This is a genomic window from Ensifer sp. Root127 (assembly GCF_001425225.1).
GTDB classification, from domain to species: domain Bacteria; phylum Pseudomonadota; class Alphaproteobacteria; order Rhizobiales; family Rhizobiaceae; genus Ensifer; species Ensifer canadensis.
The window spans coordinates 112,669-170,339 of sequence record NZ_LMDX01000011.1; the positions used below are offsets into that span (position 1 = coordinate 112,669).

Below are 57,671 nucleotides of genomic sequence, written 5' to 3' on the forward strand. Positions count from 1 at the left end.
CAGACCACGCTTGAAGTGGTCAAGGACGACGGCGAGACTTTGCTCGTTTCGGCGACCAGCATCATGCTTGCCGTCGGCACGAAGCCATTCCGTCCGGACTACATGCCCTTCGACGGCAAGACCGTGCTCGACAGCGACGAGCTGCTCGATATCTCGCAGTTGCCGCGCTCGCTCGTGGTGATCGGCGCCGGCGTCGTCGGCATCGAATATGCGACGATATTCAGTGCGCTAGACACGCAAGTGACGGTGATCGACCCGAAGACGACGATGCTCGACTTCATCGACAAGGAGATTGTCGAGGACTTCACCTATCAATTGCGCGACCGCAACATGAAACTCCATCTCGGGCAGAAGGCGGAAAAGGTCGAACGGCTCGACGATGGTAAGGTTCTGCTGACGCTCGACAACGGCCGCAGGATCGTGACCGACATGGTGCTCTTTGCCGCCGGCCGCATGGGCGCGACCGACACGCTCAATCTTCCGGCCGCCGGGCTCGAAGCCGACAGCCGCGGTCGGCTCAAGGTCAATCCCGAAACCTTCCAGACCTCAGTGCCCAACATCTACGCCGCCGGCGACGTGGTCGGCTTCCCGAGCCTTGCCTCGACTTCGATGGAACAGGGACGCATTGCTGCTCGCGTCGCAGTCGGCGCCATCGCCATGGAGCCGCAAAAATACTTCCCTTACGGCATCTATGCCGTTCCGGAAATCTCCACCTGCGGCCTTTCAGAAGAGGAGGTCAAGGAGCGCGGCATTGCCTATGAATGCGGCATTGCGCGCTTTCGCGAAACCTCGCGCGGCCACATCATGGGGCTCGACTCCGGTCTTTTGAAGATGATCTTTTCGCTAAAGACGCGCCGCCTGCTCGGCGTGCACATCCTCGGTGAAGGCGCGACCGAGCTGGTTCATATCGGCCAGGCCGTGCTGAACCTCAAGGGCACCGTCGAGTACTTTGTCGAGAACACGTTCAACTATCCGACGCTTGCCGAAGCCTACAAGATTGCCGGCCTCGACGCCTGGAACCGCATGGGCGAGATCAAGCCGACGGCTTAAAATGCCGCGAGGCCGGCCAGGTCGGCCCCGAACAAACCGCCGCGAATCAGATAGCCTCGCCGCCCTGACGTCGCCAAATCCGGCCACTTGAGAACGGCATCAAGTGATCGGCCTGGGCTTCGTTTTCACGCATACGGCCCGAATATGCTGCGCATCGTCGGGCCGTGTTTTGGCGAGCGATTGAGCATGGCACTACGCATCCTCTCCCTGAATGCCTGGGGCGGCAAGCTGCATGCGCCGCTGATACCGTATCTTGTCGAAGTCAACGCAGACATCCTGTGTCTGCAGGAGGTCGTGCGCTCTCCGGAGACGAGGTCAGAGTGGCTCCTTTACCGCGATCGCGATGTCGAGCTGCCGCAGCGCGCCAATCTCTTCGACGAGATCTGCGCAGCCCTGCCTGATCATGACGGGTATTTCTGCCCGACGTCGAGAGGCGAGCTTTCCGATGGCGATCGTATGGTCCATTCCGAATTCGGATTGGCGACATTCGTGCGCAAATCCTTTCCCGTCATCGGCCAGGCGCTCGATTTCGTCCATGGCGAGTTTTCGCCCGACGGTTGGGGCGAACATCCGCGCGCCCGAAATGCCCACTGCCTCCGCCTCTTCAACTATGAGCATGGCTTTTCCATAACCATCGCGCAGATGCACGGCCTGCGGACCACGAACGGCAAGGGCGACACGCCGGAGCGGCAGGCGCAGGCGGATGCGCTGGTACAACTTATCGGCCGCATTTGGCCCGGAAACGAAAGGCTCGTCGTCTGCGGCGATTTCAATGTCCTGCCTGAAAGCGCAACCTTTGCGGCGCTCGGCAGTCTCGGCCTGTCCGATCTCGTCACCGGTCGAGGTCACACGGATACACGCACATCGCACTACGGCAAATCAGGGCGTTACGCCGATTACATGCTGGCCACGCCGGATGTCGATGTCATCAGCTTCGACGTTGTCGAACAACCGGAAGTCTCGGATCACCGGGCGTTGCTGCTCGATCTTCGGTAAAGCAAAACGTCTCTGTGCACCCACCACGCACGACAAACATTTCCCCAACAGAAAAGGCCCCGCCGTAAACGGCAGGGCCTCAATTTGTAAGCAATCGAAGAAGTGATTACTCGGCGCTGTCGTCAGCAGCCTTTTTCTTGGCCGGAGCCTTCTTCTTCGGAGCAGCGGCTTCTTCGCCTTCAGCGGCGTCAGCCTTGGCAGCGGCCTTCTTCTTGGCCGGAGCCTTCTTGGCAGCCTTGCCTTCGGTTTCTTCGTCGTCAGCCGTCAGCTCTTCCTTGGAAACCGTCTTGTCGGTTACCGAGATCTCGGAGAGCAGGTGATCGACAACCTTCTCTTCGAACAGCGGAGCGCGCAGCGAAGCGGCGGCACCAGGCGTGTTCTTGAAGTAGTCGAGGATCTGCTTTTCCTGGCCCGGGAACTGGCGGAGCTGTTCGAACAGCGAACGCTGCAGTTCGTCGTCGCTGACCTGAACGCCGGCCTTTTCGCCGATTTCCGAGAGAACGAGGCCGAGGCGAACGCGACGCTCAGCGAGCTTGCGGTATTCGGCGCGTGCTTCTTCTTCGGTGGTTTCTTCGTCAGCGAAGGTCTTGCCGGCCTGCTGCAGATCGGTGTTGATCTGACGCCAGATGTTTTCGAATTCGGCTTCGACGAGGCGCTCCGGCGTATCGAACTGGTAGAGTTCGTCGAGCTGGTCGAGGATCTGACGCTTCACCTTCTGGCGGGTCAGCGAGCCGTACTGGCTCTCGATCTGGCCGCGAACGATTTCCTTCAGCTTGTCAGCCGATTCGAGGCCGAGCTTGGTGGCCAGTTCGTCGTTGATTTCGATGTCCTGGGCCGAAGCAACGTCCTTGACGGTGATGTCGAAGGTGGCTTCCTTGCCAGCGAGGTTCGCTGCCGGGTAATCGGCCGGGAACGTCACGGTGATGGTCTTCTCGTCGCCAGCCTTGACGCCGACGAGCTGCTCTTCGAAGCCCGGGATGAAGCGGTTGGAGCCGAGAACGAGTTCTGCGTCTTCGTCCTTGCCGCCGTCGAAGGCTTCGCCGTCAACCTTGCCGAGGTAGTCGATGGTGACGCGGTCGCCGTTGGCGGCCTTGCCCTTCTTCGATTCGTAGGTGCGAGCGCTTTCAGCGATACGCAGGATCTGCTCGTTGACTTCGTCTTCGGCGATCTCGACGACTTCGCGCGTCACCTTGATGCCGCTGACGTCCTTGAGTTCGATCGCCGGGATGATTTCGTAAGCGACGGTGAACTCGAGGTCAGCCTCAGCGTTGAGGATCTTGTCGGCTTCGGACTCGTCCTCGGTCATCGCGATTTCCGGCTGGGTCGCCGACTTCTCGCCACGGCCCGAAAGGATCTCGGTCGGCTTTTCGCGGACGATCTCGTTGACGAGATCTGCCATGATCGACTTGCCATAGACCTTCTTCAGATGCGCGAACGGCACCTTGCCCGGCCGGAAGCCGTTGATCTTCACACGGTCCTTCACTTCGGCCAGACGCTCGTTCATCCGAGCTTCCATGTCCTTGGCCGGGATAACGACCTTGAGTTCGCGCTTCAGCCCTTGAGCGAGCGTTTCGATAACCTGCATGTTCAAACCTTCATTTCACGTTGACTGTGCTCTTCCCCTTAGAAAGGTCTGGCGAGCACGTGAGCCGATCCATTTGCCGGGAGTGGCTTTACGCAGTTCCGTAACCGTTTTGCAAGCAAAATGGCACTCCAGCCCCCTTCATCATAGCAGAATCCGGACTTTTGGCGCGATGCTTGTCTTGGTGCGGGTAGAGAGACTTGAACTCCCACGCCTTGCGGCACCAGAACCTAAATCTGGCGTGTCTACCAATTTCACCATACCCGCGTTCAGACAATCGCACCGCCTGATCGTATTCCCGCAAGACCAACCAACGGAAATACCGCAGATAGAATGGGCATGCTGAGGTTCAGGGCTTTCCCGAGCGCGGCGTCTCTATATCACTCGTTTTCGCGGGATCAAAGGGAAAATGCGGTTACCCACGACAGATCGATCCGATCCCGCAGCAAGCGGTCAATAGAGCGTCTCTTCGTAGACAGGCGTGCCTTCGACGGCGATCTGCCTTATCTGTGCGCGCCCCGCATTATTGACGCGAACATTGACCGAAAGCGCCTCGGCATTGCGCGCTTGCTCCAGCACCCGGCCCTCGCCCTCCGGAACATAGAATCGCTCGATGCCATATGCGACGTTTATCGATGACGGGTTTTCACTCGACGAAGGGTAATAGGTGAACGGTTGCGATTGAAGCACGACACTGTCATCCGTCGGCGCAAGGGGCTTGAAGGACGCTTGCGCCGCACCCCAGAAGCCGTCCGGTTGTTTTGCCAGACGCACGAAAACCGTCGCTTCCGCCGGCGCCGTCGGCAATCCGTCCTTGAAAAGTGCCGGCGGCAGCCAGGAAATGTCATAGCTCAGGATGACGTAGTCGCCGCGCAGCAGATCCCTCGGATCAACCGGCACGGTCTTCAGCAGGACTTCCTTGCCGTTGCGCAGGATCGAAGCCCGGCTTTCGACCATGTAGCCAAGCGCTGCCGTCTGAAGGACGGCGGCAATCAGCGCGGCGATGAGCGGCGGCAACCAGCGACGCTTTGGCGAGAGACCAGTCATGGCGAAACCTCCTCGCGTCGCGTCCGCATCAGGCGCCCTTCGATCCGGATCACCAGCCAGGCGATCGCCGCCACCAGCAGGCCGGAAATCAGGAAGAAGCCCGAGGTTCCGAGCATTGAGCCCAGCGTCTCGAATGCGAGATAGAGAAGTTCACCAGCAAACGCCGCATAACCGAGGTAACGCACTGCCCCGTTCTGCGCGCCGGCAAGTGCGATCCCAAGCAGAGCGACGATGAGCACGGCCGCGCCGGCGGCCACTTCACTGGTCAAACCGTCAGCTTCAAACTGCAGCACCGAGAAACCGATGAGTGCCAAGGCGAAGGAATAGAATGCGGGCGCGGAGCCGGCTTCAAGCGCGATGGGGCGAAGCGGCGAGCCCGGCATGGCTGCCGCAAGGAAGGCGACAATGCCGCCGCCTGCCAGCGTGCCGGCAAAACCCAAGGACGAGTTCTCGATATAGAGCCAAATCAGCCATCCCGTGACGAGAAGATAGGCGAGGTGCCGCGCGCGACCTGCATCCGTCACACGCACCAGAATGACCACGAGGATGGCGAGCGCCGGGACGAGCCAGGTCTGCCATTCGACGATATCGCCAAGACCGCCCTCCGACAGCAACGTCAGGAAATAGGCCCAGGCCAGCCCGCCGCACACTGTTGTGACAGCCGCCGATCGAAAGGCGAGCGCCGTCACGCAAGCGCCGGCGATCCAGAGCAGGATCGCATCGGCTGCATCACCCGAGAGATGATACATCTGCCCGACCAGGGCAATGCCGGCACCAAACGACATCGCCGCCAGCACCAGAGCCGCCGCGGCCAGGCCGCCATTGCCTCGCCGGAGAAGCAACGCACCGGCAAGATGAAAGCCCCAGATCAAGGCGACAATACCGATCAGGCGGGCAAGACGCGGCAGTGCTTCCCAATTGGCCGCGACAAGCAGCAGGACGGAGGCCGACAGCAGCAGGGCGGCGAGCACCAGCAGAACACGCCCCGCCCGAAAGGTGGATTCGCGACCATCATACTCCGCAAGCATCTGTCGCGCGGAAGCCTCCGGCAGAAGCCCCATGCCAACCCAATGCTTGAAGTCCTTTTCCAGACGACCGCGATACATGCTGCCCCACCTCCTTCGGCGGCCCTGCCCTTGAAGACAAAAACCGAGGCGCTTACCTAATCACGCAATGGCGGAAAAACACAACCATTCGATCGCTCGGACCAGACGTTGGTCCGCCAGGATCTGACGGCTTGCGCAATGCGCATATCTTCCATGCGGATATTGCACTGCACAAATCGATTTAAACACCCTATATTCAAATCATCAGAAGCGAACGAAGGCAAACAGCCAAGCGGACGCTAGCGGCAATGGTCAACCGCCCCGGAGTGCCGGGAAAGACCCGGACGAAAGTTCGATGGAATTCGGAGCGGCGCACTCCTCCTCCCAGCGCCCCTCCGATACGATTGGCAACACTCCTCCTCCCAGTTGCCAATCACCTTCAATGACGCTCGCTGGACCTCCTCCCCCAGCGGGCGTTATTTCTTTTCAGCCCCCCCGTTTTTCATCCATCGCGACCAAGCGAAGCAATTGCACAATATTTGCGCAGATATCTGTCGACTTCACATCGAGGTATGCGCCGCATGCATAGGTGCCATGAGGCAACTGATCTACCCAAATTCGGCAGACTGAAGTACCTTCAACTCATCGATCGGGGCGGCGCACTCCTCCTCCCAGCGCCCCTCGATTTGGATTGGCAGCACTCCTCCTCCCAGTTGCCGATCAGAATAAAACGACGCTCGCTGGATCTCCTCCCCCAGCGGGCGTTGTTTGATTCAGCCATCCTCTTCTCTCTGCAGTCTCTTACGGTTCTGTCGGCATCCGGCAGCACATTGGTGGTATGGCGTCGACATCCCGGCCACAATGAGACTTGCAATAGCTGCATGGGTGCGATGCAGCATTATCTCTGTAACTTCTGCTAAAATCGATTATATTTCGGGTCATCAGATGACGGCCAGCCGAGAGATAAGCGCTGGCACACGACCCTAGAAAGGATAGGATCATGAACCTCGCACGCTCTTTCAACAATTGGCGCAAGTATCGTCAGACCTGCAACGAACTCGGCCGCATGAGCGACCGGGAACTGAGCGACCTCGGCATCGGCCGCGGCGACATCCAGTACGTTGCACGTCAGGCCATCAAGTAATTCCAGGAGCGCTGCTTCGCGCAGCGCGCCGGACATTACCAACGCCCTCCGGTTCATTCCGGGGGGCGTTTTTCGTTGTCGAAATGCTGCCGCAAAATCACCTTCGCAATTGCGAAAGCGCGTCACCGATCGAGTTCTGCTTATAGCCAAGCAATCGTGCCTGGATTGAAGCTGGGAACCGCGGCGACACCGTCGGGCATCCGCGCAGAAAATAGCGCGATTACAAATCCTTAACGGGCCGCGCACGCACTTTAATCAATCTTTAAGTGATGGCGCGTTTTCGAGCGGGTGCAAATGTTGCCCAGCAATTTGGCGATGCACTGCACAAATGCATAGCAGCTGCATTTTCTTTGCACTCCACCTTCCAATTAGACAAGCGTATAAGAACCTCAACGACGCAGACAGATGGCTGTCGCGACAAACCGATCTTGAGGAAAAAGTCATGAACCCGATTCGTATCGCAAAAAGCTGGATTAACTACCGCCGCACCGTTAGCGAGCTCGGCAACCTGTCGAACCACGCTCTCAATGACATCGGCATCACCCGCTACGATATCCGCAACATCGCATCGCGTTCCTTCCGTTAATCGGAACGAACGACCAGACTTCCAAGACGGCGCCTTCAGGCGCCGTTTTCGTTTGTTCCCGGCGCAACGGCGGTTGGAACGACAGGACGAGCATGGTAGGAAGCCGACCATGAGCAAAGACACCTCCTCCCACTCTCCCATTCATGTCATCGGCGGCGGCCTTGCCGGCTCCGAAGCGGCCTGGCAGATCGCCGAGGCCGGCGTTCCGGTCGTGCTGCACGAGATGCGCGGCGTCCGCGGCACCGATGCACATAAGACGGACGGCCTTGCCGAACTCGTCTGTTCCAACTCGTTCCGCTCCGATGATGCGACCAGCAATGCCGTCGGCGTACTCCACGCCGAAATGCGCCTTGCAGGCTCGCTGATCATGAAGGCGGCCGATGCCAACCAGGTTCCGGCCGGCGGCGCGCTTGCCGTCGACCGCGACGGCTTCTCCGACGCCGTCACCGCGGCGATCGACGGCCATCCGCTGATCACCGTGGTACGCGAAGAAATCCGCGGCCTGCCGCCGAAGGAATGGGACCTTGCAGTAATTGCAACCGGTCCGCTGACAGCGCCTGATCTCGCCGAATCGATCCGCCAGGAAACGGGCGCTGATGCGCTTGCCTTCTTCGACGCCATCGCGCCGATCGTCTATACCGAGACGATCGACATGGACATCTGCTGGTACCAATCACGCTATGACAAGGTCGGCCCCGGCGGTACGGGCAAGGACTATATCAACTGCCCGATGAACGAAGAGCAGTACAACGCCTTCATCGACGCACTCGTGGCCGGCGACAAGACCGGCTTCAAGGAGTGGGAAGGCACGCCTTACTTCGATGGCTGCCTGCCGATCGAGGTGATGGCGGAGCGCGGACGCGAGACGCTTCGCTACGGACCGATGAAACCGATGGGGCTCACCAACGCCCACAATCCGACGGTCAAGGCCTATGCCGTCGTCCAGCTTCGTCAGGACAATGCGCTCGGCACGCTCTACAACATGGTCGGTTTCCAGACGAAGCTGAAGTATGGCGCGCAGGCGGAAGTCTTCCGGATGATCCCCGGTCTCGAGAACGCCGAGTTCGCGCGCCTCGGCGGCCTGCACCGCAACACCTATATCAACTCGCCGACCCTGCTCGACGGCACACTAACTCTCAAGTCGCGGCCAGGCCTGCGCTTTGCCGGTCAGATCACTGGCTGCGAGGGTTATGTCGAGAGCGCAAGCATCGGCTTGCTGGCCGGCAGGTTCGCCGCGGCGGAACGCAAGGGTGAAACTTTGGCTGCACCGCCGGCAACGACGGCCTTCGGCGCGCTGCTCAACCACATCACCGGCGGTCACATCGTTTCCGACGACGAGCCGGGCAAACGTTCGTTCCAGCCAATGAACGTCAACTTCGGCCTGTTCCCGCCGCTGGAACCCGGCGCCATCATCAAGCCCGAAGGCGCCAAGCGCTTCCGCGGCAAGGAAAAGGCCGCAGCGAAGAAACAGGCCACGGCCGCCCGAGCGCTCGGCGACTGCGCCGCCTGGCTGAACGGATGCGCCTGAGAGCCAAACATTTCCTCGCAAACCGGATCCACTCCGGTTTGCGAGGGCTTTCCTTTTACAGAACTAAACTGATGTCATGAATGCCCGCAGCGTTTGCTAGCGGAGCGCCGGCTATTCGCTCGCCTGCGCCGAAGACGGCACATTTGCCTCGTCTGCCGTAAACTCGGACTTCGGGCTGAAACTGCCCAACAGCCACAACGATACCTCGGCCGCCTCGGCAGCGTTGTGAAATTCGAACGCGTTGTCGAGATAGGCGAAATCAGGGAAATGGACAATCAGACCGCGGCCGCTGTCCGAACTGTTGACCCGGACTTTTCCCGGCTGAATGACGTGGCAGACATAATGCGTGCCGTGCGACTGGATGAAACCAGCCTTGCCGTCATGCAGCCGCAGAAAAATTGCCTTGCGGTCCGCCGTCGAATGAAGTGCACGGATCGCTTCGTCCGGAAAGGCGCGCCCGAACTCGACCATTGCCGAGCCAGCATCCGGATCGTCCCAATCCCGCTCGGCCCGTGCGTTCATCCACATGTAGAAGGCGCCGGCGAGAATGGCGATGATGATGAAAAGCAGCCAGAGCATCAGACAGGCCCCCTAAGTCGGTAATGAGTCGATAGGGTGTGTTTATACGATGCGAGCCTTGCGCCAATTTGACCAGCCTCGTGCCGTGGCTAGCTGGCCTACAACATGCCGCGCAGGTCTCGGCACCAAAGCGCGCCGCCATCTTTCGCTAACGTTTGACTTCGCTTCAAGCTCTGGTTTTTGTGCAGGTCGTTATAGCAAAGCCATTGAACACATTTGCGCGGCCGGCTTCAAAACCGCTTGCGCCTGCTCGCCCACCACATCCACCACTGCCGCCGCCATTGCGCCGGCCTTATCGGATTGCGCAGCAACTCTGCGCCGACAGCATCCGCGCGATTGAAGATCGGCTCGGCGAGGGCCAGGGGAACGAAGGCGGCGAAATTGTCGGGTGAGATCGTGTCGAGCCGGGCGCGCGCCTTGGCCAGATGATCGCGGCCGAAACCGGCGAAGGCCCGGATCGCCCGCCCGATTGCTTGCCCGTCTTCTCCGGCGAGCAGCGCTTCGCGGTCAAGCCCGGTTGCTCGCAGAAGCTCGGCCGGCAGATAGACCTGGCCGCGGCGGGAATGTTGCGGCAGGAGCAGAAGCAGGCCTGCGACGGTCTGCGCGACGCCGGCATGACCGGCTGCCTCCGCAGACCTTGCGGCGTTCTGCGGATCGAGGACGAGCGACGACAGCTGAATGAGCGCCGAGGCGGTCTCGCCGGCGTAACCTTCGAACGCCGCCCTGTCCTCCATCGGATCATCGTAGAGGTCGAAGATCCGTGCATCGATCATGTTCTGAAATACAGCGATCGGAAGCCGATGCTTACGAATGCACGCGAGCAACGCCCGCGCGAGCGGATGCCCCTCGCCCGTCGCCGCTTCGTTCTCCAACAGCTCCCGCCACCATTGCATTCGGATTTCACCGGGGATGGGCTCGTGCACGAGTTCGCGAATGCGGGCGAGCTCGGCGTTGAAGGCATAGAGCGGAGCGAGTGACGGCTGGCTGGCCACCGGCGCCAGCAGACAGGCGAGGTAACGGTCGCGATCCGTGTCCCTGAGGTCGGTCAGGATCTGGGCATCAATGTCTTGCACGCAAGTCTTCCCCTGGCCGCGATCAGACGGCAATCAGCGCGACGGCGACCGCACGCGCTTCGGCCAGCATCACGTTGTAGGTTCTGACAGCTGCTCCCGTGCTCATCGGATCGGACGAGATGTTCAATGCACGCAGGGCCGTTTTCAGCTCGGCCGGCAGTTGCCGGATATCGAGGCCGGTGCCGACCAACAGCACCTCGATGTCACTCGCTTCGTCCAGCACGCGCTGGAACTTCTCGACCAACAACGGATCGCCTTCAACAACGTCCCACGCATAGACGCCCGATGGCAGCATCAGCACGGAGCCGCGGTGCGACATATCGGCAAAGCGGAAGCCGCCATTGCCATAGGCATCGATCGGGGCGCGCCCCGGAAAATGCGCTTCGCGGATCTCGATACCCTTGGGCATTTCAGACTGAACCCTTTGCCGTTTGCGCCGCTCCGGCGCCCGGGCCGGAGGAATTCTCCCCGCCCTGGAAATGGTCCGTCCGCTTGCGGAAGAGAATGAGGATCGGACCAGCGATATAGATCGAAGAGATCGTGCCGACGATGACGCCAAACAAGAGGGTAACGCTGAAAGAGCGGATAAGACCGCCACCGAAGAGGTAGAGCGCCGCCAGCGCCAGCACCGTCGTCAGCGCCGTCAGGATCGTGCGCGACAGCGTCTGGTTGATCGAGGCGTCGATCAACACCGACAGCGGCATCTTCTTGTAGCGGCCGAGGTTCTCCCGGATACGATCATAGATGACGACCGTATCGTTCAGGGAGTAACCGACGATGGTCAGAACGGCGGCGATGCTGCCGAGATTGAACTCGATGCCGGTTATCACCAGGAAGCCGATCGTCAGCAGCACGTCGTGCAGGGTTGCGATGATGGCGCCGAGCGCGAAACGCCATTCGAAGCGCAGCCACACGTAAAGCAGGATCGCAGCAAAGGAGACCGCAAGCCCAATAGTGCCGGCGCGCGTCAATTCGCCCGAGACAACCGGACCGACGACTTCGACGCGCTTGAACGCATATTCGTCGCTGAGCTCTGCCCGGATGACGCCGATCGCGGTCTGCTCGGCGTTGTCGCCGGCTTCCTGTGACGGCACGCGCACCAGGACATCGTTACCAGAACCCAGATGCTGTACCTGAACTTCGCCGAGGTTCAACTCATCGAGCCGCACGCGCAGATCGGCGATATCGACATTGCCGGCCTTGCTTTCGAGTTCGATGATCGAGCCACCCTTGAAGTCGACCCCCAGATTGAGACCGAGACTTGCGAGCAGCAGTACGGAAGCAACCGACAAGGCGGCCATGACGATGAAGACCGGGTTGCGGATCGCCATGAAGCGGATGTCGAGATCGCTGAAGCGTCCCGTACGAATACCCTTCGGCAGATGCTGCGCCTTCCAGCCGCGCAGCCAGGCCTTGGCGATCCTGCGGGTGATCGTGTAGGCGGTAAACAAGGTCGTGAAGCTGCCGATCGCAAGCGTGACGGCGAAGCCGCGCACGGGACCAGACCCAAGGTAGAAAAGGATCGCACCGGCAATCAGCATCGTTAGATTGGCATCGAAAAGGCTGCTGAACGCGCGCGCAAAGCCCTTGTTGACCGATTGGACCAGCGGTTGACCACCGCGCGCTTCCTCGCGGATGCGCTCATAGATCAAAACGTTGGAATCGACAGCCACGCCGATGGTCAGAATGATTGCGGCAATACCCGGCAATGTCAGCGTCGCACCGGTGAGTGAAAGTGCGGCGATGATCAAAATGAGATTCACGGCCAGAGCCGCGACGGCGAAGATGCCGAAGACGCCGTAGAAGAAAATCATCGAAACAGCGACTGCAACGGCAGCGATGAAGCCGGCCTTGAGGCCGTCACCGATCGCGTCATCGCCCACGCCCGGCCCGACGGTCCGCTCCTCGACGACAGTCAACGTCGCCGGTAGTGGCCCGGTTCTGACGAGGGCTGCGAGATCGGTGGCACCCTCCTCCGGCAGATCGGCGGTAATGATTGCCGTATCGCCCTTGACGGCAGCCGCAAGTGTCGGCGCAGCGACGACCTGGTCGTCGAGAATGATCGCGACTTTCTGGTCGGCGCCCTTTGCCTGAAGTGCGGCAACACGGCCGGTTGCCGCCGGTGTCAGCTTGATCGCGACCGACGCCTCGGCACTTGTCGCGTCGATATCCGGCTGCGCGGCGGTGAAGTCTTCGCCCGACAGCAGCCGGGTCTTCTCGACGAGATAGGGTATCGGCGGATCGTCGAAGGAATAAAGAACTTCGCTGCCGGCCGGCGGCTGCGCTTCAACAGCCTGCTCAACGGGCACGGCGACATTCAGCATCTGGAAGGAAACGCGGGCGCGCTGGCTAAGCAGGTCCTTCAGGCGCTGCGGATCCGCCAGACCCGGCACCTGGACGATAAGCCGATCATCACCCCGGCGCTGGATCAGGGGGTCTGCCACCCCGACTTCGGCAATCCGGCGCCGAACGACGTCCATGGTCTGTGCCAGAGCCTGCGACATCCTGTAGTCGATGCCTTCGTCGCTCAGGCGAAGGCGGATCAAGTCGTCTGCCTCGGCGCTGTCGAAGGCAAGTTCGGTAACTTCGTCGCTGACCAGACCACCAGTTTCCACCGGTGCCATGAGCGGAGCAAGCGCCGCACGCGCTGTCGGCAACTTGGCTCGGTCACGAACCCGCAGCGAGATCAACTGACCTTCGCCCGACAGGCCGAAATAGGCAATGTCGGCATCGCGCAGCGCTTTGCCGACATCATTTGTCACCGCTTCAAGCCGCTCGGCGAGAATGTCCTCGCGCGAGGCCTGCAGCATGAAATGCGAGCCACCCTGGAGGTCGAGCCCCAACGCCACCTGACGGTGCGGAAGCCACGAAGGCAGCGCATCCGCCTGTTCCTTCGTCAGGAAGTTCGGCATCGCGAGCGCGACACCCAAAAGCACTGCCAGCCAAACAAGAGCGCTCTTCAACGGCTTCAGATTGGACATGCCTCAAACGCTCCGTTTCCCGGACACATCCGGTTGTGGCTGGACTTCGATTATTCCTTTACGGGTTCGCCCTTGACGCGAACTTCCGATACGCCGCTGCGAACGACGCGAATCTTGATGCCTTCGGCAATTTCGACTTCCAGCTCGCTATCGTCGACCACCTTCGTCACCTTGCCGACGATGCCGCCGCCGGTCACGACCTGGTCACCGCGACGGATGTTCTTCAGCAGCTCGTCGCGGCGCTTCATCTGTGCACGCTGCGGGCGAATGATGAGGAAATACATAACAACAAAGATCAGCAGGAAGGGCAGAATGGACATAAGGATGTCCGCGCCGCCGGTCGACGGGGCGCCGGCTGTCTGCGCAAAAGCTTCGGTAATGAACATCGATCACTCCTTGAGTTCAAAATATGCGGCGGTTCCTCCGCGCCAAATCGGCCGGAATATAAGGGCGCGCAGCCGCAATGCAAAGCGACGGCACCCGTATCCGTTCCAGTGCCTCTGACATAATTTGGGCAAGAGGAGAACCCCCTCTCCCACCCAGTGCGGCCTTTTCCAGCGCAAACCTGCGTGCTACCCGGTTAAACCGAAGCCAAGTGACTGATTCAGCAAGCGGAGATGGACCGATGAGTGAAACAAAGATCGACGTTCTCATCAAGGAAATGCAGAAGCTTTCCGCGGCGATCGAACGCATCGCCGGCCCCGCTGCCGCTGCCAACGATTGGGACGCGGCAGAGTGCTTCGTCTGGGCGCCGGCAAGCCACCACTTGCAGCCGGTCAAAAGACCGAACCGGATCGAACTGTCGCTGATCACCGGCGTCGACCACGTGCGTGATATCCTGGTCGACAACACGTTGCGCTTTACCGAAGGTTATCCGGCAAACAACGTGCTTCTGTGGGGCGCGCGCGGCATGGGGAAATCCTCGCTGGTCAAATCGGTTCACGCACAGGTCGCACGCGATACGGGCATCGCCGTGAAGCTGGTGGAGGTTCACCGCGAGGATATCGCGACGCTACCGGCGCTGATGGAAATCCTGAAATCCGCGCCGGTGCCGGTGATCGTTTTCTGCGACGACCTTTCCTTCGACCATGACGACACGTCCTACAAGTCGCTCAAAGCCGTGCTCGACGGTGGCGTCGAGGGGCGTCCGACCAACGTATTGCTCTACGCCACGTCCAACCGGCGTCATCTTCTGCCGCGGCACATGATGGAAAACGAGCAATCGACCGCCATCAACCCATCGGAAGCAGTCGAAGAGAAAGTATCATTGTCGGATCGCTTCGGACTGTGGCTCGGCTTCCACAAATGCAGCCAGGAAGATTATCTGGCGATGATCGACGGCTATGCGGCTCACTACGGCCTTGCGGTGGACAAGGATATTCTGCACGCCGATGCGCTGGAATGGTCGACGACGCGGGGAGCAAGGTCCGGCCGCGTCGCCTGGCAGTTCATTCAGGATCTGGCCGGTCGCCTGCGCCACCGGCTGGAAGGCTAAGCCGCCTATTCCAGGAACGTGGCCGGGTTCACGGCGCTGGCGTTCTTGCGCACTTCGAAGTGGACTTGCGGCTGGCTTGCGCGGCCGGTCATACCGGATGCCGCGAGCGTCTGGCCGCGCTGCACCTTCTGGCCGCGCTGGACTTTCAGTTCGGAAGCATTGCCGTAGACGGTGACCGTGCCGTCGTCGTGACGGATGAGAACGGCGTTGCCCAGTTCCTTCAGGCTGCTGCCGGAGTAGATGACCACACCATTTTCAGCTGCCTTGATCGGCGTGCCCTCGGGCACGGAGATGTTGATGCCGTCGTTGCGGTTGCCATCGACATTGGCGCCGTAGCCGGCAACGACCGCGCCGCGTACCGGCCAGCGATACTTGCTGATACCCGTCGACTTCGGCGATTCCTCGTCAACGTCAGGGGTCTTGCTGGCGACTTCGGACACGCTCTGCTTGGCAACGGGAGGCTGGTACTCGGCGGGCTTGCTCTTGTCGAGCGCGGCGACCTGACCTTCGGCTTTCTTGGGCGGAACCGATGCCGTCTTCACCTGGTCGGTCGCTGCGCCCGGCACCTTCAACGTCTGGCCGACACGGATCGATTCTGCCGTCAGGCCGTTGGCCTGCTTGAGGGCGCCGACCGAAACACCCGTTGCCTTGGCGATACGATTGAGGGAATCACCCGGCTTGACGGTGTACGAGCCGTTGCCGCTGCCCTCGCCCGTCGAAGCGACCTTGCCTGCAGCAACATCCGTCTTGCCTGCACTCTTATCGCGGGACTGCGACTGACCGGGCAGGATTGCGACATCGCGCTGATCGGTCGGCAAGGGCGATGGCTGGCGCTTGCTGCCATCCAGATCGGTCATCGTGTTGGACGCGGCAGCCTTCGCGGCACTGCTCGCAACACCGAAGGTCGGGATCACCAGGCGCTGACCGGGCTCGACCTGTCCAGCGGTCTTCAATCCGTTGGCCTTCAGGATTTCCTTTTCAGGAACACCGAAACGCTTGGAGAGAATGGACACACTGTCGCCCTGGCGAACCATGATCGAGGGAGCATTCTGCGTCGTCCAGCCGCTCTTGCTCGCAGTATCGTTGACGGCAGCGGGCAATGCCTGACGCGTGGCCGTGGAGACCTGCTCGACCTGGCGTGCGGCTGGGAACGGTTGCGGATCAATACGCTGGCTGGAGGCCGCCGTCGGATCGGCGAGGGTCGAACGCTGCACGCTCATCGGCGTCGAGGCGGCGCGGGCGCTGGAGACCGGCGTCGACGCCGTATTGACCGGATCGTAGCCACCGTTCGCCGCGGGATAAGGCTGCCCGAGAGCCGAGTTGCGCGTATCGGCCGGAGAGACAACAGCCATCTGGCCGCTGTCGACATCGCCGCGCGGCACCGGCGTGGTATTTCTCTGAATTGAGCTGGTCGTCAGCGTGTCCGATCGCGAAAACAAGCCGTCGAAACGGCTGGCGTCGGAGCTGCACCCTGTGGCAACGCCTGCCAGCAAAACTGCTGCACACAGGCGGATCGTGGACTTTCCAACCTTGGGAGATACAAACTGACGCATGACGCTTACCCACTCCGAACGCAACTCGATGTGGGATGATTAAAGCGTATTAGAGTTACCGCACGGTTAAGGGCGACACCACCAAAGACCTAGTTTGACAGAATGCTAACCATAGACCGGTGCAAAGGCTCGCCTTAGCGGCGCTGCAAACTTAGATCAGTTCGGAATAGAGGCGTTCGATCTCGGAGACGGCACGCCGCTCGGTTGGCTCGCCCTCATAGCTAATGCTTGTCAGATCCCAGGCAAAAATCTGGCGTCCAGCCGGCGCTGCGGGAGCTTCCGACTGCGCAGTCTTGTCTTCCTCGAGAAGCACGCTCACCAGCGTCTGGAACGTCGTCTCTCCATCAAGGCCGCTTGCCTGATCGTATTCGAGCGAGCGTAGCCCGGCGACAGCCGCCTCACGCGTCCCGAAATAGCGCAGGCTATGCTGGTCCTCGGACCGCAGGCCATCATAGTACTCGATGAAGCCCTTGTAGTAGCCACTGTGATCACCGGTCTCCAGGAACTTTCCGAACGCCTGGTATTCCCGCAAGGCCAATTGCGGCGACAGGCGGTTGTTCCACTCGTCGCGCGTCAGGGCCGGTTGGCCGTCGGAGGATCTTCTGTTCTGACTGAGATAAAGCAGCGCATCGGCGGAAAGCGAAATCCGCGGCGTCGGATCGAAGAACGTGGCCTGCATCGCCTGAGCGGCATTTTCATCCTTACCGCCTGCGCCGGATTGCCCCGCCGCACGGCCGGCAAGGTTGCCCAGTCCATCGCCTGATGCCGCGGCCGTCAGCCTGTTCGCAATCTGCATGTGCCGTCTCCGTCAACCGCACGACCAGATCGCCTTTCCGAACCGCATAGAAATTCAGCGACTCGCAAGGCCAAACCTTTCGTGCAGCCGAAGGCGTATGGCGCGAAGCTTGCGCGAAACTGGAGAGATTAGGATTTTGTTAACCAATAGACGGTCGTCGGGGCGATCCGCCCGCCCTCATCACGTGGCCACGACGAGGATCTCTGCGTCGCACTTTTAAAAGAGCCGCCATGCCTACTGCATGTTTTCTTAAATCGCATTCGATTTAAGGATAAAAACATGCAGCAATTCAAAGTGCTACAGCGACCTTTGCGCGTCTAATAAGACGCGCGGCGCTGTAGTGTCCTGAGACGTCACGATCCGTGAGCACGGCTCTGACGAGCCGCGCCATGCTCCAATTCCCCCACATGAATGTGCATGGTTGGGCTCCAAGCCGTAGCGGGACAGCACAGATCACGCAAGTGGGTTGCTAACCTAGAGGTAAGACGCCAGTTGCGGAACGATCGGAAGGTAAGGCGCGTCGAACAGATCCTCACGATCGAGGCGGCTGCCGGTGCGGCTGACACGAACGATGCGACAATGCGTTTCGCTCATCATGATCGGAACGACCAGCGTTCCGCCGGACACGAGATGGTCGGAGAACATGCGCGGCAGGCTGTTGAACGCAGCGGTAATCAAGATGCGATCGAACGTGCCCTCGCCCGGTACTCCGGCACTGCCATCGGCATGGCGGACGATGACATTGCGCACACCCGACTTTTCCAGGCTTTTCTGCGCAGTGGAGACGAGTGTCTGGTAGCGGTCGATTGTCAGCACGCGCTCGGCGATGCGGCCCATCACTGCAGCGGTAAAGCCGCTGCCGGTTCCCACCTCGAGGATGCGCTGCCCGGACTTGAGGTTAAGGCAGTGCAACAGCCGGACGGCGAAGTCATAGCCTTCCATGAACGAGCCGCAGTCGAGTGGGATCGTCCGCTGCGAATGAGCGTCCGCCTGGAACTGCGGCGGCGCGAAATGGCCGCGCTGCGTCTGCTCGACCGCGTTCAGCAGGCCCTGGTTGCTGATGCCTTCGGCGCGCAGCCGCAAGACCATCGCCGCAAAGCCTTCCTGTTCCGAAACACGTCCGCTCAAGCGACGGTCCCTTCGCTCAAGGCCCGTGCCAGACGGTCCTGCACTGAATAGTCGGTCAGGTCGAGCTTGAGCGGCGTCACCGAGATCCGGTTTTCACGAAGCGCGTGGATATCGGTACCGGCGCGAAAATCACCGAAGCGCTCGCCAAAACGCAGCCAGAAGTAGGGAAAGCCGCGACCGTCGGCACGCTCGTCGATGGAAAGACCGAAGTCGAGCTTGCCTTGCGAAGTCACTTCGGTGCCGGCGACGGCATCGGCGGAGCACTTCGGGAAGTTGAGGTTGAGCAACGTACCATCAGGAAGATCAACTGCCAGCAGGCTGCGGATCAACGCAGGCGCGTGACGCTCGACCACGTCCCAGGCCACCGCCTCGCCGACGACGTGGCTGTAGGCCTGGCTCAACGCCATGGAGCGGATGCCCTGCAGCGTTCCCTCGATCGCACCGGCGACGGTGCCGGAATAGGTGACGTCGTCAGCCATGTTGGCGCCGATATTGACGCCCGATAGGACGAGATCCGGCTTGCTGTCCAGCACCTTGCGCACAGCCATGATCACGCAATCAGTCGGCGTGCCCCTGAGCGCAAAACGCTTCTCGGAGATCTGACGCAAGCGCAGCGGTTCCGACAACGTCAGCGAATGGGCAAGACCGCTCTGATCGGCCTCGGGCGCCACCACCCAGACATCCTCGGAAAGCGTCTTGGCTATCCGCTCGAGGACCGCAAGGCCTTCGGCGTGGATGCCATCGTCGTTTGTCAGCAGGATCCGCATTGCGATTTCTTTCCCGTCAGGCAGCTTTTTCGATACGTTTCTGGCCGCCCATATAGGGAAGCAATACATCCGGCACCGAAACCGAGCCGTCGGCGTTCAGGTAATTTTCGATAACGGCGATCAGGGCGCGGCCGACGGCGACGCCGGAACCGTTCAGCGAGTGAACGAACCTTGTGCCCTTGTCTTCCTTGTTGCGGTAACGCGCATTCATGCGCCGCGCCTGGAAATCGCCGCAGACCGAGCAGGACGAAATCTCGCGATATGTGTCCTGTCCCGGCAACCAGACCTCGAGATCGTAGGTCTTGCGGGCGCCAAAGCCCATGTCGCCGGTGCAAAGCGTCATCACGCGGTAGTGCAGACCCAGACGCTTCAGCACTTCTTCGGCGCAGGCAGTCATGCGCTCATGCTCGGCAACGGACGTCTCGGCATCGGTGATCGACACGAGTTCGACCTTGTTGAACTGGTGCTGGCGCAGCATGCCACGCGTGTCGCGGCCCGAAGAACCGGCCTCCGAACGAAAGGACGGGGTCAACGCGGTAAAGCGCAACGGCAGCTTTTCGCCATCGAGGATCTGCTCGCGCACGATGTTGGTCAATGGCACTTCCGCCGTCGGGATCAACCAGCGATCGTCGGTTGTGCGGAACAGGTCTTCGGCAAATTTCGGCAGTTGGCCGGTGCCGTACATCGCATCGTCACGCACCAATAGCGGCGGCTGTACTTCGGTATAGCCGTGCTCTTGGGTGTGCAGGTCGAGCATGAACTGGCCGAGCGCGCGTTCGAGCCGGGCGAGCTGGCCCTTCAGGATGGTGAAGCGGGATCCGGCAATGCGCGCGGCTCCCTCAAAATCCATCAGCCCGAGCGCCTCGCCGACTTCGAAATGCTCGCGCGGCTGGTGGTTCCAGGTGGGTTTGGCACCGATAACCCGTGTCACGACATTGCCCGCCTCGTCCGAACCAACAGGGACGTCGTCGAGCGGAATATTAGGAAGACGCGACAGGGCGTCGTTCAGTTCGGCTTCGACCTGGCGGCTCTCTTCCTCGAGCGCCGGCATTGAATTCTTCAGTTCGGCAACTTCGGCCTTGAGCTTTTCGGCGAGCTCATTGTTCTTCTGTGCCATGGCCGCGCCGATATCCTTCGACGCCGCGTTGCGGCGCGACTGCATGTCCTGCAGCGACTGAAGGATTGTGCGGCGACGTTCGTCGATGGCGATCAGCGACGCAGACGATGGTTCCGCGCCCCGCTTCGCCAGGGCGGCATCCAGCACATCGGCATTCTCACGGATCCATTTGATATCAAGCATTGTCGTTCCACGCGTTTTGCAGGTCACGGCGCGGAACCGTCGAATGCTCAGCCCTTTGCGGGGCCAACCTCTTCGGAAGTTTCTTCCTGCGACTGGGCAGCCTCACGCTTGAGCGCATCCGCTGCCCGCTGTCTCTCGACGAGTCGCGCCGTATAGATCGAAATTTCGTAGAGAAGGATGGCGGGCAGTGCAAGGCCGATCTGGGAGACTGGGTCCGGCGGTGTCAGGACGGCCGCGACAATGAAGGCAATCACGATCGCGTATTTGCGCTTCTCGGCAAGTCCCTGTGCGCTGACGAAGCCAACGCGGGCCAGAAGCGTGGTGACCACCGGCAGCTGGAACACGAGGCCGAAAGCAAAGACCAGCGACATGATCAGGCTCAGATATTCCGAGACCTTGGGCAGAAGCTGGATTGCAACATGCCCCTCGTCACCGCCCTGCTCCATCGCCAGGAAGAACCACATGACCATCGGCGTGAAGAAGAAATAGACGAGCGCGCCACCGAGCAGGAACAGGAGCGGCGAGGCAATCAGGAACGGCAGGAATGCCGCACGCTCGTTCTTGTAGAGGCCGGGGGCGACGAACTTGTAGATCTGCGACGCGATCACCGGAAAGGCGATCACGAGAGCGCCGAACATCGCCACCTTGATCTGGGTGAAAAAGAACTCCTGCGGAGCAGTGTAGATCAGCTCGACATTGCGTTGATCCATCCCGGCCCAACCGACCGCCCATTTGAACGGCAGCACCAGAAGGTTGAAGAGACCCTTGGCAAAGTAGAAGCAGACGAGAAAGGCGATGAAGAACGCGCCAACGGCCCACATCAGCCGCTTTCTGAGCTCGATCAGATGTTCGATCAGCGGCTGCGGCCGGTCCTCGATATCGCCGCTCATACGTCACCTTTCTTGCGCGTTGCCGCGCGTGTCTTTTGTGTTTTTTCTTTCGGCTGCTCTGCCTCGACCTTGGAAGGCCTCTTTGCAGCCGTCTTGGCGGGTGCAGATTTGGCGGTTGCCGCCTTCGCCGGTGAGGCCTTCTTGGGCGCGGGCGTAGCGTCTGCCTTGGCCTTCGTTACCCGTTTCGGCTTTGCCGCAGGCTCAGAAGCTTCGGCACGCTGCATTTGCCGGCTGGCAGAACCAATCGCCGCGGCCGCAATGCTGTTGGCTGGCTTTGCCTCGGCCGCGCCAACGGCAACCGGTTCCACGGAGGAAACTGGCGGCTCTGCAGCGGATACGGGCGCCTTGTCTGGTGATGCGGCCTTCTGGAGATCGGATTTGATCTCGTTGCCGATCTGGCGCAACGGGTTCATCGCGTCACGTAGCGCATTTGCCGGATTGAGGCTTTGCGCGTCGCTGATCGTTTTACGGACGTCTTCGAGATCCGCCTCACGCAACGCCTCATCGAATTGCTGGCGGAAATCCGACGCCATGCCGCGCAGCTTCGACGTCATGCGGCCAAAGGCGCGCAACATCGGCGGCAAATCCTTCGGTCCGACAACAACGATCAGTACGATGGCAATGACGACTAGCTCGGTCCAGCCGATATCAAGCATTCGATATGTCCTGCAAACCCGTGGTGCGGCCGGCCGGGAGGTAATCCCAGCCTGGCGCTATCGGTGCTCGATCGTTAGCGAACTTCGTCAGACTTGTGATCAACAGTCTTGCCGTCGAGCGGCTTGTCGGCGGAAGCGACGTCGTCGTCGTTCATGCCCTTCTTGAAACTCTTGATGCCCTTGGCAACGTCGCCCATCAGTTCCGGAATCTTGCCGCGACCGAACAACAACAGCACCACGACCAGAACGATCAGCCAGTGCCAGATACTAAAGGAACCCATGCGTTTACTCCCTCTGAGCCTTCCCCGATTTAGGCCCTATTCGCGTGTCAATTTTCAGGCGCGCCACCAGCACAGCCTCTTTTCGCCACAGACCCTAAGATGTCGGAACATCTTTTTCAAACAGCAATATATCCCGCTCGTTAACTGAAAGCATTACATCGCGCAATCCTTGCGGCAATTGGTCCGCGCGGATACGGGCGCGCACGGTTCCATCGCAGCCCGCCACAGCCAGTTCGAGCAGTTCGACAACGCCGATGAAACGGCGCGAGACGATCCGCGCCTGTATGTCGCCTTCGTCCTTGCCGACACGCAGCCCCGAAAGCCGCACGGCCACGGAAAGGCGCTGGCCATCGCGGTACTTGCTGGCATCCACGCCGCCGAGCGGCGTATCGACGCGACCGTTGCGCACCTGGGCGTCGAACACGTTGATTTCCGAAAAGAAACCGGCGGCAAACAGGTCCCGTGGCTCTCGATAAAGCTCGTCGGCGGTGCCGACCTGGACCAGGCGCCCATCCTTGAGCAGAGCGATCCGGTCGGCCATGCGCATCGCTTCCTCGGCATCATGCGTGACGACGATCGCGGTGGCACGCGTCTCTCTGAGGATGGCGAGCGTATCGGCGCGGATCGAATCCTTGAGCCGCGAGTCGAGCCCGGAGAACGGTTCGTCCATCAACAGCACAGCAGGCCGCGGCGCGAGCGCACGGGCGAGCGCCACACGCTGCTGCTCGCCACCCGAAAGCACATGGGGATAACGATCTCCGTAATGCGAAAGACCGACCCGTTCCAGGGCTGCGTCGGCCTGGATCAGCGCTTCTTTCTTCGGAAGCGCCGTCAGCCCAAAGCGAACATTGTCGCGGATCGTCATGTGCGGAAACAGCGCAAAGTCCTGGAACATCAGACCGACACCGCGCTTTTCCGGCGGCAAGAAGACCGACGGGCCAGAAATCTCCTGGCCGTTAAGCAGGAGGCGGCCGGCGCTTTGCATCTCGATGCCGGCGGCGATCCGCAGCAGCGTCGTCTTGCCGGAACCGGAGGGGCCGAGCAGGCAAAGGACCTCGCCGGCCTTGGCCGCCAGGCTGACGCCCTTGATAGTCTCCTTGGAATGGTAGTTGTGGTGGATATCCTCGAATGTCAGGCTCGCCGCGAAAGATACGCCCGCCGTCCGTCGCGTTGCCATGACGGGCCCGTCCTGCGTATCTGAAACCATGCTGCGTATTCCTTGACACCGGTGGCACCGCGGCGACCATGCCGGGTGCAGGCTCGATGGAGAAAGCCGATATCTCCAATCAGGTTTTTTAATCGGCCTCTTCGCCCTTCGGAGTCAAGAGCCCCAGTTCTTCCAGATCGAGCTGGGTGATCGGATCCTCGTTTTCCGCCAGGTCATCTTCGCCGACGGGCACGGGAATATGCAGGTTGGACGGAACGCGGCCGGAGAGAAGCCCCGCTCCCTTCAACTCCTCGATGCCAGGCAGGTCGCGCAGTTCCTCCAGGCCGAAGTGGTCGAGAAAATCGCGTGTCGTTCCGAAGGTGACCGGACGCCCGGGCGTGCGGCGGCGGCCACGGAAGCGGACCCAGCCCGCCTCCATCAGCACATCCAGCGTGCCCTTGGATGTCTGCACACCGCGAATGTCTTCAATTTCGGCGCGGGTAACCGGCTGGTGGTAGGCGATGATCGCCAGAACCTCTAGCGCGGCGCGCGACAACTTGCGAACCTCCTTCTCATCCGTCTGCACGACGAAGGACAGGTCGGCGGCCGTGCGGAACGCCCAGTGATCGGCCACCTGCACCAGATTGACGCCACGGCCTGCATAAAGCGCCTTCAATCGCGCCATGATGCGCGGGACATCGGCACCGCGCGGCAGGCGGGTGGCGATGTAAGCCTCGGAGATTGGCTGCGCGGAGGCAAACACCAGCGCTTCGGCAATTCGCTCGGTTTCCTGCTCCATGCGCGGATCGAACACAAGGCCGTCGTTCTCGCCGTCTTCGTCTGTCACGTCCGGGAGGTATTTCTGCGGCTCAGCCACGGGCTGCCTCCATATCGGCGAGCGTCGCCGCATCGATCGGGTTCGGCCCACGCCGCAGATATATCGGCGCGAACGCTTCTTCCTGGCGGATTTCCAGGCGCCCCTCACGTACCATTTCCAGCGAGGCGGCAAAGGAACTGGCGATGGCCGTCGCCCGCTCCTTCGGCGTCGTCATGTAACGCAACAGGAAGTGATCGAGCGCGGTCCAATCGTCCAGATGGCCGATCATGCGTGCCAGGATCAATCGCGCATCGGCGAGCGACCAGACGTGGCGCTTTTCGATCGTCACTTGCGTGATCGCTGTCCGTTGCCGCAAGCTCGCATACGCGGTCAGCAGATCGTAAAGCGAAGCGTCATAGTCCGACTTCCGCTCGGTGACGATATGCTCCGGCGCACCACGCACGAAAACATCGCGGCCGAGGCGGTTTCGGTTGATCAGCCGGGTGGCGGCCTCGCGCATGGCTTCGAGGCGCTTCAGCCGGAACGCCAGCGCCGATGCCATTTCCTCACCGGAGGGACCATCATCCTTCGCCTGCTGCGGGATCAGCAGCCGCGACTTGAGATAGGCAAGCCAAGCCGCCATGACGAGATAGTCGGCGGCCAGTTCGATGCGGATGCTGCGCGCCCGCTCGACAAAGGCGATGTATTGTTCGGCCAATGCCAGCACCGAGATGCGAGCAAGATCGACCCGCTGGCTGCGAGCAAGATGGAGGAGCAGATCGAGCGGGCCCTCGAAGCCGGCGATGTCGATGACCAGCGCCTCATCGTGCAATCCGCGCTCCGCAGTCTCGTCCTGCCACAAGGGATCCATCGGCGCTTTCGCCCCGGACCTGCCTTGCTTTTCACCCGCGTTGCTCACGACAGCCTGATCCTTTCCCGCCGGCCGTACCCGTCCTCAAACCGTCGCGAACAGGCTGTTGAATTCGGCACGTAGTTCCTGCTCGTTCGCATTATCAGGCTTGCGGAAGGCGGCCTCTGCGGCCCTTGCCCTGCGCAATGTCTCTCCGGCCAGAACCGGGACGACATCCGCTACAGCCTTCATCTCGTCCATTATGCCATGACAATGCAAGACGAGATCAAGTCCGGCGTCGATGATGTTGCGCGCGCGGGTGGACATGTCGCCGGCCAGCGCATTCATCGAAACGTCGTCGGACATCAACAACCCGTCGAAACCGATATGGCCGCGGATGATCTCACGCACAACCTTGGCCGAGGTCGTTGCCGGATTGTCCGGATCGATCGCCGTGAAGACCATGTGCGCCGACATCGCCATGACCTCGTCCTTCATGGCGATGAAGGGCAGGAAATCGCTCTTGGCAAGCTCGTCGAAGGTTTCGCTGACCACCGGCAGGCTGTGGTGGGAATCGACGAAAGTGCGGCCATGGCCGGGCATATGTTTCATTACCGGCAGCATGCCACCGGACTTAAGGCCTTCCGCCATCGCCCGACCGATCGCCGTGACACTCTGCGGATCGTGTCCATAGGCGCGATTGCCGATCACATCGTGACTGCCGGGAACCGGCACGTCGAGCACCGGCAGGCAATCGACGGTGATGCCGAACCGCATCAGATCGAACGCATGCAGCCGCCCCATCAACCAGGCCGCACGCAAACCGCCCTCGGCATCACGGCGGTAGATCTCGCCGATCGCCGCACCATTCGGATACTGCTGAACAAGCGGCGGCCGGATGCGCTGAACACGTCCGCCTTCCTGGTCGATCAGCACGGGTGCCGCGGGATTGCCGATACTGTCACGTAGCGCCGCGACCAGATCGGAAATCTGCTGTTCCTCGCCAATGTTGCGGCCAAAGAGGATGAAGCCCCAGGGCCGCTCGCCATCAAAGAAGCTGCGCTCTTCGCTCGAAAGAGAAAGACCCTTGCAGCCGGAGATAAATGCTTTTGATTCGCTCATGCCAAAAGCATAATGCGCGGCTTGCCCACAGCGAAGCGAGAATAGCTATCGGTGCGCGTCATGCACAGACTACTGTCACTGAAACGTGAAAGGGCGCGGCATCTCTGCCGCGCCCCTCTGGGGATAATATTGCTGCTGTGACTACTTGGTCACGAGGCAGCTGCCACCAGCGCCCTTGTAGCGCGAGCAAAGCGCATTGGCCTCTTCGCGCGAACCGGCCGGGATGCGGACACGATAGTAGGTGCCCTTACCCGCGATCTCCGCCTTGCGGATATCCACGCCGCGACCACCGATAACGCTTCCGAACTTGTTCGAAAGGCTGTTGTAGGACTTCTTCGCTTCGGCCTCGGAGGGCAGCGACGCCACCTGGATGAAGTAGGTGCCAGCCGGCACTGATGCCGTCGAAACCTGCTGGGTATCCGTTGCAGGGTTGGCGGCGGCCTGCGTTTCCGCCGGACGTGCGCTTGCGCTTTCAGGTACGGCGCCAGCCACGTTGCCAGCCTGCCCGGTCGGGCGGGTCTGAGGCAGCGGTGCCTCAACGCCAGCGGCGTTTACCGTGGCGTCGCTCGCGGCAGCAAGTGCGACCTGGTCGGCACCTGCAAGTGCCTCGCCGGCTGCGCGAAGTTCGGAACCGGCGCCCGTGGCTGTCGCCTGGCCCTCAGTGCCCGACGCCGCAACCTGACCCGAAGCCGTTGCCGGAACCGGCTGGGTGTTGCCAGCAACTTCCGTCGCCGGTTCAGCAACCGGCTCTTCGCGGGCGACGAGCGTGCCGTCCGGCTTGACGATCATCGTGCGTACTTTTCGCGGCGCGACTGCGGGAGCCTTGTCCTCTTCCTGATCAGCCGGCACGGCAGCACCGTCACCAGGCAGAAGGCGGGCAGACTCCTCGTCCGCATTCGGTGAAGCACCCAGAGCATCCGCTTCATCGCTGCCGTCATTCGGCAGGTTTTCCGGTGTCAGCGTCCGCTGGACGACGTCCATCGGTTCCTCGGTCGAGGAGACGAGTGCCTCCTGCCGAGGACCCGTGCCCTGAGCACCGGCAACGCGGTCATAGACGGCCTTGTCCTGGTTCGGCACGGTCTTCCCGCCCTTTTCCTCGGGCACGACCTTTACCGGGGACTTGTCGGCGAGAATGATCTTCGGACCCTCGCCGGACGAAACGGCATCGCTGCCACCCATCCAGGCGTAGACGCCTGCACCACCGAGAATGATGATGCCGGCGACGCTTGCAGCGAGCAGCATTGTGCGCTGCGAGCGGCGACCGGAGCCGTATTCGTTATAAACACCGGCGTCGGCCTGGCCGGACATAGGCTGAGCGCGCTCGGATTCGCGCGGCGTGTTCTGACGTTCGACCATCGAGCGACGGAAGTCTTCTTCCATTGCCTTCTCGAACTCGTCGAAATCATCCATCGGTGCTGCGCCGAGCGATGCGGCCGGCTTGGCTGCCGGCGCGGAGCGTGCAGGTTCACGAGCCTCGACGGGGCGAGCCTGCGTCTCCCTGACGGATGGTGCCGGCGTCCCGAAGAGCTGGGCCATTTCCGCGTCGATATCGAGATCGTAGTCGGCGGGATAAGCGACCGGCTTTTCTGTCTCGATGACCGGCAGTTGCGGTACATCCATATCGGCGATCGGTGCGACGCCGGTATCGGCTTCAGCGATCATCGACGGATCGAACGGCAGAACGCTTTCAACCGGCGGCTCTTCGATTTCTAAGGGCGCAGCTGCGACCGACGGTGCTACGAAGGGCTCTTCATGCTGTACCGGCTCCTGCTCGATAGCGGCGAAAACCGGCTGCTGCACTGCGGCGGCGATATCCTCAGAAGCGTCGAATTCCGGAAGCTCCATTTCCATCGCCACATCCGAGAGCTCCATTTCGAAGTTCTCGATGTCGAAGCTCGGCTCGTTCTCCGGCTCGGTAGCCGGAAGAGCGGGCTCGACGACAGCCTCTGGCGCAACCGCTGCGGCCACCGGTGCGGCGGCTACAGGTGCTGCGGCAGCAGGGATCGACGAGACGATCGGACCAGCAAAGGCGCGCTGCTGGCCGGCACCCGAGGGCGAAGCGACCGGGGTGGCGCGACTGAACGTCGGCGTGAAGGGATAGGGGCTCTTCTTGACAGGTGGCGCAGCCACGACAGCCGGCTCGGCCCGCGCATGAATCGCAGGATGAGTGTGAACTGCAGCGGCGACCAGGCCGGTCGCAGCCGGTACCGGAAACCGCTCGATATCGGCAAGAAGCTCATCGACGGCGTTATCTGTTGTCGGCTCTGCCGCAACCGCAGCGACCTGCTCGATCACTGCCGGTTCGTACGAGTAGGCATTGTCCGACGCATAGGCGTTGCTGCCCTCGGCAGCCGGAGCCGGTTCGAAAGCCGGCTCTACGGCAACCGGAGCGACCTGCTCGATCACTGTCGGTTCGTACGAATAGGCATTGTCCGACGCATAGGCGTTGCTGGCCTCGGCGGCCGGAGCCACTTCGAAGGCTGGCTCGACGGACAGCGAGGCCTGCTCTGTTGCCAGTTGATCGGCGAAATCGGAAACGTCGAACGAAATGTCCTCGACCGGCGCATGCCATTCTTCAGGTGCACCAACGTGCTGTTTGATCGGCGCAATCTCGGCCGTCGGAGAAAGATCGACGTCACCGAGCGAGAGCTCGAGTTCGCGTTCCAGATCGAAGGTCGGCTCGACCGCTTCCGAAACCACGTCGTATCCCGTTACGTCAGTGATCGAAGTGGACGTCGCCTCGGGAACCGCAACGAATTCGGCGTGGCCGCGGTCGACTTCTTCAAGAGCGGCCTCTGGCCATGTCTCTGCGAGTTCGACCGGCTGATACTCCGGTTTAATCGCCGGCGCATCTTCGATTGGCGCCGATTCGGCCACAGCAAACTCGGCTGGCGCAAATTCAAGCACCGGCTCGACCTGCTGAAGCTCTTCTGCGGGCGCAGCTACAGTTTCAACTGGATCGTTGTCCGGCTGAACATCTGCCGCGCGCGGCGCATCATAGGTATCGAACTCTCGAAGGAGCTCTTCCTCGAGATCGAACGTCGGATCTTGCCGGACGGCTTCCTGGTGGCGTTGCAATTCCTGCAACTGCTGGACAGCCGGCCGGGCATCGTAGCCGACGATCCGGGCGAGTTCGGCCAACGGATCATCGTCTGCCAATACATCGAATTCAGCCGGCCCGCTTCGTGCGAATTGTTTGTCTGCCATGCTCTCCACTCACAATTGCCTGCATTCACTTGCCAGTGCATTGTGGGAAAATGGTGACAATACTTATCGCATTTCTTCCGGTGCAGAGGTGCCTGTAATGGACAGGCCCGACTTCAGTACGGAAGCGACAGCATGCACCAGCCCGAGTCTGGCAGTACTTAATTCTCTATTTTTATCGTTAACAAAACGTAATTCCGGATTCTCTTTACCTTTGTTCCAGTGTCCATGGAAGGCAGCGGCAAGATCGTAAAGGTAAAACGCGATGCGATGCGGCTCTTGCGCCAGTGCCGCAGCCTCCACGACGCGCGGATATTCTGCGAGCTTGGCGACCAGCTGCAGCTCCGCCGGATCGACGATCAGGCCATTGATTGCGCCGGCAAAATCGACGGTGGACAGGTCGAGTTCGGGGAAAGCGTCCGCAGCCTGACGGAAGACAGACCGGCAACGCGCATGTGCGTACTGCACGTAGAAGACCGGGTTGTCCTTGGACTGCTCTGTCACCTTCGCAAAATCGAAATCCAACGGCTCGGAGTTCTTCCGGTAGATCATCATGAACCGGACCGGATCGCGTCCGACTTCATCAACGACGTCGCGCAACGTCACGAAGTCACCGGAACGCTTGGACATCTTGACCGGCTCACCCTCGCGATAGAGCTTGACCAACTGGCAAAGCAGTACAGTCAGCTTCGACGCACCGCCAGACACCGCGCGTGCCAGCGCCTCAAGCCGCTTGACGTAACCACCGTGGTCGGCGCCGAGCACATAGATCATTTCGTCGAAGCCGCGGTCAAACTTGTCCTTGAAGTAAGCAACGTCGGCAGCGAAGTAGGTATAACTGCCATCCGACTTGATCAAAGGCCGGTCGATATCGTCGCCGACCTCGGTCGAGCGGAACAGCGTTTGCTCCCGGTCTTCCCAGTCCTCCGGCAGCTGGCCCTTCGGCGGTGGCAGCGTGCCCTTGTAGACGTGGCCCTTGAAGGTCAGGTCGTTGATCGCGGTGCGGATCTTGGCAGCGCCATTGGCATGCAGGGTCCGCTCCGAGAAGAAGACATCATGGGTGACGTTCAGGGCGGCAAGATCCTCGCGGATCATGACCATCATCGCATCAATAGTGCGCTCCTTGACCAGCGGCATCCACTTGTCCTCGGGCATCAGCCGCAGGCTCGTGCCGAATTCGTCGGCCAGCGCCTCGCCGACGGGTACGAGATAATCGCCGGGATAGAGGCCCGACGGGATCTCGCCGATCTCCTCGCCAAGCGCCTGCCGGTAGCGAAGGAAGGCCGAACGCGCCAACACATCGATCTGCGAGCCGGCGTCGTTGATGTAATATTCCTTGGTCACCTCGTAGCCGGCAAAGGCTAGCAGGTTCGCAAGCGCGTCGCCGACGACGGCACCGCGGCAATGGCCGACATGCATTGGCCCGGTCGGATTGGCCGACACGTATTCGACGTTGACCTTGCGGCCGGCACCGGTCGTGCTGCGGCCGTAGTCCGCACCGGTGCGAACCATCGCGGTCAACAGCTTCTGCCAGTAGGAGACGGAAAGCCGCACGTTGATGAAGCCTGGACCGGCAACGGAAACATCGGTGACCTCAGGGTCCTGCTTGAGCTTCTCGACGATCAGATCGGCAAGCGCGCGCGGATTCATGCCCAGCGGTTTGGCAAGCACCATCGCGGCATTGGTCGCGACATCGCCATGGCTGGGGTCGCGCGGCGGCTCGACATTGATACGGGCGAAGTCAAGTTCGGATCGCTTTTCTCGAACGACATCAAGCGTTTCGAGAATATCCTTAATTCTTGATTCGAAGTCCGTGAAGAGATTCATCTGATCCGTCCGCTTTTCCCGACAGAATATGGTCGGTGCAAAACTCAAAAGGAGGCCCGGTTCGGTTGAACCAAAAGCCTCCGGGCGGGGCGTCCCTACCGCAAATCGGGCGTATGGTCAAACAAACGGCGGTGGACACTGATGGCGAAGGTATCCGTCATTCCGGCCAGATAGTCGCCGACATGACGCGCCCGCGCCGGCTCGGCCATACCAGGGATCTGGTCGATCCAATAATGTTCGCGCATCAGCAAAGGGTCGGCCATGAAGGCGCGATAGAGATCGCAAACGATCGACGCAGCTCCTTCGCGCACCCGCATCACCTCGGGATGGCGATAGATCCGCGTCATCAGCAGTCTCTTGATCTGTTTGTCGGTCTCGCCCATCTCGTCCGAGAATGTCGCTATGACCCTACCAGCCTGCCTGACATCCATGGCACTTTCGGGCCTGATATCCCGGAGGCGCGTCTGCGCGACCGCAATCACGTCCTCGACCATCGCCGTGATCTGGCGGCGCATAATCTCATGGGTGAAGCGGCTCGCTTCAAGGCCGGGATAACGATCGCTGACCTCGCGCATCAGGCGGGCGAGAAACGGCACGTCCTCCAGCATCTCGAAGGTCAGGTAGCCGGACCTCAGACCGTCATCGATATCATGGGTGTTGTAGGCGATATCATCGGCGATCGCCGCCACCTGTGCTTCGAGGCTCGCAAAGCTTGCAAGCTCAAGGTCGTGAATAGCGCAATAGTCCAGGATCGGCTGCGGCACCGGGCCGTGGGTGCCCTGCCCGTCAAGGCTCAGAAGCGGCCCATTGTGTTTTACCAGCCCCTCCAGGCTTTCCCAGGTGAGGTTCAGGCCGTCAAACTCGGCGTAGCGCCGCTCGAGTTTGGTGACGATACGCAACGATTGGGCGTTGTGATCGAAGCCGCCATAGGGCTTGAGCATCTCATGCAGCGCATCCTCGCCCGTATGCCCGAACGGCGTGTGGCCGAAATCATGGACGAGCGCCACGCCTTCGGCGAGGTCCTCGTCCAGCTTCAGCGCTCGCGCCAGCGCGCGTGCAATCTGCGCCACCTCGATCGTGTGGGTCAGGCGGGTGCGATAGTGGTCGCCGTCGGCGGCGATGAAGACCTGCGTCTTGTGTTTTAGCCGGCGAAAGGCGGTCGTATGCACGATGCGGTCGCGGTCACGTTGAAAATCGGACCGCGTCGGGCTTGTCGCTTCCGGGTAGAGCCTGCCGCGCGTCGCCCAGGGATTCGACGCGAATGGCGCATGTTCACCGTAACCGAAGCCGAGCGCATTTTTGTCGAACGTCATTTCACACCTGCGTGGTCGCCCCATTGACGGGACATTCAAGCCTTCATACCTATAGTGAAAGCTACGGGAAAGCGTCGACCAAACATCGACCGATTCCGGAAGTCAAAGCAACGGTTTGGCGCTCGACATTAAAAGACATGTCGAAACCGGCCAAGTGCCGAATATGCAATGAAAACGAATCTCTCCGGTTCTTGACCCCGGCAGGAGGCAAATATGACACAGGAAACAGTGACCCTTTCCGACGCGGCCGCCAAGCGGATCGCCACCATTCTGCATTCGGACGGCCATAAGAATGCCATGCGGGTTTCCGTCGAGGGCGGTGGCTGCTCGGGCTTCTCGTACAAATTTGATCTGGTCGACGATGCGAACGACGACGACCTCGTGCTTGAAAAGGACGATGCCAAGGTCCTGATCGACAGCTTGTCGCTCGTCTATATGGGTGGCTCGGAGATCGACTTCATCGACAACCTGCTCGGCCAGTCCTTTCAGATAAAGAATCCGAATGCTGTCGCAAGCTGCGGATGCGGAACGAGTTTTTCCATCTGACCCAAGCGGGCGCATTCCCGTGCGCCGCTCATTGCTACAGATATGGCGATCCCAGCCAGAGCAGGCGGTTTGCCAAGCGCGCAGCTAAAGGCTGGGCATTCAAATCCTTTAGCGTCACCTCTTCCGCAGACTCCGCGATTGCGGCGATGCGGCTGCTGACATCGCGTGCGAAGCCGTCATCGAGCACTTCGAGATCGAATTCGAAGTTGAGGCGTAGCGACCGCGGATCGAGGTTCGTCGAGCCGACATAGGCCCAAGTCTCATCAACGGCGAGCAGCTTGGAGTGATTGAAGGCACCCTTTGCGCGCCAGACGCGGCAATGCCCCTTCAACACCTGATCGAACTGCGCTGTCATGGCGCGGTCGACCAGCAGCAGATTGTTGACCGCGGGCACGACAATATCCACCTCTACGCCACGGCGGGCGGCCGTCACAAGCGCGCTGATCAACTCCCGGTCAGGAAGAAAATAGGGCGACATCAGTCGAATGTTCTTTCGCGCCACCGAGAACGCACCCATCAGCATCTTGTGATTGGTTTCATTCGTTTTGTCGGGCCCCGACGGTACAGCGCGCATCAGAATGCCGGGCGCCTTTGCCGCCGGCGAGGTCGGCTCGATTTTCCACGTGTCACTTGCCAGAAGTTCACCCGTCGAAAACTGCCAATCCTCGGCAGAAACCTGGAAGATGTCGGCAACGACAGGCCCGGTGATGCGGAAATGGGTGTCATAGGCCGCTTCGGGACCGGCGATTTCGGTGGTGAAGCCGGCGCGGATGTTCATGCCGCCGGCAAAGGCGACCTTGCCATCGACGACCAGGATCTTCCGGTGCGTGCGCAGATTGGCATAGGGCAATCTGAGCCCCATGATGATGTTGCCGTTGAAGACGGCCGTGGGCACGCTCGCAGCCTTGAGATAACCGACGATGCTCGGTACGGAGTAGCGTGCGCCCACCGCATCGATCAGCACCCGTACCTCGACCCCTCGCCCACGCGCCGCTATCAATGCATCGGCGAAGCGCAAGCCGAGCGCGTCTCGATCGAAGATGTAACTTTCAAGCAGGATGCTGCGGCGCGCGTGGGTGATCTCATGCAGCATGGCGGTATAGGCCGCATCCCCGCCCTCGAGCATGCTTATGCGGTTGCCTGTGGACATCGCATGCCGCGACACCCGGTCACCGAGGATTTTCATTGCCGAGAATCGTTGGCCGAAACGCGTGCCAATCTCGGCATCGGATACATCGAAGCGCCCGAACTGATCGGGGCCGCGGCCGCGCAGCAACGAGCGTTGCATGCCGATGGACGAGCGGCGGATGCGGTTAATGCCGGCAACACCATAGACGACCGCCCCAACAATCGGTGACAGCAGCACGACGCCGACCCAACCGGCTGCCGCCCGAACATCGTCCTTGGTCATGGCGGCATGGATGGCCGCCGGCACGCCCAAGACGAAAGACAGGAAAACGAGGAAATGCGGCCAATAGTTCTGGATGAGGTCGATCATGTGGGGGACTATAGCCTTCGGCGGGTGGGAATCAATTCAACGGCATGCCCGCATACGGCAAGTGCGTGAAAAGCGCTGCCCGTTATTGATGTACGGGGCCTTTCTCCGCGAAAAGACCGCAGGTATCGGATTTGTCAAACGAATCCCGAGTCGTTACAAGAAGCCGTCCGGAAGGATTCACTGACATAGAAGGGCGTTTCGAGCCATGAAGATTGCCACCTGGAACATCAATGGCGTCAAGGCGCGAATCGACGGCCTGCTGGCGTGGTTGAAAGAATCGAACCCGGACATCGTCTGCCTGCAGGAGATCAAGTCGGTCGATGAAAACTTCCCGCGCCTTGAGATCGAAGCGCTCGGCTATCACGTCGAAACGCACGGCCAGAAAGGCTTCAACGGCGTTGCGCTGCTTTCCAAGCTGAAACCTGACGAAGTCAACCGCAGTCTGCCGGGCGACGACGCGGACGAGCAGGCTCGATTTATCGAAGGCGTCTTCTCCGTCTCCGGCGGCGTCATCCGCGTCTGCTCGCTCTACCTGCCAAATGGCAACCCGGTCGATAGCGAGAAGTACCCTTACAAACTGCGCTGGATGGAGCGCCTTTCCGCCTACGCGCAACGTCGGCTGGAACTGGAAGAGCCGCTCATTCTTGCCGGCGACTACAATGTCATCCCCGAGGAACACGACTGCTGGGACGTCAAGGTCTGGCAGAACGATGCGCTGTTCCTGCCTGAGACACGCCAGGCTTTTCGCCAGTTGCGGAATCTCGGCCTGACTGACGCAGTGCGCTCGACCACGGATGACGTTCCGCTCTACTCATTCTGGGACTATCAGGCCGGATGCTGGCCGAAGAATTTCGGGATACGGATCGATCACCTGATGCTATCGCCGGAAGCGGCGGACAGGCTGGTCTCGACGTCGATCGAGAAGCACGTGCGGGCCTGGGAAAAACCATCCGACCACGTACCGGTCGCGGGCTATTTCGCGTTCGAACGTCCGCTTTGAAGCGGAGGTGACGCCAAGGGCAGCGCCTAGTCGTCGTCGCCCTGCGTGTGCATGTTCTGCGACAGGTTGATCGCCTTACGGCGATCATCTTCGGTTGCCAGAGAAAATGCCTGTTCCTGCATCGACTGCAGCCATGGCCGATCCTTCGGCGAACATTGATCGAGTGCCGCGGTCATGTAGGCGAGACCGCGGATGGTCTGACCTTCCTGGAAAATGACATTGCCGAAAACGCCCATGGCGCCGGCATGACCGTTCTTGCGTGCGCGGTTCAGCCACTTCTTGGCCTGCTGGACGTTGACGTTGCCGCCCTCGCCCGAAAGCAACATGCGCGCCAACTGGAACTGCGCCTCCGATACGCCGAAGGTCGATGCAGCCTGAAAGTAAAGCTGACGTGCCTGCGACATGTCGGACTTGATGGGGCTGTCCGGAATACCGCGACGATAGTAGCCGGCAAGCGAGATCAGCGCGTTGACAAAGTAGCCCGTATCCTCGGAGCCAGGTTCGACACCCTGCTGGGCAATCTCGCTGTAAATCTTGAAGGCTTCGAGGTCGTTTTCGGCGACGCCGTCGCCGTAGGCATACATATTGGCAAGCGCCCAGCGGGAGCCGGTATGCCCCTTTTCGGCGGCATAGCGGTAGGCTTCGACCGCTTCGTCCTTGCGGCCGTTCTTGTAGGCGGAGAAGCCGAATTTGAACAGGGCAAACGGACCGGATTCCTTGCTGACACCGGTGCCCGGATCAAAGGCACGTGCCGGACCAGCCGTAGCGCCGCCGACCACCAGCGACACGCCGAGCATCGCAACCTTCAGAGACTTCAGTTCACCCGCAAGCATCACAGTCTAATTCTTCCGTTCCAGCCGGCCACGCCGAACTCATCACCGCTGCAAACACAAACGCCTGAATGACTCTTTGCCATTCACTTGTTCACCGAAACCGCCGAAAACACCGGCTCACTCAGTCCAGAATGAAACTCCATTGTGTGTAGCCTTACCGAACCATTTCCGCGGAAGTGCGGCAGTTCGTTCAAGACGACACATGACGTCATTTCGTTACAAACATTGCGGGCCCGATCCTCAAGTCGCACGTTTGTCCTTAACATCGCTGCTCCCTGTTTGTGGCGGGAAATGGACATACTGACCTTGAGTCCGACCCTAGCAAACTCTAGCATTAAATGTGTTGCTGAATCGTCACATTGGCGTCGAGCGGAACAGTCACCAACAGATGTCGCTCAAGGCAAAAAGAAAGGCCCGGTGATGAAACCGGGCCTTGCGCGTCCTGATCAATGGAGGATCAGAATTTTACTTTGATCGCTGTCGAAATCGCACCGAAGAAGTCGTTGCCATAGTCGTAGGAAACATCGTCTCCGATGACCTGGCCGTCGAAGTTGACGGCGCCAGAACTGCCGCTCGTCAGGATACCGACAGCACCTGCAAGGCGGAACTCAACATTCTTCGTGGGCGAATAGGCAACACCGGTGCCCAGCGCCCAAGTGTCGGACTGTGTGCCATAGCCATGGCTCGTGCCACGATCCCACGTTAGGCTGACGGCACCGCTCCACTGTTCATTGAACTTGTGACCAACGCCGCCAGAGATCGTCCAGCCGTCGCGATAGAGCAGGTCGAGCGAGGTGCAAGGCTGCTCCAGGGTACCGCCGGAAGGCGGGCAGAACTTGAGAACCTGAAGCTGGCTCCAGTCCGTCCACTTGACCGAACCGAACGCGACCCAGCCAGGTGCAATACCGGATTGAACTTTGAGCTCGAGCGAGTCCGGCATGGAGGCGAACCCGGCCACATCGTAGAAGTTGACCGGCGCCGGTCCGCGCACATTGCGCAGATCGATCGTACCCGCCAGATTATCCAGATCAACGGCACTGTTATAGACCAAGCTTGCGCGTACCGCGTACTCCGGTATTTCGTAGCCGACGCCGGCGCGCCAACCCCAACCGTCACCTTGGAGATCCAGCCTGCCGATGCCGGATTGCAACCCGCCGAATGCCGGCGGCACACCCGTGAAATCCTGTACCAATCTCTCCTTGAAGCCGCCGACCTCTTGGTAAAAGACGCCGCCGATGACGCGGAACTGGCCCTGCCCCATGTCAAACTTGTATGAGCAAGTCGCGGCGTAGTTGTCGCTCTCGACCTTCGTCTCAATGTTGTTGTTGGCGCCGGCCCAATTTACGCCCGGATTTGTATGAGCTCCCCATGGCTGCGAATAGTCAGCCATGCAGTCGACGTCCTCTCCGAAGCGGGCCTTGATGCCCACACGCGGCACCCAATAGCTCTCCGTGTCTTCGACAGAATTGGGACGGGAGTTCAGATTGCCACCGCCAGTACCGGGTCCGGTTCCGTTGAATGGGAAGGCTGCAGACGTCGTATTCGTATCCCTGACGTTCTTCAGTTCGCGCTGCGGGTTGACATAGGTTGTCGTCGCTTCCGCTGCATAGTCCGACGGGTCGAACAGCAGGTCGATATTGTAACCGCCGCGTTCAAGACCGCCAGCGTGCGCCGCCGATGCAACCAGAATTCCGGCCGCCAACGCAAAGACGCCCCGCTTCAAATTCTCATGAGCCATTAAGCTCCTCCCCCTGCATTTCAATCTGCGACAATCCACCTCACGTCGCCTGTGCGAAAAGTATTCTCACGATCGTGTGAAATCGCAAATGCCGCTTTCCAGGGGTATTGTGCTCATGTGCGCCATAAAATTTACGTAAGATTCTCATCATCTGAACACAATCCAAACAATTTGAAATATTTTTGCGCAATACGGGTATTTATCGACTAATGTTAGGATATTTTACCAGCATAACCCGAAAGTGTTACTCAACAACAACAGCATTGGTTTTTGCAGGAAAAAACGCGAATTTGGGTTTGAAAGCGGGGCTCTAACTCCCAGGTCGGTGCGTCAGAAAGCCACTGTTTTGGCCGAACGAATCGGCTTGGCGACACCTCTAGCGATCTCGCCAGAAAATGCGAAATCCGCGACGTTTCCGCCGCGGATGACACAAGATCAGAGCTTGCAGTACCCTCAGCCGGCTTCTGCAACCCGCGCCAAGGCGATGCCGAGGGAGTCCTTCTGCAGATCCAGTTCAACGAGACGTTCACGCTCGGCTTCGACCAGCTCCGGCTTTGCATTGGCGACGAACTTCTCGTTGGCCAGCTTGCTGAGGATACGTTCCCGCTCGACTTCGACCTTGGAGATCGCTTTTTCCAGACGCGATTTTTCGGCCGAGAGATCGATCAGGTTGCCAAGCGGCAGGCAGAACGTTGCCTCCGCAACGACGATCTGCGCGCTGCCGCCCGGCGCCACCGCCACATGGTCGATATGCTCGACGCGCGCCAGGCGACCGATGGCCGAAGCATGCCGCTCTAGCCGCTCGCGCGTCAGTGCATTGGCTGCGACCACGATGAGTGGTGCGGTCGCTGCCGGCGGGACGTTCATTTCCGAACGGACCGAACGGATGCCGGAAACCAGATCGATCAGCCAGTTGATCTCGTCAGCTGCGGCATCGTCGGCGTAGGAGGCAGACGGCCATTCCGCGTGGCAGAGCAGGCCCGCGCGCTCACGCCCCTCGCCCGCCGTCTGATCCCAGAGCTCTTCGGTCATGAAGGGCATGAAGGGGTGCAGCAGCTTGTAGATCTCATCGAGAACATAGGCGACACAAGCTTGGGATTCGCGTTTTGCCGCTTCATCCTCGCCGCTGAAGACCGGCTTCAGCAGTTCGAGGTACCAGTCGCAGAACTGGTTCCAGACGAACCGATAGAGACTGCCAGCGGCCTCGTTGAACCGGAAGCCTTCGAGCGCTTCGGTGACATCGCGGATCGTCCGTGAGAGCTCGGTCAGGATCCAGCGATTGATCGTCAGCGACGATGCCTCGGGGATGAAGCCGTCACTATTGGTGACGCCGTTCATCTGGGCAAAACGCGTGGCGTTCCAGAGCTTCGTTCCGAAATTGCGGTAGCCGGCAATGCGAGCGGTGTCGAGCTTCACGTCGCGCCCCTGGGCGGCCATGATCGCCAGGGTAAAGCGCAGCGCGTCGGCACCGTATTCGTCCATCAGTTCCAAGGGGTCGATGACGTTGCCCTTGGACTTCGACATCTTCTGCCCATTCTTGTCGCGAACGAGCGCGTGGACATAGACGGTGTGGAACGGCTCGACCGGCGTACCGTCCGCATCCTTCATGAAATGCAGACCCATCATCATCATGCGGGCGACCCAGAAGAAGATGATGTCGAAGCCGGTGACCAAAACATCGGTCTGATAGTATTTTTCGAGTTCCGGCGTTTCGTTCGGCCAGCCGAGCGTCGAGAACGGCCAGAGCGCCGACGAGAACCAGGTGTCCAGCACGTCTTCGTCACGGGTCAGGATCTCGCCCGGCTTGAAGTTTTCAAGCAGGTCTTCGACATAGGCCTTCATTGGACCTTCGTGCGCCAGATAGTGCTGGATCGCGGCGTGCAGCGCCTCTTCCTCGGTCTTCTCTACGAAGACCTGGCCGTCCGGGCCATACCAGGCCGGGATCTGGTGTCCCCACCAGAGTTGGCGCGAGACGCACCAGGGCTGGATGTTCTCCATCCATTCGTAATAGGTCTTCTCCCAGTTCTTCGGGACGAAGTTGGTACGACCTTCCTTGACCGATGCGATCGCGGGCTTCGCCAGCGTCTTCGCATCGACATACCATTGCTCGGTCAGGCGCGGCTCGATCGGCACCCCGCCACGGTCGCCGTGCGGGACCATGTGCTTGTGCGGCTCAATCTTGTCGAGCAGGCCGCCTTCCTCGAAGATCCGAACGATGATCTTGCGCGCTTCGAAACGGTCCTTGCCCTCAAGCTCATCCCAGGCGCCATGCAGGGCCGCGGGGTCGCTGAGGCCCTCGAGGAACTCCTCATTGTCCTTGATGGTGATCCGACCTTCGATGGTCAGGATGTTGATGGCTGCGAGGCCTGCACGTTTGCCGACGTCGAAATCGTTGAAATCGTGCGCGGGCGTAATCTTGACGGCGCCCGTTCCAGCGGTCGGATCGGCATAGTCGTCACCGACAACGGGGATACGGCGGCCGACAATCGGCAGAATGACGTGTTTGCCGATGAGCGGCTTGTAGCGCGCGTCTTCCGGATTGACGGCAATACCGCTGTCGCCAAGCATCGTTTCCGGCCGCGTGGTGGCAACGACCAGGTAGTCGCGAGTTTCCCATTCCGTCGCCTTGCCGTTTTCGTCGAAGGCGACCGGATGCTGATAGGTGACACCCGGCTCGAGTGGATAGCGCAGGTACCAGAGGTTTCCGTTGATTTCGTGCTGCTCGACCTCCAGGTCGGAAATCGCCGTCAGCAGCTTCGGGTCCCAATTGACCAGACGCTTGTCCTTATAGATCAAGCCTTCCTTGTAGAGCGAGACGAACACTTCGAGGACGGCCTCCGACAGACCATCGTCCATGGTGAAGCGCTCGCGCGACCAGTCGCAGGAAGCGCCAAGCCGCTTCAGCTGGTTGAAAATCAACCCGCCGGATTCGGCCTTCCACTCCCAGACCTTCTCGATGAAGGCTTCACGGCCCATCTGGCGGCGGTGCTGCTGTTGTTCCATCAGCTTGCGCTCGACGACCATCTGCGTGGCGATACCGGCATGGTCCATGCCCGGCTGCCACAGCACGTCCTTGCCGCGCATGCGCTCGAACCGTACCAGCACGTCCTGCAGCGTGTTGTTCAGCGCATGGCCCATGTGCAGCGAGCCCGTCACGTTCGGTGGCGGGATCACGATACAGAAGCTGTCGGCGCCGGGCTTTGCTCCCGCACCCGCACGAAACGCGTTTTCTTCGTCCCACTTCTTGGCGATACGTGGGTCGACGGATGCGGAATCGTAGGTCTTATCAAGCATTTTGAAGCCAATTTTGGAGATTGATGTCTATGTCTTGTAAACCGGAACGACCGGTGCAAGTCAACACGAACGCAAAAAGGCCGCGACTGTTCCGCGGCCTCTGTATCGGAAAGGTTCAGATCCTAGCGCCGGGGGCCGCGCGCGACGCGTTCGATCTCTTCACGCACCAGCCGTTCAACCAAGGTCGGTAGGTTGTCGTCCAGCCATTCCTGCAGCATCGGGCGCAGCATTTCTTCGGCAATTTCGTCGAACGACCGCCGCGTGCTGAGGTCGACCGCCTGGGCAAGATTGTCGAAGGACTGAGCGACCTGACGACCAACCTCGGGTGAAAGGATCGCAGGCGCGGCCTTTTCGGTCACGGGCTCTTCGGCAATAACAGCCACCGGTCCGCCCGAAACGGCTACGGGTGCCGGGTCTGCTACCTTCAGCGCTTCAACAGCTACCGCCCGATTGACGGGCTCTTGTACGGCGCTCACCGAGAGACGATCAACCGGCGCCGGCGGCGCGGACACTGCTGCCATACGTGACGTGATGACCGGACTATCCTGAACGCTGCGCGAAGGCACATCCTTGACCGGCTCTTTGGCGGTATAGCTCATGGTGTGGCGCTCGGAGGCCGCCCTTACTCGGGCTGCAACGTCCGCCAGCGAAAGCGGCGGCTGCGCGATGCTCGAATGCGGCTCCGAAGGAATGACGGCCACCTCGATCTCCGGCGAAGGTGTAGCGAGCTTGGACGCCTCGCCATGGTCCTCCCGCCTGCCGAAAGCGGCAGCCTCGATTTCGCTGTCGATCGTCAGTTCAATCTCATCCGAGCCGTCGTCCTCGTATTGGTCACGCGAGGAGAAATCGGTCTGCCCCGGCTCATTGCTCTCGATGATCTTGCGAATGGATGCGAGAATCTCATCCATCGAAGGTTCACGCGCGACATTGAGCTGTGCCATTTCTATCCCCGTTTGACGCGGCAGAGCATGTGTCCCGAAACGACGCATGTGCCGATAACAAACAAACCTTAAGTGAGTCCGCGGACGAAACATACGCCACGAATCAGACACTTGGATTGTTGCACAGATTTGTTTCGATCGGCAGAAGCAGAAACGCCCCGGTTTCCCGAGGCGTTTTCTTTGATCAGCGGCCGTCGACGGTTCGAAGTCCGAACCATTTGTCCTTGACGGCTTCGTAATGCTCTTCGGCGCGATATTCCGCGACCTGCAGGCCCTGGCTCTTGACGCTCAGTGTCGCGGTGGCAGCGAGCAGACCGTAGCTTGCGACGACGGCGTCGCGCTGGGCGATAGCCAGCTGTTCCTGCGCATTCAGAACGGTCTGCTGCGAATCGAGCACGTCGAGCGTAGTGCGCTGACCAACATTGCGCTCTTCGATGACGCCGGCAAGCGCCATGTTAGCCGCCGAGATCTGCGTCTTGTTGGCGCCGATGCGCGCAATTGCCGCCTCAAGTTGGGCGTGTGCGCTCACGACGTTCTGCTGAACGGCGGCGCGCTGCGAATCGACGAGGATGCGCTGCTGGCCCAAGGTCTCCTTCGCTTGGCGAATCTGACCGTATTCCGCGCCACCCTGGTAGATCGGCACCGTCAGGCGGGCAGTAACGCTCGACGCGTTGCTGTCAAGACCGTCGCCGGAGTTGCCGGTCACGCGTCCAACCTGCCCCTGAATGCTCACGCCGGGCAGCATGGTGCCTTCAGCAGACTTCACCTGGAAGCCGGCCGTATCGACGTTGTACTGGGCGGCGAGAATGGTCGGGTGCTGACGCAATCCCAGGGCAACAGCCTGATCGAGCGAACGCGGAAGCCCCTTGGTGGCCGGCCCCGGCTGCTTGATACCCGTCGGCGCAACGCCGACGATCTGCACGTAGACTGATTCGCTCTGCTTCAACTGCGCAATGGCGGTAATCAGAAGCGACTGCGCGTCGGCAAGCGATGCCTCGGAAAGGCTGACGTCCGTGCGGGTGCCTTCACCCACGTCAAGGCGAGCCTGGGATGCGTTCAGCTGTTCCCTGAGGAAGGCGAGGTTCTGCCGGCGAATAACAACGATCTGCTGGTCGCGCGCGATGTTGGCGTAGGACGTGGCTGCTGCGAGCAGAATCTGGATCTCGTTTGCGCGAAGCGATTCGCGGTTGGCGAAGACATTCGATTCAGCGGCGCGAACATTGTTCAGCGTCTGAAAGCCATCAAAAATCATCTGGGTTACGGTGATACCGATCTGCCCCTGATGAAAGTCCCGGCTTCCGGTAAGCTCGTTGTCGACGTTTGAAAGCGTTCCGTTTGCAAAAGCCGAAACCTGTGGACGAAACCCGGACTTCGCGATCGGCACCCCTTCGTCGGTCGCCCTAAGACCAGCGCGCGCGGCGTTCAGATCCGGGTTATTTTCATAGGCTTTGGCCATTGCGCCGAAGATCGTCTCCGCCAGCACGGCCTGCGGCGCAAGCAGTACACTCGTCGAGACGGCAGCCCAAAAGGCTGCTTTGCGGACAATCGACACCATACTTCCCTCTCCGATCGGGGCGGCAAAGCCAGCCCACTATTTCCTGCGGCACCATTCCGACGTCGAAACCGGGCCGCCCTAAATACGGCGATGAAGCGCTCACACCGCCCACCGGTGAGCAAATCACTACCTCAGCACTCTTTGAAACCCGGATTCGGCCTGATCACAACTGTACACCGATACTGCGCACGATCATTTCAAAAAGAAACAGGTGGTTCGTTGCCAATTGGCAACATTGCTATTTTAGCAGCACAATCAAATGTTGAGATACCTCAATAAGTGGCACCTCAAAAAACAAAAGTCTGCTCGCGGCGGAAGCCGGGAAGCGGCTTGACCGCAGTGTTGAAATCCGCCCTTTCGGACGTCTTCCCATGCTCATGGACATAAAGCTTAGCACGCGAAGCGTTACCGAAGCCTTCAACGGCAATAAGCCGGCCGCCGTCGCGCAACTGCTCGAACAAGGCCGGAGGAAGCACTTCTACCGAACCATGAACGAAAATGACATCATAGGGTGCCTCGCCGGCATATCCCTTGCCAAGATCGCCGGTGACCACGGCAACGTTGTCATAGCCCAGCCGTGCCAAGGTTTCCGTCGCAGTTGCGGCAAGCGCTTCATCGCTTTCGAGTGCGACGACCGAACCGGCGATCAACGAAAGCAGCGCCGAGGCGTAACCGGTGCCACAGCCGATCTCCAGCACCACGTCTGACTTCGAGATTTCGGCGAGTTGCAGCAGCTTGGCGAGCGGCGACGGCTCCATCAGGTACCGCGGGCTTGCGCCCTTAGCGCCGTCGAGTTCGATGTCGGCATCGATATAGGCGAGTTCCTTCATCCGCGAAGGCACGAATTCTTCGCGCGGTACGGAGAGGAAAGCGGACAGGATCGCATGGGACGTCACATCCGTCGTCCGGATCTGGTTGTCCACCATCTTGGTGCGCGCCGCTTCGAAATTCATCATACTGCCCTCGTGTCCGGATGGCACGGCACCGGTATCCCGGATGACCGCGCAGTCGTCTTCTGGCTGCCAAATATGGCGCCTTTATATAAGCTCATAAATCGCCCTCCCGCTGGTTTCAAGCGACAGCGACATCTTGCAGCGGAAAAAGGAACGAGAAACACCGAAGCGACGTTTGCACGGCCCGGCACGGGCGGCGGCGCTGGCTGCCGCCAGAACAGAGAGAGCCTGACGTCAGCGGCCAGGCGCCCCTTCGAGCCCAACGAGGGCAATCTTCGTATAACCGGCGTTCTGGATGAGGTTCATGACCGTCATCAGCTCGCCGTAGTCGACGGCCTTGTCCGCACGCAGCAGAACGCGCGTCTCGGTGTTACCCTCCGTCAGGCGCTGAAGCTCCACCGCAAATTCCTCACGGGCTGTTTCTTCGTTGCCAATCGCCAGACCGAGGTCGGCGTTGAGCGTGACGAAGACCGGCTTATCGTCGCGCGGCGTCGGCTTGGAGGCCGATTGCGGCAGATCGACCTTCATGTCCACGGTCGCAAGTGGTGCCGCGACCATGAAGATGATCAGCAAAACGAGCATGACATCGATGAATGGGGTGACGTTGATCTCGCTGTTCTCGTCGAGATCGCCGCCGCTGTCGGTAACCTTGCCGGCCATGTCTCACCCGATCCTTGCGATCGACGCGTCTGCCGGATGGGCAAAGCCATCCTGGCGACGCGGTTGCGCCTTGCGGACCAGGCGATGATCGAGATCGCGGCTGACAAGCCGTTCGACGGCGGCTGCCGCGTCGGCGAGGATCACCTTGTAGCCACCCACCGCGCGGGCAAAGTAGTTGTAGATGATAACGGCGGGGATAGCGGCAACGAGACCGATTGCGGTCGCCAGCAGCGCTTCGGCAATACCGGGAGCAACGATCGCCAGGTTGGTCGTCTGCGCTTTGCTGATGCCAATGAAGGAGTTCATGATCCCCCAGACGGTTCCGAACAGACCGACGAACGGGCCGACGGAGCCGATCGAGGCAAGGATGCCCGTTCCGCTCGTCATGCGCTTGCCGGCGCGAACCTCGATACGCGTCAGCAGCGATGCGACGCGTTCCTTGAGACCAGCTGCCGGTGCGTGATCGAGCACAGCCTCCGAACGCACCATCTCATCGATCGCAGCGGCAACCATTTCCGCGGCAGGGCCCGCCTTGCCGTTGAATGTGGACTTAAGCTCTGCCAACCCGTTTGCAGCGGAGAGCTGACGGACGGCGCGGCTGAGGCGCGCCTTTGCGGCGAAGAGTTCAAACGTCTTGGCCACGAAAATCGCCCAGGTGATGACCGAGGCGAGCGCCAGCCCGATCATCACTGCCTTCACCACCATGTCGGCGGCAAGGAACATGCCGATAGGCGAAAGGTCGTGTGGCAGGACTGGGTTGGCCGCCGCTTCTGCTGCGGGCGTCTCAATCGACACAGCCGGTGTTTGTGCGCCGGCTTCAGACCCGGTGGCCGGAAGACCGTCGACAGTCGGCTGCTCGCCACGGGCCGCTGCATTGGCATTGGCCCGTGCCGTTCCCGCAGGTCCCGCGTCTTGAGCCTGGCTGACCGCAGGAGCGGTCGTTTCGGTTGAGGTTGTCGCCTGTGCAAACACGACCGTCGAGGGAAGACCAGAAGCCAGCACCAATGTCGCTGCGGCCAACAAATTCAGCTTCGATCGTGTTCGATTGGGCATCTTGTTCCTCGCGTACTGGTCCGTTTCGCCATCACAAAAATCACAGGGCAGCCGGAATTTCGGCCACCTCAACGTGCATTGGCCGCTCTTTACGACAAACTATGAACGAAACACAAGGATTTGTGGAGTATAAAGATCAAGAATAATTTCATGCCTGCGTTTCAATCGAGATCTCAAAGGGCGGGAGAGTTATCGACGAAGCCGTCACTTCTCCAGTCATATGCGCGGTGCCGCTCCCAAGGGCGTTGCAGCGACGTAAACGACGTCTTGAAGCGCATTTTCGGAAGCTCATCGCCTGCAACCGGCTCGGCGAAAATCTCGATCGCACCTACCAATCGCAGCAGGCGTCCACTCAGGATCCGCGCCCGGCCGGATGAACAGGTCCGCTCGGTGCTTCCCGGCACGATCAGCAGATCGACCTGATTGCACAGCACCTCAAACAGGTAGGGGTTTTCGACGAGAGCAACGGTCCAGCCGGCATCGCTTCGAGCGATGCACCATTCTTTCTCGCGGCACGAAAAAGCATTCGGCGAAACTTGGCCGAGCGCGGAGTTGATATCGTGACGGATGGCGGCGGCTGTCGCGGCATCGATGGTCCTCGTTTGCGCCTTCGCGGGCCGTAGCTTCGCCTCGGGATAAAGACCATCAGCGACCGCCCCTTGCGCGGGCATCGGAGCGACGTGGGCGTCGACCGCCAATGCCCGCTGCCATTGAGAGAAAAGGAAGTCGGAGGGACGATCCCGGTTCGTCGCAATGGCGGCGTCGGTGACCAATCCGACGAGGCGCCCATCTTCCGATACCACGATCGCCGGCAATTGCCTGTCTTCGAACGCGAGGCACACGAGTCCGGAAAACAGCAGCACGGCTCCGAGCCCTGCCAGCCAAGTGCGCAACACACACAGAATAACGCCGCCGGCAGCGATAAGAACGAATGCCAGCGGCCCGACGCGGCCGGTCAGAAACTCGCCGTCGAGCGACGTGACGAAGCGGGCGATCACCAGCATACCGTCAAGGCCCCAAGCCATGACGGSGAGCGGGTACTGCTCGAGACCGAAAGGCGTCAACACCATGGCGAAGAGGCCGAACGGCATGATCACAATGCTGATCAGTGGCGCTGCGAGAATATTGGCGAGCAACCCATAGGCCGGCAGTCGCTGGAAATAGGCGGCAGAGTAAACCGCGGTTGCAAGTCCGCCGATCAATGAGGTCGCAACCACGCCGATAACGAAACCCGTGACGAGCCGCCTGCCCCACCAACGCCCGGCGACTGCCGGCTCTTCTGCTTCCGCACGCTCGCGCCAGCGCGCATAGCCAGCAACCAACGCCAGCGTGGCGGCGAACGACATCTGGAAGCCCGGCCCCGCAACGGCAGATGGCGTGATCACGATGATGACAATCGCAGCCAGCGCGATATTTCTCAGGCTGATCGACATGCGGTCGAAGAAGACCGCAACCAGCATGTTCGAAATCATGATCCAGGCGCGGACGGCGGATACGGCTCCACCGGAAATCAAGATGTAAAGGAAGACCATTGCCAGAGCGCCCGCAGCGGCAACCTTCTTGATCGCCACGCGCTGCGCCAACCCGGGAACCGCACTCAAGACGGTACGCGCTCCGATTAGAAACGTACCTGCCGCAAGCACCATGTTGAGACCGGAGATCGCCAAAACGTGCGCCAAGCCCGCCTGTCGCAGCATCTCGACGGTGTCGCGACCAATCGCCCTTTCTTCCGCCGTCACCAGGGCTGCAGCGAGCGCACCAGTGTCGCCACCGACTGCCGTGCGGATCCGCTCGCCGACCGTTTCGCGTAGCGCGGCCAGATACTCCGCCATCCGCATCCAAAACGAGCGGTCCGCCACCGTCGCAGCACCGTCGGCTATCGGGCTAAGTGGCGCACCATAGAAGTAACCGACGGCGCCGATCTGCCGGAAATAAGAATCGAATGCGAAGTCGTTGAGGCCTGGCAACGCAGGGCCGGAAGGCGGCGAAAGACGCGCCCTGCCCTCGATCGTTGCCCCGATCGCCAACGGCGCGTGCGGGCTGCGCGACAGCACCATGGCCTTCAACGGCGCACGGCGCAACGTCGGCTTCGTGGTTTGCTCGATGACAATTCCGTAGCGCCAGTGGTCCCGATCATTCTTCTCGCGCGAAAATACCTTGCCGCGCAGGTTCGTCGTTACCGGTCCATCGAGAACGATCGTGTCGATGCGCGATGCCTCGATCGCCGCAAGCATCATTCCCGCCGTGAACAGCCCCGCTGCGATCCTCGGCGCACGCAGGGCGCGCACACGGAGGTTGCACAGCAAGGCGGCTATTCCGAAAACGCAAAGCAGCAGTGCAAGTTTGATGAGTCCGAGGTCATAGGGCAGCGAGAGCCACGTCAGCACGCCGGCGGCTAACAGGACGGGGACAAGCACCAATCCGTGGCCGAAGGCCGATTCTTCTTCGACCGCTTCGCGCCAGTGTGCGGCAATCGCCTCTGGTCGGAGGCGTGCGTGCGCGAGCGCGGCGCAAGATTTGACAAGGGGAAAAACGAGGTTGCCGCGTGCATTCGCAGGCGTTGCAGACATGCTCCCGATCGAAACCGAAGCGGGTGGTGCCGGAGCGACACGATCTGCGTCCTGCATCAAAGACCGGACTTCGATCTCGCTCATCGTACGGTACCACTCCCCTAAGACGGTAGAGGTCGATCATGCAACCAACATCACCCAACCGCAACCTGAACGTCATCTGCCGAAAAAAGCGGCAAACCTATATGGAATGGTACCGCATCATTATCCTGACAGTTATTGATCCGGTTGGACATATTGCTCTAACGTGCGATTATTGCGTCGCCATATGCACATTTTCGCATCGCACAATTTGCCTTTCGTACAGCTTGGCAGCCGAAAATAAATCATATAGCAAATTCGCAACGTTCATTTTCGTGGCATGGTCTCTGTGCCACGTTGCCATAAGACGGAGGGTCCCCATGACAGAAAAAAGCGCGGTCGTAACATTCGATGGAAAGTCGGCGGAGCTACCAGTGCGATCGGGGTCCATCGGTCCTGATGTGGTCGATATCGGCTCGCTCTACAAGCAGACCAAGATGTTCACCTACGACCCGGGCTTTACGTCGACGGCGTCGTGCGAATCCAAGATCACCTATATCGACGGTGACGAAGGCGTGCTCCTGCACCGCGGCTACCCGATCGAACAGCTCGCAGAACATGGCGACTTCCTCGAAGTCTGCTATCTCCTGCTTTACGGCGAACTGCCGACGAAGGCGCAGAAGGCTGACTTCGACTACCGCGTCACACACCACACCATGGTGCATGAGCAGATGTCGCGCTTCTTCACCGGCTTCCGTCGCGATGCCCACCCGATGGCCGTCATGTGCGGTTGCGTCGGCGCCCTGTCGGCCTTCTATCACGACTCGACCGACATCACCGATCCGCACCAGCGCATGGTCGCTTCGCTGCGCATGATCGCCAAGATGCCGACGATCGCCGCGATGGCCTACAAGTACCATATCGGCCAGCCGTTCGTTTATCCGAAGAACGATCTAGACTACGCCTCGAACTTCCTGCGCATGTGCTTTGCCGTGCCTTGCGAGGAATATGTAGTGAACCCGGTGTTGTCGCGCGCCATGGATCGCATCTTCATCCTGCATGCCGACCACGAGCAGAATGCTTCGACCTCGACCGTGCGCCTTGCCGGTTCGTCAGGTGCCAATCCCTTTGCCTGCATCGCCGCTGGCATCGCCTGCCTCTGGGGCCCGGCCCACGGCGGCGCGAACGAAGCTGCGCTCAACATGCTGGCCGAAATCGGCACGGCTGACCGCATTCCGGAATACATCGCCAAGGCCAAGGACAAGAATGATCCGTTCCGCCTGATGGGCTTCGGCCACCGCGTCTACAAGAACTACGATCCGCGCGCCAAGATCATGCAGAAGACCACGCATGAAGTGCTTGCAGAACTCGGCCACAAGGACGATCCCCTCCTCGAAGTGGCGATGGAACTCGAACGTATCGCGCTCACCGACGAGTACTTCGTCGAGAAGAAGCTCTACCCGAACATCGACTTCTACTCCGGCATCACGCTGAAGGCGCTGGGCTTCCCCACCACCATGTTCACCGTGCTGTTCGCGCTTGCGCGCACCGTCGGCTGGATCGCCCAGTGGAACGAAATGATCGAAGATCCGGAACAGCGCATCGGCCGCCCGCGCCAGCTCTATGTCGGCGCTCCGCAGCGTGACTACGTGCCGGTCTCCAAGCGTTAACGCCAAACGGAAATCAGGAAATGAGAAAAGCCCGGTCAGAGATGACCGGGCTTTCGATTTTGCAGATAGGAGAGGACGATCTCGGCGCCCAATTCGCCCGGCGGTCTGCTTGTCGCCATGCGCTGCTGTACCAGCGCGTAGCCGTCGAGCATCGACGCGCGCTGGGCCGTCGGCCCGGACAGCCGCTCGACCCAGCGGGTCAAGGCGCCCGGACGAATGCTCTGGTTGAAATACTCCGGCACGATCGGGAAATCGGCGATGAGATTGGGAAGCGCCCCGCTCCAGATGCGGATGCGGTTGTGCAGCAACCGCACAAGCCAGTCGGCATCATAGGTAGAAACGACGGGAACGCCGGCTAGCGCAAGCTCTAGGATGACCGTTCCCGACGCGGCGATTGCCGCATCCGCCTTGTCGAAGGCAGCCCATTTCTCGGTGGCTCCCACCAATATTTCCGGCTGAACCGTCCAACCGGCCGTGATCTCGCGCACCAGTTTTTCCTGGCGCGGAACCGTCGGCAACAGCAAGCGGACGCCGGAATGCCGGCGAGCGAGTTCCTCGGTCATCTGCCTGAAGATCGGTAGCAGCCGCTTGATTTCGCTTGAACGCGATCCCGGCAGAAGCAGGCAGGTGGAAACCGCGCTACCATTGACGTCGTTCAGTCTTTCGCGTCGGCTGGCGCGGACGGCAAGCACATTGGCATCCGAGGCAAGCCGATGGCCGATATAGGTCGTCGGCGGCCCCTCAAGCTTGCGCATGGTCTCGGGCTCGAACGGCAGCACCGCCAGAACATGATCGACATAGCTGCGCATGCGCGGCGCGCGTTCCGGCTTCCAGGCCCATACGCTCGGGCAGACATAGTTGATGACAGGCAGATCCGGCAGCGCGTCGCGAACGCGACGCGCGACACGATGGGTGAAATCCGGACTATCGATGATCAGCAAGGCATCGGGGCGCGCAGCAATAATGGCATTCGCCGTCTGGCGGATGCGCAGAATCAACTTTGGCAGACGCGCGAGCACTTGCGAGAAGCCCATGATCGAAAGTTCGGAATAATCGAACAGCGATTCCAGGCCTTCGCCCTCAAGACCGTCGCCGCCAACGCCGACAAGCTCGACATCACGCCCGCATTGTGCACGCAGTGCCCGCACCAGATCTGCGCCAAGAAGATCGCCCGATACCTCGCCGGCAATGACCGCCAGCTTGTAGCCTTGTCCGCTCATGCTTTTCCCCGGTGACCGCTCCGCTCGACACCAATGACAAACAGCCCCGCGCGGTTGGCAGCTTCGATCACCTCCGCGCGCTCGAGCACCAGGGCGCGACCGGCCTCGACAGCAATTCCGGCAAGCCCGGCCGCGACAGCGCCAGCGACGGTCGATGGTCCGATCGATGGCAGATCCGCACGCAAGTCCTGCCCCGGCTTACAAAGCTTGACCAGAACGCCACGCCGACGCGCCGAGACGCGTCCTTCCGTCTTGAGTGTCGCCACCCGCTCGAGCATCGCATCGGTGCCCTCGGCGCCCTCCAGGGCAACCACGCGACCACCGACAGCGATGGCGCCCTGCCCCACGTCGAGTTCGCCAAGCGCGTTGGCGGCAGCGATGCCGGCCTCAACGTCGCGTCTGTCATCGTCCGATGGGGCGATAGCGCCAATCGGCCCTGGATCCGCCAGAAGGTTCGGAACCACCTCATGCACGCCGATCACGTGGGCGCCGCTTGCTTCGATGAGTTGCATCGCCATGCGCAAGACAGCGTCATCGCCGCCAGACACCAGCGTCTTCAAAACGCTCGGTATTCTGGCAAGCGTTTTCAGCGTCGGGCGAATGTCGCGCCATTCCGGTCTACGACGGACCCAGCCCGAAAGCACAACGCGGTCGATGCGTTGTTCTTTGAATGTGCGGCTGATGCCGGAGAAATCGCCGATGGCGAGCACGGAGTGATCGAAACCGACCCAATCGCTCTCTTCCGCTTCGCGCGAGAGCGCGATCACAAATGGATCTTCTCCACGGGCACGAACGGCCTCGGCCACATGATGCGGCAGCGCTCCGCCGCCGGCGATGATCGCGAGCCGGCCGCCAGTTGCTGCGCGGCTCGCCGTGGCCGACATCACGGTCAGGCCTTGCCGCGACTTGGTGAAGACAGTGCCCTGTCGCTTTCGGCTGCGATGAAATCGAGGATTTCGACAACAGGCGCACAGTCGGCATAATCAGCGCGAATGGCGGCGGCATTGGCGCGAACTGATTCTGGGCCCTCGAAGATCTGCTTGTAGGCGCGGCGAACCACGTGGATCGTTGCACGCTCAATGCCCGCCCGGGTCATGCCCACAACGTTCAGCCCGCTCAGGACACCGGGATTGCCGTTGAGCATGCCATAGGGAATGACGTCGTAGCTTACGGCGGAGAGGCCGCCGATGAACGCCTGACGACCGATGCGCGTGAATTGGTGCACGGCACAGCCGCCGCCAAGGATAGCGCGGTCCTCGATCGTCACATGGCCGGCCAACAACACGTTGTTCGACATGATGATGTTGCTGCCGAGGCGGCAATCATGCGCCACATGCGAATAGGCGAGGAACAGATTGTTATTGCCGACGATCGTCGCACCGCCATATTCGACGGTTCCCGCATTCATCGTGACACCTTCGCGGATCGTGCAGTTGTCGCCGATCTGCAAAATGGTGTCGACAGTGCTGTGATGCACGCTTTGCGAATCTCCGCCAATGACGGCATTCGGGAAAATCTTGGTGCCCTTGCCGACCGTCGTGCGGCCGGCGACAACGACGTGGCTCATCAGTTCCATGTCGTCTCCGAGAACGACTTTCGGCCCGATGTAGCAAAACGGGCCGATTTTGACGTTCTCACCGATGACCGCGCCATCTTCGATGATCGAGGACGGGTGGATCTTCGCTGTTGATGCAATCATGTTTAAGCGTCTTCCGTGCTGACTATCATCGCGCCGATATCAGCTTCCGCGACAAGTTGCCCGTCAACTTTTGCGTCACAATGAAACTTCCAGATATTGCCGCGCTGTTTCTGCTTCACGACATGAAACTCAACACGATCACCCGGAACAACCGGCTTGCGGAAGCGCGCATTGTCGATGGTCATGAAGTAGACGAGGTTGGTACCCGAAGCAGTCTTGCGCGCGCAGATCGCGCCCGCCGTCTGCGCCATGCCCTCGATCAGCAGGACGCCCGGCATGATCGGCTTCTCCGGAAAATGGCCGGTAAAGTGCGGCTCATTTGCCGAGACGTTCTTGATGCCGATCGCCGAATTGTCGCCGTCGATCTCGATGATCCGGTCGACGAGCAGGAAGGGATAACGATGCGGAAGAAGCTTCAGGATCTCCTGAATATCAGCCGTACCCAGAACCGTTGCCGCCTCACTCATTCGTGCCATCCTTCTTTTTCTGTCTGTCACTTGCGCGCAAGGCCATTTCGGCGACATCGCGCAGGAAATCGCGCATGGGGCGCGCTGGAATACCGCCATAGCGTTCGCCCGCAGGGACGTCGCTTGCAACGCCGCTCATGGCAGCGATCTGAACGCCGTCACCCACAGTGATGTGGCCGTTGACGCCGCTACCGCCGCCGATCATCACGCCGTCACCAATCCTGGTGCTGCCGGCGATGCCGACCTGACTGACGATGCCGCAATAACGGCCGATGCGGACGTTGTGGCCGATCTGTACAAGGTTGTCGATCTTCGTGCCTTCGCCGATGACGGTGTCGTCCATGGTGCCACGATCGATCGTCGTGTTCGCGCCGATCTCGACATGATCCTGAATGATCACACGTCCGACCTGAACGATCTTGATCATTCCACCCTTGGGGCCCGGCGCGTAGCCGAACCCATCCTGGCCGATCCGGGCACCTGGGTGAATGATGACACTGTTGCCGACAAGAGCGCAGAGAACGCTTGCGCCCGCCGCGATCGTGCAGTCTCGGCCAATGCGAACGCCCGGCCCTATGACGACACCTGCGGCAATTCTCGTTCCGCTACCAATTTCGGCGCCGGCCCCAACGACTGCCATCGGCTCGATCTCCACGCCCTCTTCAAGGCGTGCCGTCGGGTCAACGAAGGCGGCCGGCGACACACCGGCAAGGCTGGTATTGCGCGCCGGGCGCATGGCAGCCTCGTGCAAGAGTGTACCTGCCAGCGCGAAGGCCGTATGCGGCCGCGCAGTCAAGAGAACGGGAATGTGAGACGGTACGAGTGGGGCGATCGTCTTGTCGCAGATAATCGCGGAAGCCTGGCAGCTTTCCAGCTCAGCACGGTACTTGCGCGAAAGCATGTAACAGACGTCACCGGGCTTTGCCCGATTGACAGGTGCTACCGAGTGGATAGCGCGATCTGCCACCGCGCCATCCGTCAGATCCGCCCCAATTTGGTTCGCCAGGTCACCCAGACGAATCCCTTGATGGGGCGGAAAAAACCAATTCTGTTCCATGGACACTCCAGAACGATCTACTTTTGGCAGTTCTGGACTGCTTCTTTATCAGAACGACGAGGAAATACCGAACTTCAGATTCTGAACCCGGTCGAAATCTTCCTTCGCGATCGGCCAAGCGTAGTCGACACGCAGCGGACCGAACGGCGACGCCCAGATCAGGCCGAGACCGACCGATGCACGCAGCGAGGAGTCGTTACCCAGTACCGTTTCACTGGGCAGCGTAGCGACCTTATTGCTGTAGAGCGTACCTGCATCGGCGAAGATTGCGCCGCGGAAGCCGCTGTCACGCGGGATGCCAGGCAGCGGAAACGTTGCTTCGGCCGACGCCGTGAAATAGGTGGTGCCACCAAGCGCATCGCCTGTTGCCTGATCACGCGGGCCGACCCCGTTGCGCTCGAAGCCACGAATATCGTTGCTGCCCAGTTGGAACTGGTCAAAGACCTGAAGATCGCTACCGGTCTCGAAGATATGACCCGCACCGCCGGCAAGCGAAGCAATAATATCCGCCTCATCGTTCACCGTGTAATACCACTTGGCCTTACCGGTGATCTTGTAGAAATCAGAGTCGCCACCGAGGCCGGCGAACTCCTGCGTAAACGTCGCCAGAATGCCATCGTGCGGCAGTTGCGCATCATCGAGCGTGTTGTAAGTGATCGATTGCGATACCGACGAACGGACCCAGTTTCCGCCTTCAACCGCTCGGACGTAAGGCGAAGACAGATCTGCAATATTACCGCTATAGTCAAACGTCGTGAAGTTATACCGCAGCGTGGTCGACAGGTTCTCTGTGATCGGCGCCGCTATGCGCAGGCTGAAACCCTGGTCTTCATAGCTGTAGTCTTCGTCGTCGAAGTCGTTTTCGTTCTTGAAGACGTCGAAGCCGGCAGCCAGACGATAGCCAAGGAAATACGGCTCGGTGAACGAAACGTTGTAGGTCCGACTCTCTTCGCCGCGACCTGCCGCGACGCGAATGTACTGACCGCGACCCAGGAAGTTCTTTTCCTCGATCGAGGCTTCGACGAGGAAGCCGCCACCGCTGCCAGCGGAGTAGCCGGCACCGATACCGAACGAACCGGTCGACTGATCCTGTACGTCAACGATAACCACGACGCGGTCTGCCGCACTGCCAGGTGCCGTCGAGATATTGACGGTCGAGAAGTAACCGAGAGCCTCAAGGCGACGCTTGGCGCGCGCAACCATTTCCTGATTGAAGGCATCGCCTTCACCCATATCGAACTCGCGGCGAATGACGTAGTCGCGAGTTCGGGTGTTGCCGCGAATTTCGATACGCTCGACGTAGGCGCGCTCGCCCTGATCGACGAGATAGTCGACGGCAATCGTATGATTGCTGAGGTCGCGGTTACCGCGCGGCGTCACGCGGGCAAACGGGTAGCCAGCCGAAGCGACGCGCCTCGAGATCTCGCTCATCGTTTCCTGAATGTCCCTGGCCTTGTAGACCGAGCCTTCGCGGCTAAGCACGACGCCCTTCAGCGATTCGGCATCCACACCTTCAACCGTCGATTCGACAGTCACTGCACCAAAGTCGTAGCGCGGACCTTCTTCAACGGTGATCGTCACGGTGTATTCGTTGGTCGCCTCATTAAGAGAAGACTCGGACGAAACGACCTGGAAGTCGGCATAACCGCGGTTGTAGTAGAACTGACGCAGCAACTCTTCGTCAGCGCGCAGCTTGTCCGGGTTGTAGACGTCCTTGCGGGTCAGGAACGAGAAGATACCTGATTCCTTCGTCGCAATGATGGATTGCAGACGACCATCGCTATAGGCTTCGTTGCCGACAAAATTGATCTGCGCAATCTTGGTGCGCTCGCCTTCGTTGATGACGAAAGCAAGATTGACGCGACCTTCAGCGATCGGGACGACCTGGGTCGTCACAGTGACATCACTGCGACCGATCGCAGCATAGGCGTCCTTGATCGACTGGATATCCGTTTCGACCGTCGCCTGGCTGTAGGGTCCGAGCGGCTGCGTGCGGACGGCGAGCTGAAGCTTGTCGTCCTTGATCTTGCGGTTGCCGTTGAAGACGACCTGGTTGACCAGTTGGTTCTCGCTGACGGTGACGACAAGCGTGCCGCCAGCGACATTGATGCTGACATCGGAGAAATAGCCTGTCGCGT

General features: G+C 60.5%; 48 protein-coding genes and 1 tRNA gene (2 of these 49 only partly in view). 9 read left to right on the plus strand and 40 right to left on the minus strand.

Going from position 1 to position 57,671, the window contains the following annotated elements:
* Positions 1–1,050, plus strand: the 3' portion of a protein-coding gene (gene sthA, locus ASD03_RS13635; RefSeq protein ID WP_025426873.1) for a Si-specific NAD(P)(+) transhydrogenase. The gene continues 357 nt to the left of window position 1, outside the view; the window shows 1,050 of its 1,407 coding nt (coding positions 358–1,407); its start codon lies beyond the left edge, outside the window; the stop codon is at positions 1,048–1,050.
* A 186-nt stretch (positions 1,051–1,236) separates the two neighbouring features.
* On the plus strand, positions 1,237–2,046 hold the full coding sequence (locus ASD03_RS13640) for an endonuclease/exonuclease/phosphatase family protein (protein WP_025426872.1): 810 nt from the start codon (positions 1,237–1,239) through the stop codon (positions 2,044–2,046).
* Positions 2,047–2,152: 106 nt separating this feature from the next.
* On the opposite strand, the gene tig is transcribed toward ASD03_RS13640, so the two are convergent.
* From tig to ASD03_RS13660, 4 genes are all read right to left on the minus strand, one after another.
* On the minus strand, positions 2,153–3,631 hold the full coding sequence (tig, locus tag ASD03_RS13645) for a trigger factor (protein ID WP_025426871.1): 1,479 nt from the start codon (positions 3,629–3,631) through the stop codon (positions 2,153–2,155).
* Positions 3,632–3,810: 179 nt separating this feature from the next.
* A tRNA-Leu gene (locus ASD03_RS13650) sits at positions 3,811–3,895 on the minus strand.
* 186 nt (positions 3,896–4,081) lie between these two features.
* Positions 4,082–4,675, minus strand: coding sequence for a GDYXXLXY domain-containing protein (locus ASD03_RS13655; protein WP_025426870.1), 594 nt, complete (start codon positions 4,673–4,675; stop codon positions 4,082–4,084).
* On the minus strand, positions 4,672–5,781 hold the full coding sequence (locus tag ASD03_RS13660; RefSeq protein ID WP_057205027.1) for a DUF2157 domain-containing protein: 1,110 nt from the start codon (positions 5,779–5,781) through the stop codon (positions 4,672–4,674). Before ASD03_RS13660 ends, ASD03_RS13655 begins: the two co-directional genes overlap by 4 nt.
* A 940-nt stretch (positions 5,782–6,721) precedes the next feature.
* On the opposite strand from ASD03_RS13660, the gene ASD03_RS37710 reads away from it, so the two are divergent.
* From ASD03_RS37710 to trmFO, 3 genes are all read left to right on the plus strand, one after another.
* Positions 6,722–6,865 (plus strand): DUF1127 domain-containing protein, encoded by a 144-nt coding sequence (locus tag ASD03_RS37710; protein WP_067698887.1) that lies wholly within the window; start codon positions 6,722–6,724, stop codon positions 6,863–6,865.
* Positions 6,866–7,307: 442 nt separating this feature from the next.
* The gene (locus ASD03_RS37715; protein WP_065781539.1) at positions 7,308–7,451 is read left to right on the plus strand and encodes a DUF1127 domain-containing protein; all 144 of its coding nucleotides are present in this window, start codon (positions 7,308–7,310) and stop codon (positions 7,449–7,451) included.
* Positions 7,452–7,560: 109 nt separating this feature from the next.
* The gene (trmFO, locus tag ASD03_RS13665; protein WP_025426868.1) at positions 7,561–8,979 is read left to right on the plus strand and encodes a methylenetetrahydrofolate--tRNA-(uracil(54)-C(5))-methyltransferase (FADH(2)-oxidizing) TrmFO; all 1,419 of its coding nucleotides are present in this window, start codon (positions 7,561–7,563) and stop codon (positions 8,977–8,979) included.
* A gap of 111 nt (positions 8,980–9,090) precedes the next feature.
* Here trmFO and ASD03_RS13670 read toward each other — a convergent pair whose 3' ends face one another.
* From ASD03_RS13670 to yajC, 5 genes are all read right to left on the minus strand, one after another.
* Positions 9,091–9,558, minus strand: a complete 468-nt coding sequence (locus ASD03_RS13670; protein WP_025426867.1) for a hypothetical protein — start codon at positions 9,556–9,558, stop codon at positions 9,091–9,093.
* A gap of 230 nt (positions 9,559–9,788) precedes the next feature.
* Positions 9,789–10,631, minus strand: a complete 843-nt coding sequence (locus ASD03_RS13675) for a phytoene/squalene synthase family protein (protein ID WP_025426866.1) — start codon at positions 10,629–10,631, stop codon at positions 9,789–9,791.
* A 22-nt stretch (positions 10,632–10,653) separates the two neighbouring features.
* Positions 10,654–11,040 (minus strand): Mth938-like domain-containing protein, encoded by a 387-nt coding sequence (locus ASD03_RS13680; RefSeq protein ID WP_025426865.1) that lies wholly within the window; start codon positions 11,038–11,040, stop codon positions 10,654–10,656.
* Position 11,041: 1 nt separating this feature from the next.
* Positions 11,042–13,612, minus strand: a complete 2,571-nt coding sequence (secDF, locus tag ASD03_RS13685; RefSeq protein ID WP_057214180.1) for a protein translocase subunit SecDF — start codon at positions 13,610–13,612, stop codon at positions 11,042–11,044.
* Between the two features lie 50 nt (positions 13,613–13,662).
* The gene (gene yajC, locus ASD03_RS13690) at positions 13,663–13,998 is read right to left on the minus strand and encodes a preprotein translocase subunit YajC (protein WP_025426863.1); all 336 of its coding nucleotides are present in this window, start codon (positions 13,996–13,998) and stop codon (positions 13,663–13,665) included.
* 239 nt (positions 13,999–14,237) lie between these two features.
* Between yajC and ASD03_RS13695 the strand changes: the two genes are divergently transcribed.
* Complete coding sequence (locus ASD03_RS13695) at positions 14,238–15,107, plus strand: ATP-binding protein (protein ID WP_025426862.1); 870 nt, start codon at positions 14,238–14,240, stop codon at positions 15,105–15,107.
* 5 nt (positions 15,108–15,112) lie between these two features.
* On the opposite strand, the gene ASD03_RS13700 is transcribed toward ASD03_RS13695, so the two are convergent.
* The 15 genes from ASD03_RS13700 to ASD03_RS13770 all read right to left on the minus strand — a co-directional run bounded on the left by ASD03_RS13700 (position 15,113) and on the right by ASD03_RS13770 (position 32,758).
* A complete protein-coding gene (locus tag ASD03_RS13700; RefSeq protein ID WP_025426861.1) occupies positions 15,113–16,660 on the minus strand; it encodes a peptidoglycan DD-metalloendopeptidase family protein in 1,548 nt (515 codons plus the stop codon).
* A 151-nt stretch (positions 16,661–16,811) separates the two neighbouring features.
* Positions 16,812–17,456, minus strand: a complete 645-nt coding sequence (locus ASD03_RS13705) for a hypothetical protein (RefSeq protein ID WP_025426860.1) — start codon at positions 17,454–17,456, stop codon at positions 16,812–16,814.
* Positions 17,457–17,930: 474 nt separating this feature from the next.
* The gene (locus ASD03_RS13710; protein WP_057214183.1) at positions 17,931–18,584 is read right to left on the minus strand and encodes a protein-L-isoaspartate(D-aspartate) O-methyltransferase; all 654 of its coding nucleotides are present in this window, start codon (positions 18,582–18,584) and stop codon (positions 17,931–17,933) included.
* Positions 18,581–19,351, minus strand: coding sequence for a 5'/3'-nucleotidase SurE (gene surE, locus ASD03_RS13715; protein ID WP_057205034.1), 771 nt, complete (start codon positions 19,349–19,351; stop codon positions 18,581–18,583). The genes ASD03_RS13710 and surE overlap by 4 nt, the downstream gene beginning before the upstream one ends.
* A gap of 16 nt (positions 19,352–19,367) precedes the next feature.
* Positions 19,368–20,651 (minus strand): serine--tRNA ligase, encoded by a 1,284-nt coding sequence (serS, locus tag ASD03_RS13720; RefSeq protein WP_025426857.1) that lies wholly within the window; start codon positions 20,649–20,651, stop codon positions 19,368–19,370.
* A gap of 47 nt (positions 20,652–20,698) precedes the next feature.
* A complete protein-coding gene (tatC, locus tag ASD03_RS13725; protein ID WP_025426856.1) occupies positions 20,699–21,541 on the minus strand; it encodes a twin-arginine translocase subunit TatC in 843 nt (280 codons plus the stop codon).
* Positions 21,538–22,197 carry a Sec-independent protein translocase protein TatB gene (tatB, locus tag ASD03_RS13730; protein WP_025426855.1) on the minus strand — a complete coding sequence of 220 codons (660 nt, stop codon included), beginning with the start codon at positions 22,195–22,197 and terminating at the stop codon, positions 21,538–21,540. The genes tatC and tatB overlap by 4 nt, the downstream gene beginning before the upstream one ends.
* A gap of 74 nt (positions 22,198–22,271) precedes the next feature.
* Positions 22,272–22,478, minus strand: coding sequence for a twin-arginine translocase TatA/TatE family subunit (locus tag ASD03_RS13735; RefSeq protein ID WP_025426854.1), 207 nt, complete (start codon positions 22,476–22,478; stop codon positions 22,272–22,274).
* A gap of 94 nt (positions 22,479–22,572) precedes the next feature.
* On the minus strand, positions 22,573–23,685 hold the full coding sequence (locus ASD03_RS13740) for an ABC transporter ATP-binding protein (RefSeq protein WP_025426853.1): 1,113 nt from the start codon (positions 23,683–23,685) through the stop codon (positions 22,573–22,575).
* Positions 23,686–23,773: 88 nt separating this feature from the next.
* Positions 23,774–24,502, minus strand: coding sequence for an SMC-Scp complex subunit ScpB (scpB, locus tag ASD03_RS13745; RefSeq protein ID WP_025426852.1), 729 nt, complete (start codon positions 24,500–24,502; stop codon positions 23,774–23,776).
* Complete coding sequence (locus ASD03_RS13750; RefSeq protein WP_057214186.1) at positions 24,495–25,313, minus strand: ScpA family protein; 819 nt, start codon at positions 25,311–25,313, stop codon at positions 24,495–24,497. Before ASD03_RS13750 ends, scpB begins: the two co-directional genes overlap by 8 nt.
* A gap of 84 nt (positions 25,314–25,397) precedes the next feature.
* Positions 25,398–26,414, minus strand: a complete 1,017-nt coding sequence (gene nagZ, locus ASD03_RS13755) for a beta-N-acetylhexosaminidase (protein WP_025426850.1) — start codon at positions 26,412–26,414, stop codon at positions 25,398–25,400.
* 141 nt (positions 26,415–26,555) lie between these two features.
* Positions 26,556–29,621 (minus strand): SPOR domain-containing protein, encoded by a 3,066-nt coding sequence (locus ASD03_RS13760; RefSeq protein ID WP_057214190.1) that lies wholly within the window; start codon positions 29,619–29,621, stop codon positions 26,556–26,558.
* A 63-nt stretch (positions 29,622–29,684) separates the two neighbouring features.
* Complete coding sequence (gene argS, locus ASD03_RS13765; protein WP_057205041.1) at positions 29,685–31,445, minus strand: arginine--tRNA ligase; 1,761 nt, start codon at positions 31,443–31,445, stop codon at positions 29,685–29,687.
* Positions 31,446–31,540: 95 nt separating this feature from the next.
* Positions 31,541–32,758 (minus strand): deoxyguanosinetriphosphate triphosphohydrolase, encoded by a 1,218-nt coding sequence (locus ASD03_RS13770; RefSeq protein ID WP_057205045.1) that lies wholly within the window; start codon positions 32,756–32,758, stop codon positions 31,541–31,543.
* Between the two features lie 213 nt (positions 32,759–32,971).
* On the opposite strand from ASD03_RS13770, the gene erpA reads away from it, so the two are divergent.
* A complete protein-coding gene (gene erpA / locus ASD03_RS13775; protein WP_025426846.1) occupies positions 32,972–33,304 on the plus strand; it encodes an iron-sulfur cluster insertion protein ErpA in 333 nt (110 codons plus the stop codon).
* A 34-nt stretch (positions 33,305–33,338) separates the two neighbouring features.
* Here erpA and ASD03_RS13780 read toward each other — a convergent pair whose 3' ends face one another.
* A complete protein-coding gene (locus tag ASD03_RS13780) occupies positions 33,339–34,802 on the minus strand; it encodes a phosphatidylserine/phosphatidylglycerophosphate/cardiolipin synthase family protein (protein WP_025426845.1) in 1,464 nt (487 codons plus the stop codon).
* Between the two features lie 205 nt (positions 34,803–35,007).
* Here ASD03_RS13780 and xth point away from each other — a divergent pair, with 205 nt between their 5' ends.
* A complete protein-coding gene (gene xth, locus ASD03_RS13785; protein WP_057214193.1) occupies positions 35,008–35,802 on the plus strand; it encodes an exodeoxyribonuclease III in 795 nt (264 codons plus the stop codon).
* Between the two features lie 26 nt (positions 35,803–35,828).
* On the opposite strand, the gene exoR is transcribed toward xth, so the two are convergent.
* The 9 genes from exoR to ASD03_RS13830 all read right to left on the minus strand — a co-directional run bounded on the left by exoR (position 35,829) and on the right by ASD03_RS13830 (position 49,483).
* Positions 35,829–36,635, minus strand: coding sequence for an exopolysaccharide production regulator ExoR (gene exoR, locus ASD03_RS13790; protein WP_025426843.1), 807 nt, complete (start codon positions 36,633–36,635; stop codon positions 35,829–35,831).
* Between the two features lie 457 nt (positions 36,636–37,092).
* Positions 37,093–38,373 (minus strand): OmpP1/FadL family transporter, encoded by a 1,281-nt coding sequence (locus ASD03_RS13795; RefSeq protein ID WP_025426842.1) that lies wholly within the window; start codon positions 38,371–38,373, stop codon positions 37,093–37,095.
* 453 nt (positions 38,374–38,826) lie between these two features.
* Positions 38,827–41,667: a valine--tRNA ligase gene (locus ASD03_RS13800; RefSeq protein ID WP_057214197.1), complete on the minus strand. Its 2,841-nt coding sequence runs from the start codon at positions 41,665–41,667 to the stop codon at positions 38,827–38,829.
* A 122-nt stretch (positions 41,668–41,789) separates the two neighbouring features.
* Complete coding sequence (locus ASD03_RS13805; protein ID WP_057214200.1) at positions 41,790–42,608, minus strand: PopZ family protein; 819 nt, start codon at positions 42,606–42,608, stop codon at positions 41,790–41,792.
* 184 nt (positions 42,609–42,792) lie between these two features.
* Entirely contained in the window at positions 42,793–44,163 is a 1,371-nt protein-coding gene (gene tolC / locus ASD03_RS13810; protein WP_025426839.1) for an outer membrane channel protein TolC, read from the minus strand.
* A 287-nt stretch (positions 44,164–44,450) separates the two neighbouring features.
* The gene (locus ASD03_RS13815; protein ID WP_025426838.1) at positions 44,451–45,116 is read right to left on the minus strand and encodes a protein-L-isoaspartate O-methyltransferase; all 666 of its coding nucleotides are present in this window, start codon (positions 45,114–45,116) and stop codon (positions 44,451–44,453) included.
* Between the two features lie 234 nt (positions 45,117–45,350).
* Complete coding sequence (exbD, locus tag ASD03_RS13820) at positions 45,351–45,776, minus strand: TonB system transport protein ExbD (protein ID WP_025426837.1); 426 nt, start codon at positions 45,774–45,776, stop codon at positions 45,351–45,353.
* A gap of 3 nt (positions 45,777–45,779) precedes the next feature.
* The gene (exbB, locus tag ASD03_RS13825; RefSeq protein ID WP_057205051.1) at positions 45,780–46,829 is read right to left on the minus strand and encodes a tonB-system energizer ExbB; all 1,050 of its coding nucleotides are present in this window, start codon (positions 46,827–46,829) and stop codon (positions 45,780–45,782) included.
* Positions 46,830–47,002: 173 nt separating this feature from the next.
* Entirely contained in the window at positions 47,003–49,483 is a 2,481-nt protein-coding gene (locus tag ASD03_RS13830; protein WP_057214203.1) for a ComEC/Rec2 family competence protein, read from the minus strand.
* Positions 49,484–49,800: 317 nt separating this feature from the next.
* Between ASD03_RS13830 and gltA the strand changes: the two genes are divergently transcribed.
* Positions 49,801–51,090: a citrate synthase gene (gene gltA / locus ASD03_RS13835; RefSeq protein ID WP_025426831.1), complete on the plus strand. Its 1,290-nt coding sequence runs from the start codon at positions 49,801–49,803 to the stop codon at positions 51,088–51,090.
* Between the two features lie 35 nt (positions 51,091–51,125).
* Here gltA and lpxB read toward each other — a convergent pair whose 3' ends face one another.
* The 6 genes in view from lpxB to bamA are tightly spaced (at most 48 nt apart) and all read right to left on the minus strand, a layout consistent with a single transcriptional unit that may run on beyond the window.
* Complete coding sequence (gene lpxB, locus ASD03_RS13840; RefSeq protein WP_057205058.1) at positions 51,126–52,310, minus strand: lipid-A-disaccharide synthase; 1,185 nt, start codon at positions 52,308–52,310, stop codon at positions 51,126–51,128.
* Positions 52,307–53,194 (minus strand): LpxI family protein, encoded by an 888-nt coding sequence (locus ASD03_RS13845; RefSeq protein ID WP_025426829.1) that lies wholly within the window; start codon positions 53,192–53,194, stop codon positions 52,307–52,309. The genes lpxB and ASD03_RS13845 overlap by 4 nt, the downstream gene beginning before the upstream one ends.
* A 5-nt stretch (positions 53,195–53,199) precedes the next feature.
* Positions 53,200–54,009: an acyl-ACP--UDP-N-acetylglucosamine O-acyltransferase gene (lpxA, locus tag ASD03_RS13850; RefSeq protein WP_025426828.1), complete on the minus strand. Its 810-nt coding sequence runs from the start codon at positions 54,007–54,009 to the stop codon at positions 53,200–53,202.
* Between the two features lie 2 nt (positions 54,010–54,011).
* Positions 54,012–54,476 (minus strand): 3-hydroxyacyl-ACP dehydratase FabZ, encoded by a 465-nt coding sequence (gene fabZ, locus ASD03_RS13855; RefSeq protein ID WP_025426827.1) that lies wholly within the window; start codon positions 54,474–54,476, stop codon positions 54,012–54,014.
* On the minus strand, positions 54,469–55,533 hold the full coding sequence (gene lpxD / locus ASD03_RS13860; protein WP_025426826.1) for a UDP-3-O-(3-hydroxymyristoyl)glucosamine N-acyltransferase: 1,065 nt from the start codon (positions 55,531–55,533) through the stop codon (positions 54,469–54,471). Before lpxD ends, fabZ begins: the two co-directional genes overlap by 8 nt.
* Before the next feature lie 48 nt (positions 55,534–55,581).
* A protein-coding gene (gene bamA / locus ASD03_RS13865) for an outer membrane protein assembly factor BamA (protein ID WP_025426825.1) crosses the window boundary here: on the minus strand, positions 55,582–57,671 show its 3' portion. It continues 244 nt past the right edge of the window; 2,090 of the gene's 2,334 nt are visible here — the last part of the coding sequence; its start codon lies off the right edge, out of view — the gene reads right to left on this strand; it ends in the stop codon at positions 55,582–55,584.

Coding starts and splice junctions, on each gene's coding strand:
- exbD (WP_025426837.1), bottom strand. CDS start 45,776: ATGGCCGGCAAGGTTACCGACAGCGGCGGCGATCTCGACGAGAACAGC.
- ASD03_RS13705 (WP_025426860.1), bottom strand. CDS start 17,456: ATGCAGATTGCGAACAGGCTGACGGCCGCGGCATCAGGCGATGGACTG.
- ASD03_RS13680 (WP_025426865.1), bottom strand. CDS start 11,040: ATGCCCAAGGGTATCGAGATCCGCGAAGCGCATTTTCCGGGGCGCGCC.
- lpxA (WP_025426828.1), bottom strand. CDS start 54,009: ATGATTGCATCAACAGCGAAGATCCACCCGTCCTCGATCATCGAAGAT.
- lpxD (WP_025426826.1), bottom strand. CDS start 55,533: ATGGAACAGAATTGGTTTTTTCCGCCCCATCAAGGGATTCGTCTGGGT.
- ASD03_RS13815 (WP_025426838.1), bottom strand. CDS start 45,116: ATGAATTTCGAAGCGGCGCGCACCAAGATGGTGGACAACCAGATCCGG.
- tolC (WP_025426839.1), bottom strand. CDS start 44,163: ATGGTGTCGATTGTCCGCAAAGCAGCCTTTTGGGCTGCCGTCTCGACG.
- ASD03_RS13735 (WP_025426854.1), bottom strand. CDS start 22,478: ATGGGTTCCTTTAGTATCTGGCACTGGCTGATCGTTCTGGTCGTGGTG.
- ASD03_RS13845 (WP_025426829.1), bottom strand. CDS start 53,194: ATGTCGGCCACGGCGAGCCGCGCAGCAACTGGCGGCCGGCTCGCGATC.
- yajC (WP_025426863.1), bottom strand. CDS start 13,998: ATGTTCATTACCGAAGCTTTTGCGCAGACAGCCGGCGCCCCGTCGACC.
- tatC (WP_025426856.1), bottom strand. CDS start 21,541: ATGAGCGGCGATATCGAGGACCGGCCGCAGCCGCTGATCGAACATCTG.
- ASD03_RS13640 (WP_025426872.1), top strand. CDS start 1,237: ATGGCACTACGCATCCTCTCCCTGAATGCCTGGGGCGGCAAGCTGCAT.
- tatB (WP_025426855.1), bottom strand. CDS start 22,197: ATGCTTGATATCGGCTGGACCGAGCTAGTCGTCATTGCCATCGTACTG.
- gltA (WP_025426831.1), top strand. CDS start 49,801: ATGACAGAAAAAAGCGCGGTCGTAACATTCGATGGAAAGTCGGCGGAG.
- xth (WP_057214193.1), top strand. CDS start 35,008: ATGAAGATTGCCACCTGGAACATCAATGGCGTCAAGGCGCGAATCGAC.
- ASD03_RS37710 (WP_067698887.1), top strand. CDS start 6,722: ATGAACCTCGCACGCTCTTTCAACAATTGGCGCAAGTATCGTCAGACC.
- erpA (WP_025426846.1), top strand. CDS start 32,972: ATGACACAGGAAACAGTGACCCTTTCCGACGCGGCCGCCAAGCGGATC.
- ASD03_RS13660 (WP_057205027.1), bottom strand. CDS start 5,781: ATGTATCGCGGTCGTCTGGAAAAGGACTTCAAGCATTGGGTTGGCATG.
- ASD03_RS13740 (WP_025426853.1), bottom strand. CDS start 23,685: ATGGTTTCAGATACGCAGGACGGGCCCGTCATGGCAACGCGACGGACG.
- ASD03_RS13670 (WP_025426867.1), bottom strand. CDS start 9,558: ATGCTCTGGCTGCTTTTCATCATCATCGCCATTCTCGCCGGCGCCTTC.
- ASD03_RS13655 (WP_025426870.1), bottom strand. CDS start 4,675: ATGACTGGTCTCTCGCCAAAGCGTCGCTGGTTGCCGCCGCTCATCGCC.
- nagZ (WP_025426850.1), bottom strand. CDS start 26,414: ATGAGCGAATCAAAAGCATTTATCTCCGGCTGCAAGGGTCTTTCTCTT.
- ASD03_RS13770 (WP_057205045.1), bottom strand. CDS start 32,758: ATGACGTTCGACAAAAATGCGCTCGGCTTCGGTTACGGTGAACATGCG.
- exoR (WP_025426843.1), bottom strand. CDS start 36,635: ATGCTTGCGGGTGAACTGAAGTCTCTGAAGGTTGCGATGCTCGGCGTG.
- fabZ (WP_025426827.1), bottom strand. CDS start 54,476: ATGAGTGAGGCGGCAACGGTTCTGGGTACGGCTGATATTCAGGAGATC.
- tig (WP_025426871.1), bottom strand. CDS start 3,631: ATGCAGGTTATCGAAACGCTCGCTCAAGGGCTGAAGCGCGAACTCAAG.
- ASD03_RS37715 (WP_065781539.1), top strand. CDS start 7,308: ATGAACCCGATTCGTATCGCAAAAAGCTGGATTAACTACCGCCGCACC.
- ASD03_RS13750 (WP_057214186.1), bottom strand. CDS start 25,313: ATGGATCCCTTGTGGCAGGACGAGACTGCGGAGCGCGGATTGCACGAT.
- argS (WP_057205041.1), bottom strand. CDS start 31,445: ATGAATCTCTTCACGGACTTCGAATCAAGAATTAAGGATATTCTCGAA.
- secDF (WP_057214180.1), bottom strand. CDS start 13,612: ATGTCCAATCTGAAGCCGTTGAAGAGCGCTCTTGTTTGGCTGGCAGTG.
- ASD03_RS13805 (WP_057214200.1), bottom strand. CDS start 42,608: ATGGCACAGCTCAATGTCGCGCGTGAACCTTCGATGGATGAGATTCTC.
- surE (WP_057205034.1), bottom strand. CDS start 19,351: ATGCGGATCCTGCTGACAAACGACGATGGCATCCACGCCGAAGGCCTT.
- ASD03_RS13780 (WP_025426845.1), bottom strand. CDS start 34,802: ATGATCGACCTCATCCAGAACTATTGGCCGCATTTCCTCGTTTTCCTG.
- ASD03_RS13795 (WP_025426842.1), bottom strand. CDS start 38,373: ATGGCTCATGAGAATTTGAAGCGGGGCGTCTTTGCGTTGGCGGCCGGA.
- ASD03_RS13800 (WP_057214197.1), bottom strand. CDS start 41,667: ATGCTTGATAAGACCTACGATTCCGCATCCGTCGACCCACGTATCGCC.
- ASD03_RS13695 (WP_025426862.1), top strand. CDS start 14,238: ATGAGTGAAACAAAGATCGACGTTCTCATCAAGGAAATGCAGAAGCTT.
- serS (WP_025426857.1), bottom strand. CDS start 20,651: ATGCTTGATATCAAATGGATCCGTGAGAATGCCGATGTGCTGGATGCC.
- exbB (WP_057205051.1), bottom strand. CDS start 46,829: ATGCCCAATCGAACACGATCGAAGCTGAATTTGTTGGCCGCAGCGACA.
- ASD03_RS13700 (WP_025426861.1), bottom strand. CDS start 16,660: ATGCGTCAGTTTGTATCTCCCAAGGTTGGAAAGTCCACGATCCGCCTG.
- ASD03_RS13760 (WP_057214190.1), bottom strand. CDS start 29,621: ATGGCAGACAAACAATTCGCACGAAGCGGGCCGGCTGAATTCGATGTA.
- lpxB (WP_057205058.1), bottom strand. CDS start 52,310: ATGAGCGGACAAGGCTACAAGCTGGCGGTCATTGCCGGCGAGGTATCG.
- trmFO (WP_025426868.1), top strand. CDS start 7,561: ATGAGCAAAGACACCTCCTCCCACTCTCCCATTCATGTCATCGGCGGC.